Here is a 56,990-nt window from a genome sequence, read left to right on the forward strand (position 1 = left end):
TCGGACGTCGCTTCCTGCAGCGCGATCCGCACCTGCGGATACGCATGTTGATAGGCGCGCAGCAGCGGCGGCAGCACGCTGTAGTCGGCCGACGACACGAACGCCAGCGCCAGCCGGCCAGCTTCGCCCTGCGCGGCGCGCCGCACCAGCGCCGGCAGGTCCTGTGCCTGGGCCAGCAGGCGCCGCGCTTCGGGCAGCAGGGCCGTGCCGGCCGGCGTCAGGCGCACTTCGCGGCGCGTGCGCACGAACAGCGGCGCGCCCAGCAGTTCTTCGAGCGCCATGATGGTTTGCGACAGCGGCGGCTGCGTCATGTGCAGGCGCAGCGCGGCGCGGCCGAAATGCAGCTCTTCGGCGACGGTAACGAAATAGCGCAGCTGGCGCAATTCAATCGGCATCATTGATATGTATTTCCATGTTGAACAATTGCTGTGATATTTATTTCGACTCACAGCCATGTGCATCATATATTTGACACATGGGCGTGCGCAAGGCAATCTGGCGTACCCCCACTGCGCACAGGGTCTTGCCCACGCAAGCCCGGCAGCCAGGCAACTCTTTTGAAAGACCATCATGCCGCAATACCGCTCACGCACCACCACCCACGGCCGCAACATGGCCGGCGCCCGCGCCCTGTGGCGCGCCACCGGCATGAAGGATGGCGACTTCGACAAGCCGATCATCGCCGTGGTCAATTCGTTCACCCAGTTCGTGCCCGGCCACGTGCACCTGAAGGACCTGGGCCAGATGGTGGCGCGCGAGATCGAAGCGGCCGGCGGCGTGGCCAAGGAATTCAACACCATCGCCGTCGATGACGGCATCGCCATGGGCCACGGCGGCATGCTGTACTCGCTGCCGTCGCGCGACCTGATCGCCGACTCGGTCGAATACATGGTCAACGCCCACTGCGCCGACGCCATGGTCTGCATCTCGAACTGCGACAAGATCACGCCGGGCATGCTGATGGCCGCCATGCGCATCAATATTCCGGTGGTCTTCATTTCCGGCGGCCCGATGGAAGCGGGCAAGGTCGTCAAGGTGGTCAACGGCACGCAGAAAATCATCAAGCTCGACCTGGTTGACGCCATGATCAAGGCCGGCGACAGCAGCGTCTCCGACGCTGACGTGGCCGAAATCGAACGCTCGGCCTGCCCGACCTGCGGTTCGTGCTCGGGCATGTTTACCGCCAACTCGATGAACTGCCTGACCGAAGCGCTGGGCCTGGCCCTGCCCGGCAACGGCACCATCCTGGCCACCCACTCGGACCGCCAGCAGTTGTTCCTGCGCGCCGGCCGCCTGATCGTGGAACTGGCCAAGCGCCACTACGAGCAGGATGATTATTCGGTGCTGCCACGCTCGATCGCCACCAAGGCCGCGTTCGAGAACGCGATGGCGCTCGACGTCTCGATGGGCGGCTCGACCAACACCGTGCTGCACCTGCTGGCCGCCGCGCACGAGGCGGAAGTCGAATTCACGATGGCCGACATCGACCGCATTTCGCGCAAGGTGCCTTGCCTGTGCAAGGTCGCGCCGATGACCGACAAATACCATATCGAAGACGTGCACCGCGCCGGCGGCATCGTGGGGATTCTGGGCGAACTGGCGCGCGCCGGCCTCTTGAACACCACCTTGCCGACCATCCACGCGCCGACCATGGCCGACGCCATCGCGCAAAACGACATCAAGTGCACCGACGACCCTGCCGTGCATGAGCTGTTCCGCGCCGCGCCGGGCGGCGTGCCGACCCAGACGGCGTTCTCGCAGTCCGAGCGCTTTGCGTCCGTCGACACCGACCGCGCCACCGGCTGCATCCGCGACAAGGCCCATGCCTATTCGCAGGACGGTGGCCTGGCCGTGTTGTACGGTAACCTCGCCGAGAAGGGCTGCATCGTCAAGACGGCCGGCGTCGACGAAAGCATCCTCAAATTCAGTGGCAAGGCGCGCGTGTTCGAAAGCCAGGACTCGGCTGTCGCAGCCATCCTGGAAGACACCGTGCATGAAGGCGACGTTGTCATCATCCGCTACGAAGGCCCGAAAGGCGGCCCCGGCATGCAGGAAATGCTGTACCCGACCTCGTACATCAAATCGAAAGGCCTGGGCAAGGCCTGCGCACTGTTTACCGATGGCCGCTTCTCGGGCGGCTCCTCGGGCCTGGTGATCGGCCACGCCTCGCCGGAAGCGGCCGAAGGCGGCGCCATCGGCCTGGTGGAAGAGGGCGACTTCATCGATATCGACATCCCCGAGCGCACCATCAACCTGCGCGTCACGCCGGCCGAACTGGCCGCGCGCCGCGCGGCCATGGAAGCGAAGGGCGATGCGGCCTGGCTGCCGGTCAACCGCGAGCGTTATGTGTCGCAGGCCTTGCAGGCCTACGCGGCCCTGACGACGTCGGCCGACCGTGGCGCCGTGCGCGACCTGTCGCAGCTGAAAAAGCGCTGATCGTTGTAAAAACGCCGCAGCGCCGCGCCGTTTCCCGGGGCGGTGCCGCAGGCGTTACATCGCCTTACAAACAACATGGGAATTGGCGCGCGCTTGGGGCAAAATAGCTTTACCCCAAGTGTTTTGATATCTCAATCGCTTGATCCGGGCTCGTGGTGAACCTGCCGAAACACGGTAGAATGCCGGCAGGAAGTTACTCTGGAGAAAAGACAATGAAACGTTCCATGATGTTGGTAGGTGTGTTGGCTGTGTCGGCGTTGACCTCGCAAGTGGCGATGGCCAACCCTGACCTGGCGAAAGCAAAGAATTGCATGGCTTGCCATGCGGTTGGCAGCAAGCTGGTCGGTCCTGCGTACAAAGACGTGGCCGCCAAGTATGCCGGTCAAAAAGACGCGGAAAACAAGCTGGTGGCGAAAGTCATGAAGGGCGGCTCCGGCACCTGGGGCGCGATCCCGATGCCGGCCAACCCGCAGGTGAGCGAAGCGGAAGCGCGCACCCTGGTCAAATGGATTCTGGCGCAGAAATAATCTGCGCCGAAATAACAGTATCGCAAACAGCGCGCCGGCATGTCCGGCGCGTTTTTTTTATGCCCGCAGATTGCCCATCCCCTCCAGCGTCGCCTTGACCGCGGCCTCCAGCGGGGTATGCGGCTCGTGCCCCAGCGCCGCCAGCAGTTTTGCATTGTCCATGCGCACCGGCGTCTGCCACAAATACCGCATCTCGCGCAGCTCGCGCAAGGTCACCACGAACGGTGCCGCCAATGCCATCAGCCACCACGCAAACGCCTTCACGCGCGGCGTACCACCCGTAGCCTGCGCCACCACGCGCGCAATCGCGTCCGTCATCTGCCGCCCGTCCTGATCCCAGTGTCCGGCCAGGTGAAAACGCGCAAAGGGCGGCAGGCTGTCGCGCATCGCCAGCAATGCGACCATGGTGCGCGCCACGTCGGGCAAATACGACCATTGATGCCCGATTCCTTGCTTGCCCGGATAGGTGATACTGCGCACCGGCTGGCCAGGCTTGACCAGGCCCTGCGCAAACCAGCTGTTGCCGGCATGGGGGCCGAAGAAGTCGCCGGCGCGCACGATCAGCACGCGCGCCTTGCCGGCGCTGGCGGCACGCTCCAGCCGCGCTTCCAGTTCGACCCGGATTGCGCCCTTGCGCGTGGCCGGGTGCTGGGGCGATTCCTCCGTCAGCACGGGGAAGGCATCATCTCCATAATTGTAGACCGTGCCGGGCAGCACGATGGTCGCGCCTTGCGCCTGCGCGGCGGCGATCGTGTTGTCGAGCATCGGCAGCACCAGCTTGTCCCAGTCGCGGTAGCCGGGCGGGTTGACGGCATGCACGATCACCGAGCAGCCCGCGCTGGCCGCCAGCACGTCGGCGCCCGCCATGGCGTCGCCACGCAGCCATGTCACGCCATCGTTGCGTGGCGAGGGCGGCTCGCCACGGCTTAATGCGCGCACCTGCCAGCCCGCCGCCAGCAACTGGCGCACCATTTCGCCGCCGATGCCGCCCGTGGCCCCCAAGACCAATGCCGTGTTATTCATCATGCTGTGCTCCCTGTGGTTGATGGAGCCAGTATCGGCCGAAGCGGGTTGGTTGGGAATTGACGAACATCGACCATCGGCTATACATTCATGCATGACCAAAAATATCGCCTGGGAATATTACCGTTCGCTGCTGGCCGTGCTGAACCACGGTTCGCTGTCCGCCGCCGCGCGTGCGCTCGGCATCACGCAGCCCACCGCCGGCCGCCATATTGCCGCGCTGGAACAGGAGCTGGGCGTGGCCCTGTTTACACGCTCGCAGCAGGGCTTGCTGCCGACCGATACCGCGCTGGCCTTGCGGCCCCATGCGCAGGCGATGGCGCACACGGCCAGCCTGATGGAACGCGCGGCCGCCAATGCGGGCGAAGGCGTGGCCGGCGTGGTGCGCATCTCGGCCAGCGAAGTGGTGGGGGTGGAAGTGCTGCCGCCTATTCTGGCGCGCCTGCGTGAACGCCATCCGGCGCTGGTGGTGGAACTGGTGCTGAGCAACCAGGTGCAGGACCTGCTGCGGCGCGAAGCCGATATTGCCGTGCGCATGGTGCGCCCGCGCCAGGAACGGCTGGTGATGCGCAAGGTGGGGGTGATCGAGGTGGGCCTGTTTGCCCATCGCGACTATCTGGTCCGCCATGGCGAACCGGTGCAGGTGGCGGACCTGGCAAACCATGCGCTGATCGGCTACGACACGCCCAGTGCGCTGGTGCGCAGCGCGGACGGCAACTGGCAGGCGTTTTCACGCGACCGTTTTGCCCTGTGCTGCGACAGTGACCTGGCGCAGCTGGCGCTGATACGGGCTGGGGCCGGCATCGGCGGCTGCCAGACGCTGCTGGCGGCAAAAGATCCCGCCTTGCGGCGGGTGCTGCCAGACGCTTTTACCTTGCCGCTGGAAACCTGGGTGACCATGCATGAAGACCTGCGCGCCAGCCTGGGCTGCCGGGCGGCCTTCGATGCATTGGTGGCAGGGTTACAAGCTTATGCAGCCTGATTACTTGACCACTTCCATTTTCGTCTTCTTGCCGTCGCGATAGGTGAACAGGGTCAGCGCGCCATCCTTGATGTCGCCATTGGCGTCAAACGCGATCGGACCGGTCACGCCCTGGTATTTGACCTTGGCCAGGAACGGCAGGTAGACGGACGGCTTCGACGATTTGGCGTCGGCCATGGCGGTGGCCATGGTCATCACGGCGTCGTACACATACGGCGCATACAGCTGCACGTCCATATTGTATTTCTGCTTGTAGCGGGCGCGGAATTCGTCCATGCCTTTTTGCTGCGCGCCCGTCACGCCGCCCGCTTCCGCGCAGGTGACCAGGTTTTCGCCGATGGCGTCGCCGGCCAGTTTGCCCAGCGGCTCCGTGCACAGCCCGTCGCCGCCCATGAACTTGGCCTTGATGCCCAGCGCCTTCATCTGGCGCAGCATCGGGCCGCCCACCGAATCCATGCCGCCGAAGAAGACCAGGTCGGGATTCTTGGACTTGATGCTGGTCAGAATCGCGTTGAAGTCGGTCGCGTTAGCATTGGTAAATTCCTTGCCGACGATTTGCACGCCCGGCATGGCTTTTTTCGCGCCCTTGACGAACTGTTCCGCCACGCCCTGGCCATAGGCCGTGCGGTCGTCGATCACGGCGATCTTCTTGGCGCCCAGCTTGCCCACGGCGTAAGCGCCCAGGGTGCCGCCGAGCTTGTTGTCATTGGCCACCACGCGGAAGGCCGTATTGAATTTTTGCTGGGTGTAGGTCGGGTTGGTGGCGGCCGGCGAAATTTGCGGAATGCCGGCGTTGAAGTAGATGCGCGAGGCGGGAATCGTGGTGCCGGAATTGAGGTGGCCGATCACGCCGTTGACCTTGGCGTCGACCAGCTTTTGCGCCACGGCCGTGCCCTGTTTCGGGTCGCCCGCGTCATCTTCGCCCATCAGCACGAATTTCACGGCCTTGCCATCGATCTTGAAGCCCTTGGCGTTCAAATCCTCGATCGCCATATTGGCCGCGTTTTCATTGTCCTTGCCCAAGTGGGAGCTGGCGCCGGAAACCGGAGCGACATGGCCTATCTTGATGATTTCCTGCGCGCCGGCATGGCCGGCAAAGGCGTATGCGATGGCGAGGGAAACGGTGGTGGTCTTGAGCAGCATGAACATTCTCCATTGAATAGGTACGGCGGCGTCTCGCGAAAACCGCTATATGCGGCGGTGCGTGTCAAGAAGGTACAATAAAAAACAGGCCGCGCAAAGCCGCAAATGCGGCTTTTTGCATTTTGTCGCGACAATCACCAAAGTGAGGCGCGATGCACCGATTTCTCGGGTACGAGTGCACCAAACAATGGCGTTGGGGAAGAGATGGGTGTAGGGAACGCTGCATTCTTCGCCCCCCAACAACATCCGCGGTCAGGCCCGCCGGGTCTGACCCCGGCCTTGCGACGTTGGGGGTGAATTGACCTGATTACTGCACTGATGGCGGATGCAAATGCCCCAGCTCATGACTGACCGCATTGGCCACAATCTGCTCGAGCGACTGCTGCAAGTCTTCGCGCAGCGCTCCCCTCATGCCGATCAGGGCGTTTTGCAGCGCCGTTTGCAGCACGTGGGCGATGCGCTCTTCCAGCAGATGGTCGATCTTGCCCTGCACCTGGTGCAAGATGCGCTGGGTCAGGCGCGCTTCAATGGCGTCCCAGTCCGGCTGCAGCACTACGGGACCCAGGAACGGGGCCGGCTCGGCGATCCTGGCCGGCGGCGCGTCTTCCGGTTCGGCCGTCATCTCATGCAGCGCTTCCGGCCCCGACAGCACTTCCGTCAGCAGCGGGATGCCCTGGTCGAATGGCTGCTCGCTCATCATTTGCCCGCCACGAAATGGGTCGGCTGCACATTCAGCTTGCGGTAGTGCTGGAAACGCTGGCGGCCCGCTTGCGCGTCCTGCTCGTCCATCGACACGATCTCGAACACGCGCTGGAACTGCGCGTAGCTGGCAGGCGGCAGCTGCGACACGTTGACCAGGATATCGTGGTGCGGCAGCGCCACGTCTTCGCTGTCGGTCAGCACGATCGGCGTTTGCGCGGCCAGCGGGTCGCCGGCCAGCACGTGCGGCACGAAGTCGGTCGGCGAGAGCGTCCACATGGCCGCGTTCATGGCGTCAAGCTGGGCGCTGTTGCCCGCCAGCACCACGATCTTGTTGCCGGCCATATAGGCCTTGCGCGCCAGGCGGCAGGCGTAGGCCAGCTTGTCCGGCACGTTGGTATGAAAGTCGACGCGCGTCATGTCGCCTTTCAAGCCGCCATGCCGCTATGGCGCAGCAGGGCGTCGATCGATGGCTCGCGGCCGCGGAAGGCCGTAAACGATTCCAGCGCCGGGCGCGAACCGCCAACCGACAGAATCTCCTGCAGATAGCGCTTGCCGGTTTCGGTGGATGCGTCCGGCCCCAGCGCCCTGGCTTCCTCGAAGGCGGCATAAGCGTCGGCGGACAGCACCTCGGCCCATTTGTAGCTGTAGTAGCCGGCCGCGTAGCCGCCGGCAAAGATATGGCCGAACGAATTCTGGAAGCGGTTGAACGCGGGCGGGATGACCAGCGCGAATTTGGCGCGCACGCTGTCGATCAGCTGCTGCACGCTCTGGCCGGAGGCCGCATCGTAGTCATAGTGCAGATGCATGTCGAGCAAGGAAAACTCGACCTGGCGCAGGGTCTGCAGGCCGGACTGGAAGTTTTTCGCCGCCAGCAGCTTGTCGTACAGCGCGCGCGGCAGCGGCTCGCCGGTCACAACGTGCGCCGTCATATGTTCGAGCACTTCCCATTCCCAGCAGAAGTTTTCCATGAATTGCGACGGCAGTTCCACCGCATCCCATTCGACACCGGAAATGCCCGACACGCCCAGTTCGTCGACGGCGGTCAGCATATGGTGCAGGCCATGGCCGAATTCATGGAACAGGGTGATCACTTCATCGTGGGTGAACAGGGCCGGCTGGGCTTGACCACCGACCACGGCAGGCTCCGTGAAATTGCAGGTGAGGTAGGCGATCGGCGTTTGCACGTGATGGGCGTCGGCGCGGCGGCCGCGCGCGTCGTCCATCCAGGCGCCGCCGCTTTTGCCGGCGCGCGCGTACAGGTCCAGGTAGAACTGGCCGATCAGCCTGCCGTCGCGCTCGATGCGGTAGAAGCGCACATCCTGGTGCCAGACACTGGCCGTATCCGGCCTGATCTCGACCGCAAACAGGTTCTGGATCTGGCGGAACAGGCCGTCGATGACCTTGGGTTCAGGGAAATACTGTTTCACTTCCTGGGCCGAGAACGCATAGCGGCGCTCCTGCAGCTTTTCGGACGCGTACGGCACGTCCCAGGCCTGCAGGTCGGTGATGCCCAGTTCTTCACGGGCGAATTGTTTCAGTTCGGCCAGATCCTTCTCGGCGTACGGGCGCGCGCGGCGGGCCAGGTCTTCCAGGAAAGCGATCACCTGGTCCGGCGAGGTGGCCATTTTCGACACCAGCGACACTTCGGCGAAATTGGCGTAGCCCAGCAGTTTTGCTTCCTCGTCGCGCAGTTTCAACAGAGTGACGATGTTTTGCGTATTGTCCCAGTCCTCTTTCTTGCTGAACACTGTGCCCTGGTCCGAGGCCTTGGTGGCGTTGGCGCGGTAGATGGTTTCGCGCAATTCGCGCTTGTCGGCGAATTGCAGGATAGGGAAATACGAAGGAAAATGCAGCGAGAATTCAAAGCCCTGCTTGCCGGCTTTCTCGGCGGCGGCGCGCGCGGCCGCTTTCACGTCGTCGGGCAGGCCGGCCAGCTCAAGCTCGTTCTCGACCAGCAGCTTGTAGTCGTTGGTGGCGTCGAGCACGTTTTCGGAAAAGCGCGTCGAGACGGCCGCGTGTTGTTCCTGGATGGCGCCGAAACGCTCCTTTTTATCTTCCGGCAGATCGGCGCCACCGAGGCGGAAGTCGCGCACGGCGTTGTCGACGATGCGGCGGCGCGCCGGCGACAGGCTGGCAAAGGCGGCGCTGGCCTGCAACTGCTTGTATTTGCCGAACAGGATTTCATTCTGGCCCAGCTCGGTCCAGAACTCCGTCACCTTGGGCTGGTTCGCATTGTAGGCGGCGCGCAGCTCGGGCGTGTCGACCACGCTGTTGAGGTGGTTGACGATGCTCCAGGCGCGGCCCAGGGTTTCGCCGATCTGGTCCAGCGGCGTGACGAAGTTATCCCAGTTCACTTCTTCCATCGGCGCTTCGAGCTGCGCCACGGTGGCGCGCGCTTGCTCCAGCAAGGTGTCGATGGCGGGCGTGACATGCTCGTGCGTAATCGCGTCGAAGCGGGGCAGTCCGGAAAAATCAAGCAGGGGATTGGTGGTCATCGTCATTTCATCCATTCTGTTTTGCAGGCGGCGCCGCCTGCACTAAATAGAGCGCCTGAAAAACGTTCAGGGCAAGGCGCATTGCCGAAGACAGTACGAATAGTACGGCGAGGCAATGCAACGCAGCCATGGGCGTTTTCTCAGGTGCTCCTCTTAAACGCGTTCGGCGGCTTCGACCGTGTTCATCAACAGCATGGTGATGGTCATCGGACCGACACCACCCGGCACCGGCGTGATATGCGACGCGATCTCTTGCACACCGGCAAAGTCCACGTCGCCGCACAGCTTGCCGTTGTCGTCGCGGTTCATGCCGACGTCGATCACGATGGCGCCCGGGCGCACCATGTCGGCCGTCAGGGTGTTGCGGCGGCCGACGGCGGCGACGATCACGTCGGCATTGCGCGTATGGTGTCCCAGGTCCGGTGTCGCACTATGGCAGATGGTGACGGTAGCGTTCGCTTGCAAGAGGAGCAGCGCCATCGGCTTGCCGACCGTGTTGCTGCGGCCGATGACCACGGCGTGCTTGCCGCGCAGGTCGACGCCGGTGCTTTCGATCAGCTTCATGCAGCCATACGGCGTGCAGGGGCGAAAGCCCGGCAGGCCCGTCATCAGTTCGCCGGCGCTCAGCACCGAGTAACCGTCGACATCCTTGGTGGTGGCGATCGCTTCGATCACCTTGTGCGGGTTGATGTGTTTCGGCAGCGGCATCTGTACCAGGATGCCGTGGATGGCCGGGTCCGCGTTCAGGCTGGCGATGCGCGCCAGCAAATCTGCTTCCGACAGATCCGCCTCATACTTTTCCAGCACGGAATGAAAACCGACGTCGCCGCAGGCCTTGACCTTGTTGCGCACGTAGACCTGGCTGGCCGGGTCTTCGCCGACCAGGATCACGGCCAGGCCGGGCTGGGTGCCTTTGGCGGTCAGGGCGGCGGCGCGGGTGGCGATTTCGCTGCGCAGTTTTTGGGAGAGGGCGATTCCGTCGATCAGTTGTGCTGGCATAGTGGTGGCTGAGAGCTGTGGCAGGGAAAACCAGATTATAAAGCCGGGCGGCGCAAAGGGGCGGTTTTGGCGCGCAGAGTCGTAACAACAGCGGGCCGGCGACGCGGGCCCGAGAAAATGCCGATGGCGGCGTTGCAGCTTCCTTGCCGTACATTCGTACTGTCTGCGTCGCTGCGCCTTGCCCTCGACATTTTTCAGGCCCGCTTGGCCCGGAGCGCCTTGGAGCGCGCCTGGGGCGTTAATGGTTTCGCAGGTGTGCTGGTGGAGTAGGGGGGGGCGAGGGCCTGTGAGTTTTTGGTGTCACCTTTGGTACTTTGATCACGCTAATTTCCGGTCAGAATTTGCGGCAGTGCAGCATAATCGCATAGGGAAATTTCATAATATGAAATCTTATATCGTAATTTGAAAAATACAAAATACACTGTTAGAATCCCCACACTTATCGACCTTAATAGTAAATAATCAGCGAAATACCGTCCGACAGCGATCCGGAAAATCGGCGTGGGGCGCTCACAAAGGAGACTCAACAGATGTCAGATCAACTGAACCAGGTAACGACACAGATCGGCGCCGACCCGGATATGCAGGAAACCAAGGAGTGGCTGGACGCACTCGAAGCGGTACTGGAAAATGAAGGTCCGGAACGGGCCCACTACCTGATGGAGCGCCTGGTCGACCTGGCCCGCCGCCGCGGCGCCCAGATTCCTTTCTCCAGCACCACCGCCTACGTCAACACCATCCCCACCAAACAAGAAGCACACTGCCCGGGCAATCTGGAATACGAAGAGCGCCTGCGTTCGTGGATGCGCTGGAACGCCATGGCCATGGTGGTCAAGGCCAACCGCGCCGACGGCGACCTGGGCGGCCACCTGTCGTCCTTCGCTTCGCTGGCCAACATGCTGGGTATCGGCTTCAATCACTTCTGGCACGCGCCGACCGCCGATCATGGCGGCGACCTGCTGTACATCCAGGGTCACTCCTCGCCGGGCGTTTACGCACGTGCTTTCCTGGAAGGCCGCCTCTCCGAAGAGCAGATGCTGAACTTCCGCAAGGAAGTCGACGGCAAGGGCTTGTCGTCGTACCCGCACCCGAAACTGATGCCTGACTTCTGGCAGTTCCCGACCGTGTCGATGGGCCTGGGCCCGCACATGGCGATCTACCAGGCGCGCTTCCTGAAATACCTGCACGCACGCGGCATCGCCAAGACCGACAACCGCAAGGTCTGGGCCTTCTGTGGCGACGGCGAGATGGACGAGCCGGAATCCCTGGGCGCGATCGGCCTGGCTGCACGCGACATGCTCGACAACCTGGTCATCGTGGTCAACTGCAACCTGCAGCGCCTGGACGGCCCGGTACGCGGCAACACCAAGATCATCCAGGAACTGGAAGGCGAATTCCGTGGCGCCGGCTGGAACGTGGTCAAGGTCATCTGGGGTCCGGGCTGGGACGCCCTGCTGGCGCAAGACAAGGAAGGCATCCTGCAGCGCGTGATGATGGAAACCGTCGACGGCGAATACCAGAATTACAAAGCGAAAGACGGCGCCTACGTGCGCAAGCACTTCTTCGGCAAGCATCCGAAGCTGCTGGAAATGGTTGCCAACATGACCGACGACGACATCTGGCGCCTGACCCGTGGCGGCCACGATCCGCACAAGATCTATGCGGCCTTCAAGATCGCCCAGGAACACAAGGGCCAGCCGACCGTCCTCTTGGTAAAAACCATCAAGGGCTACGGCATGGGCAAGTCCGGCGAAGCGCGCAACACGGCGCACCAGACCAAAAAGCTGGACGACGAAGCCATCAAGGAAATGCGCGACCGTTTCTCGCTGCCGATTCCTGACGACCAGTTGGCCGATATTCCTTTCTTCAAGCCAGCCGACGACGCACCGGAAATGGTCTACCTGCACGAGCGCCGCAAGGCCCTGGGCGGTTACCTGCCGCAGCGCCGCCGACAAGCGGAAGAAACCCTGCCGGTGCCGGCACTGGACGCGTTCAAGAACGTGCTCGACGCGACGCCAGAAGGCCGTGAAATCTCGACCACGCAAGCGTTCGTGCGCGTCATTTCCACCCTGCTGAAAGACCCGACCCTGGGCCAGCGCGTGGTGCCTATCCTGGTCGATGAATCGCGTACCTTCGGCATGGAAGGCCTGTTCCGCCAGATCGGCATCTACAATCCGAAAGGCCAGCTGTACGAGCCGGTCGACAAGGACCAGGTGATGTACTACCGCGAAGACAAGGCCGGCCAGATCCTGCAAGAGGGCATCAACGAAGCGGGCGGCATGAGCTCGTGGATCGCCGCGGCGACGTCGTACTCGACCAACGACCGCATCATGATCCCGTTCTACACCTTCTACTCGATGTTCGGCTTCCAGCGCATCGGCGACCAGGTGTGGGCATCGGCCGACATGCGCGCCCGTGGCTTCCTGATGGGCGGCACCGCCGGCCGTACCACGCTGAACGGCGAAGGCCTGCAGCACGAAGATGGCCACAGCCATATTTTTGCCGCCACCATCCCGACCTGCATGCCGTACGATCCGACCTTCAGCCATGAAGTCGCCGTCATCATCCAGGACGGCCTGCGCCGCATGATCGCCAACCAGGAAGATGTGTTCTACTACATCACGATCATGAACGAGAACTACGCCCAGCCAGGCCTGAAACCGGGCCAGGAAGAAGGCATCCTGAAAGGCATGTACAAGCTGCAGGAAGGCAGTGCGGACGCCAAGCTGCGCGTGCAGCTGATCGGTTGCGGCACCATCCTGCGCGAATCGATCTTCGCCGCCGAGTTGTTGCAGAACGACTGGGGTGTGGCCGCCGATGTCTGGTCGGCGCCGTCGCTGACCCTGGTGGCGCGCGATGGCCAGGATGCAGAGCGCTGGAACATGGTCAACCCGTCGAAAGAGCAGCGCGTGCCGTACGTGACGTCGCTGTTGCAAAACACCGACGGCCCGATCGTCGCCACCACCGACTACATGCGCGCGTTTGCAGAACAGATCCGCGCCTTCATGCCGAAAGACCGCACCTACAAAGTGCTGGGTACCGACGGCTTTGGCCGCTCGGACAGCCGCGCCAAGCTGCGCGAGTTCTTCGAAGTGAACCGTTATTATGTCACCGTGGCCGCGCTCAAATCGCTGGCTGACGAAGGCAAGATCGACGTGTCGGTCGTGGAGCAGGCGATCGCCAAGTATGGCATCGACGCCAACAAACCGAATCCGGTGACCCAGTAATCGTTAAAGGGATTCCCGATCACGCCAGGGCAGTGCGCATGCGCCGCCCTGGCGTGTCTGCGGGTCCATCTGACACATAAAATAACGGAGCAAGCTATGAGCATTGTGGAAGTCAAAGTCCCGGATATCGGCGATTTCAAGGAAGTCGAGATTATCGAATTGATGGTCAAGCCAGGTGACACGGTCAAGGTCGACCAGTCCCTGATCACGGTCGAATCGGACAAGGCCAGCATGGAAATTCCATCGAGCCACGCCGGTGTCGTCAAGGAATTGAAGGTCAATGTCGGCGACAAGATTGCCGAAGGTTCGCTGGTGCTGCTGCTGGAAGTGGCCGATGATGCTTCCGCGCCGGCACCTGCCGCCGCTGCCGCGCCTGCCGCTGAAGCCGCGCCTGCCGCCGCTCCTGCGCCAGCTGCCGCCGCACCAGCACCAGCAGCCGCCGGCGGTCTGGTCGAAGTGACCGTGCCCGATATCGGCGACTTCAAGGAAGTCGAAGTCATCGAGCTGATGGTCAAGGTCGGCGACACCATCGCCGTCGAACAGTCGCTGTTGACGGTCGAATCGGACAAGGCCAGCATGGAAATTCCATCGAGCCACGCCGGTGTCGTCAAGGAACTGAAAGTCAAGGTCGGCGACAAGGTGGCCAAGGGTTCTCTGGTACTGGTGGTGGAAACCACCGGTGGCGCCGCCGCGCCAGCCGCTGCCGCCGCACCGGCGCAAGCCGCTGCCGCACCGGCCGCAGCCACCGCTTCGGCACCCGCGCCTGCCGCTGCTGCTCCTGCAGCCGCAGCTCCTGCAGCCGCGCCGGCGGCGCCTGCCGTCAACGGCAAGCTGGCGCACGCCTCGCCATCGATCCGCAAGTTCGCGCGCGAACTGGGCGTGGAACTGGCCCGCGTCGGCGGTTCCGGTCCAAAAGGCCGCATCACCCAGGAAGACGTGCAGAACTTCGTCAAGGGCGTGATGTCGGGCGCGGTTGCCGCGCCAAATGCGCCGGTTGCCGCCAAGGGCGGTTCGGGCGTCGGCCTGGACCTGCTGCCATGGCCGTCGCTGGACTTCGCCAGGTTCGGTGCCACCGAATTGCTGCCGCTGTCGCGCATCAAGAAAATCTCGGGCCCGAACCTGCACCGCAACTGGGTCATGATCCCGCACGTCACGCAGTTCGACGAAGCGGACGTCACCGACCTCGAAGCGTTCCGCGTCGACACCAACGCGGCCAATGCCAAGAACAAGGATGCGGCCAAGCTGACCATGCTGGCCTTCGTCATCAAGGCTTGCGTCGCGGCGCTGAAGAAATTCCCGGCGTTTAATTCGTCGCTGGACGCCAAGGGCGAAAACCTGATCCTCAAGCAGTACTACAACATCGGCTTTGCGGCCGACACGCCGAATGGCCTGGTGGTGCCGGTGATCAAGAACGCCGACCAGAAATCGGTCTCGCAGATCGCCAAGGAGATGACCGACCTGTCGCTGCAGGCGCGCGAAGGCAAGCTGAAACCGGCCGACATGCAGGGCGCCAGCTTCACCATCTCGTCGCTGGGCGGCATCGGCGGCACGCATTTCACGCCGATCGTCAATGCACCCGAAGTGGCGATCCTGGGCCTGTCGAAAGCCTCGATCAAGCCGGTATGGGACGGCAAGGCCTTCCAGCCACGCTTGATGATGGGCACCTCGCTGTCGTACGACCACCGCGTGGTCGACGGCGCGATGGGCGCGCGATTCTCGGTGTACCTCGGCGAAGTGCTGGCCGACATGCGCAAAATTCTGCTGTAAGGAGCGACTATGAGCACAGTAGAGGTAAAAGTACCGAATATCGGCGACTTCAAGGAAGTCGAAGTGATCGAGCTGATGGTCAAGGTCGGCGACACCATCAAGGTGGACCAGTCCTTGATTACCGTTGAATCGGACAAGGCCAGCATGGAGATTCCTTCGACCCACGCCGGCGTGGTCAAGGAAGTCAAGGTCAAGGTCGGCGACAAGATCGCCGAAGGCAGCGCGCTGCTGGTGGTGGAAGCGGCTGAAGGCGCGGCTGCTGTTGCGGCGCCTGCACCGGCTGCGGCTGCTCCGGCTGCCGCTGCTCCGGCTCCGGCGGCAGCGCCTGTGCCTGCGCCAGCCGCTGCCGCCATCCCGGCCGGCAGCTACTCGGGCCAGGTCGATATCACCGTCGACATGATGGTGCTGGGCGGCGGTCCTGGCGGCTATTCGGCCGCCTTCCGCGCGGCCGACCTGGGATTGACCACGGCCATCGTCGAGCGCTATGCGACCCTGGGCGGCGTGTGTCTGAACGTCGGCTGCATCCCGTCGAAAGCGCTGCTGCACGTGGCATCCGTGATCGACGAGACGGCGCACATGGGCAATACCGGCGTGACGTTTGCCAAGCCGACCATCGACATCGACCAGGTCCGTGCGTACAAGGAAGGCGTGATCAAGAACATGACGGGCGGCCTGGCCGGCATGGCCAAGGCGCGCAAGACGCAAGTGGTCACCGGCGTGGGCCAGTTCCTGTCCGCCAACCACATTGAAGTGACCGGCACCGACGGCACCAAAAAAGTGGTGCAGTTCAAGCAGGCGATCATCGCCGCCGGTTCGTCGGTGGTGAAACTGCCATTCGTGCCGGAAGATCCGCGCATCGTCGATTCGACCGGTGCGCTGGAACTGCGCCAGATCCCGAAACGCATGCTGGTCATCGGCGGCGGCATCATCGGCCTGGAAATGGCCACCGTGTATTCGACTTTCGGCGCGCGCATCGACGTGGTCGAAATGATGGACGGCCTGATGCAGGGCGCCGACCGCGACGCCGTCAAGGTGTGGCAGAAGTTCAACGAGAAGCGCTTCGACAACATCATGACCAAGACCAGGACGGTCGCGGTGGAAGCGCTGCCGGAAGGCATCAAGGTCACCTTCGAAGCGGCCGAAGCCGGTGCCACCGCGCCGGCGCCACAGATCTACGACCTGGTGCTCGTCGCGGTGGGCCGCAGCCCGAACGGCAAGAAGATCGCCGCCGACAAGGCCGGCGTGACGGTGACCGACCGCGGCTTCATCGAAGTCGACAGCCAGATGCGCACCAACGTGCCGAACATCTTCGCCATCGGCGACCTGGTCGGCCAGCCGATGCTGGCGCACAAGGCCGTGCACGAAGCCCATGTGGCGGCGGAAGCGGCCGCTGGCCAGAAGTCGCACTTCGACGTCAAGGTGATCCCATCGGTCGCCTACACGGATCCGGAAGTGGCATGGGCCGGCATCACCGAAGACGAAGCCAAGGCCAAGGGCATCAAGGTCGAGAAGGGCCACTTCCCGTGGGCCGCCTCGGGCCGCGCTGTCGCCAACGGCCGCGCCGAAGGCTTCACCAAGCTGCTGTTCGACGCTGAAACCCACCGCATCATCGGCGGCACCATCGTTGGCACCCACGCCGGCGACATGATCGGCGAGATCGCCCTGGCGATCGAAATGGGCTGCGACGGCACCGACATCGGCAAGACCATCCATCCTCACCCGACCCTGGGCGAATCGATCGGCATGGCGGCGGAAGTATACGAAGGCGTGTGCACCGACTTGCCGCCACCGCGCAAGCGTTGATTTCAAGGCTGTGCATGCAAAAAAACCCGCAAGCGATTGCGGGTTTTTTTATGGGCAGAATGCCGGGGCAGTGCGTAGGTCGGATTAGCGAGGCCTTGCCTCGCGTAATCCGACAACACCGTTGGCGCCAACAATGTTGTCGGATTACGGTCCTGCGGACCTAATCCGACCTACGTTCCTCGCTTTCGCGGACCTCGCGCAGCGACGCCGACGCCGAACCGACAAGCAAAATGATATACGCGTTCATCTCCAGCAGTTCTTCCATGAAGCCCGAATCCTGTGCCGACAGCGAGTCGAACTTTTTCTTGTCGAAGGGCCAGCCGGACGCCATCAGTACGGCGCCGCACAGGGCGGTGATGATGACCGGGGTGGCCAGCAGCTGCCAGCGCAGTGCCCAGATGCCGCGTATGCGCGAGGCGAAGGTGACCAGGTAGATCACCCAGCAGCTCCAGCCGATGCCGCGCAGGACATGCTCGGCCCAGGGCCAGAACTGGTTGCCCGGTGCGCCGAAGTCGCGGAAGACCACTTCGCGCAGCAGGAAGGAATACATCAGCAGCGACAGGCCGGCGTGCAGCATGAAGCCCACGCTTTTCTTGTCGAGCTTGCTGGCGCGCCAGCCATGCACGAGGAAAGCCAGCAGCAGGGCCACGGACTGGATGTTTTCCATCAACTGGTTTTCATCGGCCAGGTGCGGGTCGTGGCCATAGCCGACCCAGCAGGCGAGCGACAGGGTGGCCAGGAAGCCGAGCAGCGCGGCCACGCTACGGCCGGGACGGCTGGCGGGAATGCCAAGTGTATTAATTAACATTATTTTATGGTTGCAACATTGGGGAGCAAACAACTATACACGCGATCATGCGCGCACACTTGCCGCTGGTGAAAATTGGAGAGTATTGCTCCATGGAAAAAATGGCACAATACACGTCCCAGGCGAGGTTTCGCTGTGCTTGACCAAGTGGTGCGATTGTCAATTGTGGGTCTCCGGTCAAGCTGACTGTGATGAGAAAATAGTGCAACGATGAAAAAATTTACCGCCCTCCATCTTGCTGACGTGCGCCTGCGCCATGGCGACGAACAAGTCCACGCCCCCGTGCTGCATGCCCTGTTCCAGGATCTGGTCGCCTTGCGCGAGGCGGGCAAGCAGATCGATGCGATCTTCTTTACGGGCGAACTGGTGGCGCGTGATGCCTGCGCCGCCACCACGCCCGGCTATGTCTACGAATACCTGCTGCGCCCGCTGCTGCAGGCGGCCAGCGCGCCGGGTGCGCGCTTTTACCTGGTGCCAGGCAGCCGCGCGCACGCTGGCATGGCCGTTGCCACCGCGCATAGCGGCTTCAGCTTTTTTTCCGCCGGTGAGCAGGCGTCCAGCGATCAGCGCGCGCGGTACAAGAATATCCATGCCGTATTCCACGGCAACAGCCATACCGGCGACAGCCGTTCGCTGATGAAATCGCTGGCCATTCTGTACAAGAGCTGCCCGGGCAGCCTGTATGGCGGCCCGGCGCAACGCGCCGCCTATGCCTTGCTCGACTTCGATGCCGATGTACCCGCCGCGCAGTGGCGCGTGGCCGTGCACGAATTCGACGAAGCGGGCAAGGTTTTCGGCCTGTCGGTGCTGTACACGCCGAATGGCCAGGACACGGCCGAACGCGACGCCGCCCATGTGTTTTCCGCCTTGCTGCCGCGGCTGGCTGCCGACAGCGCGTATCTCGATGGCCTGCTGGGCAAGCGGACGCCGGCACAGTGTGACGAGCCCGGCGATCCGCAGGCGGCGCGCAACTTCCTGATCGAGCTCGCGTTCGTGCTGTTCGACGCCGGCAGCCTGTTTTTGCAGCAGGATGCGCTGGAACGCTTTGCCGGCGACTATTGCGCCGTCAAGGGCTGGCAGTTGTCCGCGCAACAATGGCTGGCGCCGCTGTATGAGCGGGGCCTGTTGCTGCAGGCCGGCGGCCAGGTGGTGTTTGCCTACGATTATTTCCGTACCTATTTCCTGGTGCAGCGCTTTGAAACCTCGTTCGGCCTGATGCCCTATGGTCCCGAGCGGCGCGATGGCGCGGTGTACGCGCTGCAGCAGGGCGGGGTATCGGCGGCGCGGCCTTTCCTCAACGCCCTCGGTCTCGATGCGGAACGCAGCACGCCGCCAGCGGCGCGGCAGGCCTGCAAGCGCTCCTGATCAGGCCGCCGCGTCCTGCAGGGTACCGCGCAGGAACAGATCCAGTCTGACCGCCACCAGCTTGCGCAGCTGCGCCACGTCGGGCTGGGCCGGCGGCATGAACAGCAGGCGCGACAACTGGTCGCCCAGCAGGCAGTTCAGCAAATGCATGGACAGCAGGTCCGGCGTCAGGCCTGGCCGGAACAGCGGCGCGATATCGGGCCGGCTGAAAAAGCGGGTCAGCATGTCGCGCGTCTGGCCCGGTCCCACCTTGTAGAACGTTTCCGCCAGTTCAGGATGATTGGCCGCCTCGGCGATCACCATGCGGTTCAGGTGGATGGCGGCCGGCATGGTGACGAGCTGCGTGAACAGCAGACCGAAGTCGGCCAGGATGACCGGCAGCGGACGCATGTCGGTTTCCAGCGCCGGCATGGTGGAAAAATACGCCGCGCGTTTCTGCTCCACCACCGCGTTGAACAAGCCCGATTTACCGCCGAACTTCACATAGATGGTGCGCACGGCCACATGGGCCTGGCGCGCGATCATCTCCAGGCTGACCTTGCCATAGCCCTTTTCCAGAAACAGGCTGCCCGCCGTATGCAGCAGGTTTTCCGCGCGCGCCTCCATGTCGGCGGCGCGTGGCCGGCCGGCGCTCTTGCCGCAGCAGCCTTGCTCCATGGTGTCATGGTCGGCGCTGTCGGCAGGGTCGAGGGGAAGGGTGTCGCTGAGGCCTGGCTCGGACATGGTCTGGGTCTCGTGGAAGGTAAGTAATGGCTCACACTGTAAGGCAAATTAAAATGAAATGCAATCGTTTCATTTCTTGACAAGCGGATTTGTTTGTCCAATAATGAACCTATATCATTTCATTTTTGGAGCGCAGCATGTCCACCCCGTCCAGTTCCGCCGAGCCATCCGGCGCCATCCCGCCAGCAGGCCCCGTGGCCGCCCGTATTGCGCCCGCGCCAGCTGCCGCTCCCGCCGCGCCGAATCACCGCGTCAAGATCATCGCCGGCCTGATCGTGCTGGTCGCGCTGGGCGCCGGCGCCCGCATGTGGTACCGCAGCCACTATTTCGTGGAAACGGAAAACGCCTATGTGGCCGGCCACGTGCATCCGGTGTCGTCGCGCATCGCCGGCGTGGTGACCAAGGTCTATATCGACGACAACCAGATCGTCAAGGAAGGCGACGTGATCGCCGAACTCGATCCTTTCGACCAGCGCGTGAAAACCGAACAGATCGCCGCCCAGATCGCCAGCGCCGAGCAGCAGGTGCTGCAGGCCGACGCGCAGATCGCCCAGGTCAAGGCGCAGGCGAGCGCCGCCCAGGCCCAGGTGGCCCAGGCCGACGCTCAGTTGCTGCGCAGCAAACAGGATGCCGACCGTTACGGCCAGCTCTACACCAGCCAGATGAAGGCCGTGTCGAAAGCGGAACTGGACGCCGCCAACGCCGCCCGTTCCGGCGCCGTGGCCGACCTGGCCGCCCGCCGTGACAGCGTGGTGGCCGCCAAGGCCCAGATCGGTGCGGCGCAAGCGGCGCGCGACGTGGCCAGGGCCCAGGTCGACGTGCTGCGGGTGCAGCTGAAGGACGCCGAACAGCAGCTGCAATACAACAAGATCCTGGCCCCGGTCGCCGGCCGCATCGGCAAGCGCAACGTGGAAACCGGCATGCGCGTCCAGCCCGGCCAGCAACTGACGGCCATCGTGCAGGATAACGTGTGGGTGACCGCCAACTTCAAGGAAACCCAGCTGGCCGACCTGCGCCCTGGCCAGAGCGTGCATGTGTCGGTCGACGCCATGCCGGGCAAGACACTGGTCGGTACCGTGGACAGCTTCGCGCCGGCCTCGGGCGCCCAGTTCGCGCTGCTGCCGGCCGATAACGCCACCGGCAACTTCACCAAGATCGTGCAGCGCGTGCCGGTCAAGATCGTGTTCCAGCCGCAGGACATCAAGGCCATGAACGGCCGCCTGGTGCCGGGCATGTCGGTGATCGCCGAAGTGGAAATCAACCAGCCGGACAATCAGCCCGCGCGCCACGCGGCCGCACCTGCCAACGCACCTGCCGCCAACACCGCCCGCTAACGTCCCATGAGCAGCCCCACAACCACGCTGGCGACACCGCCGGCCTTCCCCGTGCTGGACGACAAAGTCTCCGGGCGCACCTGGCTGGCGGTCGCCGCCGGCATGCTGGGCGCCTTCATGGCGGTGCTCGACATCCAGATCACCAACTCTTCGCTCAAGGATATCCTGGGCTCGCTGTCGGCCACCCAGGAAGAAGGTTCGTGGATTTCCACCGCCTACCTGGTGGCCGAGATCATCGTCATTCCGCTCACGGCCCTGCTGGCGCGCGTGTTCGGCATCCGCACCTACATGATCGGCACCACCTCGTTCTTCCTGCTGTTCTCCACCCTGTGCGGCGCGGCCTGGAACCTGGAAAGCATGATCGTGTTCCGCATGCTGCAAGGCTTTACGGGTGGCGCGCTGATCCCGATGGCGTTCACGCTGGTGATGCTCAAGCTGCCGCCGTCGAAGCGCGCCACCGGCATGGCCATTTTCGGCCTGACGGCGACCCTGGCGCCGGCGATGGGGCCGACCCTCGGCGGCTATTTGTCCGAGCTGTATGGCTGGCCGTCGATCTTCTACATCAACTGGGTGCCGGGCCTGCTGCTGATCGTCGGCATGATCTATGGCCTGGACCGCGAGCCGACCAACCTCAAATTGTTCTGGAAGGCCGACTGGCTGGGCATCTTCTTCATGGCGCTGGGCCTCGGCTGCCTGACGATCTTCCTGGAAGAGGGCAATTCGAAGGACTGGTTCGATTCCGGCTTCATCATCGCCTTTGCCGCGCTGGCCCTGACGGGCATCCTCGGCTGGGTGGTGACCAGCGCCACGCGCGCCGAACCGTTCGTCAACCTCGGCCTGTATGGCCAGCGCAACTTCCTGGTCGCCACCGTGCTGTCGGCCGTGACCGGCATGGGCCTGTATGGCTCGGCCTTTCTGCTGCCGCTGTTCCTGGGCCAGATCGCCGGCTACTCGCCGATGCAGATCGGCGAAGTCATCATGTGGGTCGGCCTGCCGCAGCTGTTCATCATGCCGTTTGTCGCCAAGCTGTCGTCCGTGGTCGACAACCGCATCCTGTGCTCGATCGGCCTGCTGCTGTTCGGCGGCTCGTGCATGATGAACGCCTACATGGACGCCTCGACCGGCTACGACCAGCTGCTGTGGTCGCAGGTGGTGCGCGCGCTGGGCCAGCCCTTCGTGATGCTGACCCTGTCGAACTTCGCCATGAAGGGCATCGCGCCGAAAGACATGGCGTCGGCCTCGAGCCTGTTCAACATGACGCGCAACCTGGGCGGCTCGATCGGCATCGCGCTGCTGGCCACGGCGCTCAGCACCCGCGAGCATTTTCATTCGCAGCGCCTGGGCGAAGCGATCAATTCGTTTTCCAGCGCCACGCAACTGCGCCTCGACCAGCTGACGTCGTCGTTCATGGCCAAGGGTTTCGATCCGGTCACGGCCGGCAACCAGGCCTTGCAGGCGATCGACGGCATCGTGCGCCGCGAAGCGTATGTGATGGCCTACAACGACGGCTTTTTCCTGATCGGCGCCATCCTGCTGGGCTGCATCGTGCCCCTGTGGCTGGCCGACAAACTCAAAGCCCCCGGTGGCGGTGGCGGCGGTCATTGATCGCGTATTGCGGCGATTGCGCCCACTGCGCCCACTCAAGAACAAGAAGGTACACATCATGAATACAGTTATGACCAAACTCGCCGCCGCGGCCTCGCTGGCCGTGCTGCTCTCGGCCTGCGGCACCGTGGGCCAGGACTTCAAGGCGCCCGCCAACGTGGCCGGCATCGATAGCGCCACGTTCCGCCATGGTTCGGGCGCGGCGGACGCGGCGCAGTTGCCGGCTCAGTGGTGGAGCGTGTTCGGCGACGACACGCTGAACGGCCTGGAACACAGCGCGCTGCGCGACAACCCGAGCGTGAAAGCGGCCGGCGAACGCCTGCTGCAGGCGCTGGCGCAAAGCGGCACGGCGCGCGCCAACCAGGGCCCGAGCGTGAACCTCAGCACCGGCATTTCGAACGCGCGTACCTCGGCCAATACCTCGCAGGGCCTGGCGCTGGGCAACCGTTCGATCAGCGGCAACAATTTTTCGGTCGGTGGTTCGCTGTCCTACGAGATCGATTTGCTGGGCCGCGTCAAACGCATGGTCGAAGCGGCCGACGCGCAGGTACTCGCTTCACAGGCCGAGCGCGACGGCGTGCTGCAGATGCTGTCGGCGCAAGTGGCCAGCAACTACTGGCAGCTGCGCGGCCTGGACGCGGAAATCACCATCCTCAATGGCGCCCTGGACACCCGCCGCGAGTCGGCGCAGCTGGTCGAGGCGCGCTTCAATGCGGGCCTGACCAATGAGCTCGACCTGGCGCGCGCCAGGGTCGAACTGCAGAACGCGCAGGCCGACCTGCACGAGGTGAAACGCCAGCGCAACCAGCTGGAAAACAGCCTGGCGACCCTGACCGGCAAGCCGCCGGCGGCGCTGCAACTGCCCCTGGCCGCCGATCCGGCCGCCTTGCCGCAGCCGCCGAGCATTCCCGTCGGCCTGCCGGCGAGCCTGCTGTCGCATCGTCCGGACCTGGTGTCAAGCGTAGCGGGGCTGCGCGCGCTCAATGCCCAGGTGGGCGTGGCCGAAGGCGCGTTTTATCCGTCGCTGCAATTGACGGGCAATTTTGGCTACGCCTCGGAAAAGCTGCGCGACCTGGCGCAGGGCGGTTCGCGCCAGTTCAGCGTGGGGCCGCTGGCGCTGTCGCTGCCGATCTTTGACGGCGGCCGCAACCAGGCCAATCTCGACCTGTCGAAGGCGCGCTACAACGAAGCGCTGGCCAACCATGAAACGAAACTGCTGACGGCCTTGCGCGAAGTGGAAGACGCCTTGTCCGACGTCGAGCAGCGCCAGTTGCAGGGCGACGCCCAGGCCCTGTCGCAGCAGGCGGCGGCGCGCGCCTACCTGGTGGCGCGCACGCGCTACGAGCGCGGCGTATCGAACTACCTCGACGTCACCGACGCCCAGCGCAGCTCGCTGGCGGCCGACCGCGCCGCCGTGCAGATCAAGACCCAGCGACTGCTGGCCACCGTGGCCGTGGCCCGCTCGCTGGGCGCCGGCTGGCAGCCGCAGGGCGACCTGGCCAAGGTGGTGTCCAACTGAGGTCCACCGTTTACGTGAGCGTGGCCGGTGGCGGTGTCGCCGCCGGCCCGTAGCGTTGCGCAGGAGTTCAAGGTCATCAGATGTAAAAACCATGACTTTTGAACCGCCTCGGGCAGGCTGCCGCCATTCATGATAAATTAACTTTTATTTCCAAACGTCAACATCATGGTGATGGTGAATTTGGACACTTTCATGGATAAATGAATATGCAAAGCACCAAAATCAGCACCCGGCTGTATACGGGATTCGGCCTGGTCCTGTTGCTGCTGATCATAGTTACCGCACTCGGCATCAACCGTGTGCAGAAGATCGACGCCATCCTCACCAGTATCAGCGACGTCAACAACGTCAAGCAGCGTCATGCGATCAATTTCCGCGGCAGCGTGCATGACCGCGCGATCGCCCTGCGCGACGTGGTGCTGGCGGCCGACGCCGCTTCCGCCAAGCCGGAGATCGCCCGCATCGAGACCCTGGCCGCCAATTACGCGCAGGCCGCCACGCCGCTGGACCAGATCATCGGCAGCGGCAAGGGCGTGACCGAAGCGGAACGCACGGCGCTGGCCGCCATCAAGGCCAGCGAAGCGAAGGCCCAGCCGATTATCGCCAAGGTGATCCAGTTGCGCCTGGCCGATGACGTGGCCGGCGCCACCGCCTTGCTGCAGCAGCAGGGCGCAGCCGCCTTTACGGGCTGGCTGGCGTCTGTCAACCAGTTGATCGACCTGGAAGAAAAGATGAGCCGCGAACAGGCCGACAGCGCCAGCACCGTGGCGCGCAGCTTCTTCTTCTTCATGGTGCTGTTGTGCCTGGGCGCGATCGCCATCGGCACGGCCGCCGCCTGGCGCATCAGCCACGGCCTGCTGCGCCAGCTTGGTGGCGAGCCCGACTATGCAGCCGCCATCGCCGGTGAAATTGCCGCCGGCAACCTGGCAGTGACCATCACCACCCAGCCGAACGACCGCAACAGCCTGCTGTACGCCATGCGCGGCATGCGTGACAGCCTGGTCAATATCGTCAGCCAGGTACGCGCCGGCACGCAGACCATCGCCACCAATTCGCGCGAGATCGCCGCCGGCAACCTGGACCTGTCGAACCGCACCGAGCAGCAGGCCGGCTCGATCGAGGAAACCGCCACCTCGATGGAGCAATTGACGGGCACCGTCAAGCAGAACGCCGAGCACGCCATTGAGGCGAACCAGCTGGCCGTCTCGGCCTCGGGCGTGGCCGTCAAGGGCGGCGCCGTGGTGGCGCAGGTGGTGCAGACCATGGCCGCCATCAACGAGTCGTCGAAAAAGATTGTCGATATTATCGGCGTGATCGACGGCATCGCCTTCCAGACGAATATTTTGGCGCTCAATGCCGCCGTGGAAGCGGCGCGCGCCGGTGAGCAGGGCCGCGGTTTTGCGGTGGTCGCCACCGAAGTGCGCAGCCTGGCCCAGCGCTCCAGCCAGGCCGCCAAGGAGATCAAGTCGCTGATCGACGATTCGGTCGAGCGGGTCGACACGGGCGCGCGCCTGGTCGATGAAGCTGGCACGACCATGCAAGACATTGTCGACAGCGTCAAGCGCGTGACCGACATCATGGGCGAAATCAGCGTCGCCACGCGCGAACAGTCGTCCGGCATCGAGCAGGTGAACCAGGCGATCGGCCTGATGGACCAAGTGGTGCAGCAGAACGCGGCGCTGGTCGAGCAGTCGGCCTCGGCCGCCTCGTCGCTGGAGGAGCAGGCCGGCAGCCTGTCGCAGGTGGTCAGCATCTTCAAGCTCGACAATACCCAGATGCCGGTGCAGGCACGAGCGCAAGCACACGCGCCGGTACGCAAGGCGGCGGTGGCGGCCAGCAAGCCCGCACTGAAGCCGGCGAGCAAGCCAGCACCCAAAAAGCTGGCCGCCAAGGCGCCGGCCGATGACGCATGGGAAGAGTTTTAAGCACCATGCGCATACAATGCGGACCTTACATCGTTTGTCGAGGTCCCCATGAAACACTTCCTGTTCCCGCTGCTGATGGCCGCTGCCGTCGGCAGCGCCTGCGCCGCCGCCGCCCCCACTTCGGCGAGCACCCCCGCCAGCGTCACACAATTGTCCGCCATGAGCGCGCGCTATGCGCCGGTCGAGCTGACGGCCGACACCAGCCACCTGTCGGCCGGCGACCGCCAGGCGATTGCCAAGCTGATCGAAGCGGCCAGGCTGGTCGATGTGCTGCAACTGCGCCAGCGCTGGTCCGGCAATGAAGCGCTGTGGGCGGCGCTGAAGAAAGACAAGTCCGCGCTGGGCCGGGCCCGCCTGAATTATTTCTGGATCAACAAGGGCCCGTGGTCGGTGCTCGACGGCCACGCCTCGTTCATGCCGCCGTCCTATGCCGGCATCACGATTCCCGCCCATAAACCCGAAGCGGGCAACTTCTATCCGCAGGGCGCCACCAAGGCCAGTCTGGAAAGCTGGATGAACGGTTTGTCGGCGCAGGATAAACAGCAGGCGCAGTGGTTCTTCACCACCATCCGGGCGGGCAAGGATGGCAAGTACGCCACCGTCAAGTACTCGGACGAGTACAGGACCGAGCTGACGCAGCTGGCCAAGCTGCTCGACGAGGCGGCGGCCGCCACCGACAATGCGTCCTTGAAAAAATTCCTCACCCTGCGCGCCAGGGCTTTCCTCGACAACGACTACCTGCCGTCCGACTTCGCCTGGATGGATCTCGATTCGCCGGTCGACATCACGATTGGCCCGTATGAGACCTATAACGACGAATTGTTCGGCTACAAGGCCGCTTTCGAAGCGTATGTGAATATCCGCGACCAGGCCGAAACGCAGAAGCTGAATTTCTTTGCCAGGCACATGCAGGAGCTGGAAGACAACCTGCCGCTTGACGCGCAATACCGCAATCCAAAAGTGGGTGCACTGGCGCCGATGGTGGTGGTCAACCAGGTGTATGGCGCCGGCGACGGCAATATGGCGGTGCAGACGGCTGCCTACAACCTGCCGAATGACGAGCGCATCATCAGCGCGCGCGGCTCCAAGCGCGTGATGCTGAAAAACGTGCAGGAAGCCAAGTTCAAGGCCACCTTGACGCCGATCTCCAGGCTGGTGCTGACGCCCGAGGCGCAGCAGGACGTCGACTTCAACTCCTTCTTCACGCATATCCTCGCGCATGAAATCATGCATGGCCTGGGCCCGCATGCGACCACCGTCGACGGCAAGGCGTCCACGCCGCGCCAGGACCTGAAGGAAACCTATTCCACCATCGAAGAAGCCAAGGCCGATATCACCGGCCTGTTTGCGCTGCGCTACATGATGGACAAGGGGCAACTGAACGACACCTTGGGGCAGGGCGAACTGGCCGAGCGCAAGCTGTACAACACCTTCCTGGCTTCCGGTTTCCGTACCCTGCATTTCGGCCTGACCGATGCGCATGCGCGCGGCATGGCGATCCAGATCAACTACATCCTCGACAAGGGCGGTTTTGTTTCCCTCGGTGATGGCAAGTTCGGTGTGGATTTCGGCAAGATCAAGCAGGCCGTGATCGATCTGGACCGTGAATTTTTGACCATCGAAGCGACTGGCGACTATGCGCGCGCGCAAGCCCTGATGACGAAATACGTGGTGATCCGTCCCGAGGTGCAGGTCGCGCTCGACAGGATGAAAGCCGTGCCCAACGATATCCGCCCGGCCTTCGTGACAGCGCGCGTGCTGGACCAGGCCGTCAGGGCCGCCAAATAAACCGTTGAAACAGCAACTGTCAGCACTATCTGAAGCCGGCCGACACGCCGGCTTTTTTTGCGAGTTTTTTTTCGGAAAGTTGCTACTTTTTCCTTGTGGAAATATTTTTCCCGCTTACTCTGCAGTATCAATTCTCTTCCCTGATGACTGTGCCACCCATGTTGAAACTGTTTCCGCTGTTGAGCCTGGTTCTGTTTTCCCTGCCTGCAGTGGCTGCTTCTTCGCTGACTGCGCTGGAAACGCGCTGGCTGAAAGCGGCCGCGCCCGTGGTCAGCTATGCACGCGAGCAAGGCTTGCCGCTCGATATCGTGGTCCAGCCGCAGGAGGCGCCCGGCAGCGTGCCGCTGGCGCTCGGTTTCGACGGTGGCCGCTGCAAGCTGGTGCTGTCGATGCGCGGCAATGCGCAGGCCGAAGCGGTGCTGCAGGGTGTGCCGTCCGCGCGCCAGGGCCTGATGATCGCCGCCATGGCGGCGCACGAGATCGGCCACTGCCAGCGCCATGCGCAGGGGGGCGGTTTTGTCCAACGCGGCATTGTGCGCAGCGACCTGCGGGAGCAAGGCGAAACGCGCCGCGAAGAGGGCTATGCCGACCTGGTGGCGCTGGCTTGGGTCCATGCGCGCCACCGTGACGCATATCAGGAGGTGCTGGCCTGGTTGCGTTCGGTGCGCCAGGAGGGTGGCTCACACGACACCCGGGCCTGGCTGGCGCTGGCCGGCGACAGCACGGTGTTTGATACGGCGCAAACGCCGTTCAAACAGGCTGATCTGCTATGGCGCCAGGGGCTGGGGGAGTGATAGTTGTCACTCAGGAAGACTGAACTGGGTGCGTTGTCGCACAGAGGTTTGCGCGCGACAGGGGTTTAATCGGGGCACTAACCAAACCGAGAGGTCCCATCATGAACAAAATGCTCTCCTTCGTGCTGGCCGCCAGCGCCAGTGCCCTGCTTGCCGCCGCACCGGCGTATGCGCAAGATACCTCCTATAAAACCCTGACCGACCAGGCGGCGGCCACCTACAAGCAGGCCAGGGCCGCCTGCGACAGCCAGTCCGGCAATGCGAAAAAAGTGTGCGTGGAAGAAGCCAAGGTCGCCCGAGCCAAGGCCGAGTCCGATGCCGTGGCCCAGCACCGCAACACGCCGCGTGAACTGTCCAAGGCCCGCAAGGACGTCGCCAATGCCGAGTATGACCTGGCCAAGGCCCAGTGCGGCGACCGCAGCGGGGCCGACAAAACCACCTGCATGACCGACGCCAAGGCCAAACAACGCGCCGCTCTGGCCGACGCCAGCACGGGCGCCGCCGCCGGCACCAATGTGGCGCAAGCCCCCGCGCCTGCCAGCCGCGAAAACTGCGACGCCATGGATGCGGCCGACAAAGCCGCCTGCGTCACGCGCAACGCCGCCGGCAGCACCAAAAATGTGGTGGCCGACACCGTCATCACCACCAAGATCAAGGCCGACCTGGTCAAGGATGAAGACCTGAAAGCGATGGACGTGCACGTGGAAACCGTGAACGGCGTCGTCATGCTGAGCGGCTTCGTGCCGTCGCAGGCCCAGGTGCAGAAAGCGGCCGACCTGGCGCGCAGCGTGGAAGGCGTGACGGATGTGAAGAATGGCTTGAAGGTGAAGTAAGCAAGTTGCAGCGAAAGTCCGGGCTCAGTCGCTGCGCGATCGTAATACGTCCCATTGGGGCGTATTACCCCGTCGGGACCAGGCGTTCCCGTCCGGCCCTGGCTCTCCGCCGCGTACTCGCGGCGCCTGAAGTGGCGCTGGTTCGATACGCACTGCGGCCTGCTGGTCGGCGTGCTGGCGGCCGGTTCGGCCACCGGACAATTGCTATTTTTGCCGGTCGGCGCCTGGCTGATCGAACACGTGGGCTGGCGCATGGCCGTCATGCCCGTGTTGGTCAGCTGCGCCTTGGTCGCCATGCTGGCGTTTCTCTGCATGCGCGACCGGCCGCAAGAGGTGGGCCTGCGTGCCTATGGCGCCGGCCGCATCCGCACCCTGATGCTGGCCTACAATCCGGCCCTGTGCGCGGCCGGCGCCGCCTGCGAGGCGGCGCTGCTGGTGCTGGCGATCAGTTCAAGTACTTCGCCAGCCAGCCTTGCACTTCGCTATAAAAAAAGCGGCTGTTCTCGCCCTTCATGATCCAGTGGTTTTCGTCCGGGAACACCAGCAGCTTGGCCGGCACGTTCAGGCGCTGTTGCACGGCAAAGTTCATCAGCGCATTATTGGCCGGCACGCGGTAGTCGAGCTCGCCGACGGTAATCAGGATCGGCGTCTTGAAACCCGTGCCTTTGTCGTGGTTGCCCGCTTGCATGATCGGGCTTTGATCGCGCCAGACGGGCAGGCCGGACCAGGCCGGGCCGCCGGCATTGACTTCGCGCCCGAAGCCGCCGTCGCTGGTGCCCCACTGCATGATCAGGTCCATTTCGCCCGCATGCGAGACGATGGCCTTGTAGCGCGTGGTGGTGGCCTGCAGCCAGTTGGCCAGGTGGCCGCCATAGCTGGCGCCGCCGGCCGCCAGCTTGCCGCCGTCGATAAACGGGTATTTCTTGATCGCTTCATCGACACCCTGGTTGATCTCGTCGGCCGGGCCTTTGAGAGGGTCGAACTGGATCGAGCGGGCAAATTCCTCGCCATAGCCGGTGGAACCCTTGTAGTCGGTCAGCAGCACGATATAGCCGGGCTGGGCCAGCAGGTGATAGTTCCAGCGCAGCACGAACTGGTCGCGCCACATGCTGGCCGCGCCACCGTGAATCACGGTAAACAGCGGGTATTTTTTGGCCGGATCGAAGTTGGCCGGCTTGACGATCATATTGTGGATCTGGCGGCCGTCCGCCGTCTTGAACCAGAAATGTTCGGGCGCCTGCCAGTCGATCGTTGCAGCTTTTTCCGTGTTGAAATTGGTCAGGCGTTCAGGCTGCTTGCCGTTGAAGGCATAGATTTCGGGCGGGTTGATGCTCGACTCCCACACGCCGACCAGGGCCTTGCCGCCGCTGCTGAGCGAGCTGATGCTGCCGGTCGCCAGGGACGGCTCCTCGCGCACCTCGCCGCCTTTCACGTCCATCGAATACAGCTTTTCCAGGCCCGCATGTTCATAGCTGAAGATGACGCGCTTGCCGCCGTCTGGCAGCACGAAGCGCGAGATCGAACGGTCCAGCTTGTCCGTCAGGATGACCGGCGCCGGGCTGACCATTGGCCAGGCAAAGCTGGCCAGGCGTTTCACGTCGTACACCTTGCCCGGTGTTTCGGCGTCGCTCAGGGCGAACAGGGTCTTGCCATCGCCCGAGAATTTCAGGGAGCCATAGCTGCGCTGGTCCTGCGTCAGCCGCTGCGCCTCGCCACCGGCGGCCGGCACCAGGTACAGCTGGGAATAGGTGGCGGCGCGCTGGGCCGCATCGCGGTTGGTGGCGGCGTTGAAAACGATGGCCTTGCCGTCCGGGGTCCAGATGGCGTCGAGCGACTGGCCTTCATCGCCGTTGCCGCCGCCAAAGCCGGGCAGGGTCACCAGCTGGGTACCGGACAACATATCGCGTGGCGTGGCATCGGCCTGCGCATCGACAATGAACAGCCGCACCTGCTTGTCGGTCAGCCATTTGTCGAAGTGGCGCGGCGCCGTGGTTTCATACGAGCGTGCGCTGTACTTGCGTTCCTTGCGCTCTTTCGCGCTCTGTTTGACGTCGGCTTCGGTCTTGTTGCCGGGATAGATATCGCTGGTAAACAGCAACTGCTTGCCATCCGGACGCCATTTCGGCATGCGTGCGCCCATCGTCAAGCTGGTCAGGCGCTGTGCTTCGCCGCCGGCCACCACGTCCAGCCGGTAAATCTGGCCGGCCTCGTCGCCATCGCGTTTGGCGACAAATACCAGCTGGCGGCTGTCCGGCGACCAGGCCACGGCGCTTTCACCGCCTTTGGAAAAGGTCAGGCGGCGCGGCGCGCTGTCGTCGGTCAGCGACTTGATCCACAGGTCCGACCATTGCTCCTTGCTGTCGTAGGCGCTATCGACCACGGCAAATACTGCCCATTTGCCGTCCGGGCTGGCGACGGGCGCACCGACCCGTTTCATCAGCCACACGGCTTCATGGGTAATGGCGTGTCTGGCGGACTGCGTGGCGGTAACTGGTGCCGCTGCCGTGGGTTCGGCGGCGTGGGCAAGCGAAACACACGCCGCTGCGATCAGCAAGGCGGCGAGGGAAGGGCGAAGACGCGGTGATGTCATGTGCTGGATCCTGATTGAATGTAGATGACGAGCAATATTATTACCCATCAGTTTGTCCGCTGCCAAGGCGGGGTACCGTTACTTGCCACCGCTGTGGTGCGCAAGCATGGCCGGCAATCGGCTAAACTTGCCGCTTTATATATGCTTGCATTGCCGCTCATGAAAATTGATCACTCCCTGTTGAAAACGGCTTTTCTTGTATCCGGCACCCTGCTGGCCAGCCTGGCGATCGGTGCCGACGCCGCGCCTTATCCGAATACCAGCGCGATGGGCGTCGGCCAGGCGGAAACCACAGCCTGGTATGCCGCCTGCATGAAAGTGGCCAAGGCCGCGCCGCCACCGGCCGACCTGCCAGCGCCCAGCGCCGCGGCATCCTTGCAGCAATGCCAGGCAGCAGACCTTTATTACGATACCAGGAGTATGTCCGCGCCCAAGCCCGACGACTGGCGCCAGGTGCGCCATTGCGCCGTGGCCACCAATAACAGCGAAGTGCTGATGATGTTGTACCAGAACGGGCAGGGCGTGACGAAAGCGCCGCCGCTGGCCATGAAATATGCGTGCGGCATTGCCGCCGCGCCGGCCGAAATGGCGATCAGGGTCGAGCATCTGCAAAAGCTGGCCGCCAGTGGCCAGGGCAATATCGACCTGTGCGACGACATCACCAGCGGCTATATGATGGGCGTGTGCAGCGCCATCGATGCGCGCCAGAAAAACCGCGTGCGCAACCAGGCCAGCGGCAAGGCGACCCAAGCGTGGCCGGCCGCCGCTCAAGCGTCGTACCAGAAGCTGGAAGCGGCCAGTGCCAAATTTGCCGACGCCCGCGCCGGAAAAGAAACCGACCTGGGCGGCACGGCGCGCGCCGCCATGAGCATTGCCGCGCGTACGGCCGAGCTGGACTTGCTGGCCCGGGACGTCAAGCAATACGAGGCGGGCAAGCTGCCGTCCAGCATGACGCAAGCCCAGGCGCAGGCGCTCGACAAGCAATTGAATGTGATCTACGGCAAGCTGATGAAGCAGCCCAAGCCGGACTATGCGGGCGCCGTCGACAAGGATGGCATCCGCGACACCCAGCGTTTATGGCTCAAGTATCGCGACGCCTGGATGGATTTTGGCGCCGTGCATTATCCGTCCGTCACCAGCCACACCTGGGCCGCCGTGCTGACGGCGCGCCGTAATGCGCAGCTGCAAGAACTGCTGGAGCCATGATGCGCGAGGCCTATTTTCACGAAGACGACGAGGGCCAGGTCCAGCTGCTGCCGCTCGACAACCTGCAACACTGCTTGACGCAGATGGGCGAGCAGCAGGCCTTCGCCGACGCCCACCAGAGCGGGGCCGGCTGGACCGAAATGTATGTGCGCGAGGCAGCGCCGTCAAAACTGAGTGCGCTGGGCATCACGGGCGAGCAGTTGCGCCTCGCATTGATGGCGGTGCTGCCGCCGTACGACGCCGTCTTTACCGGCTACAGCAGCTATCGCGTGCAATGCAGGAATCTGCTGGCGTTTGGCGGCGATAACACCGAAACCCTGTTTGCCGGTATTGATGAGCACGGAATCGTCGACGAACTATGGTGCAGCGACGGCATGCCGGAACTGCTGAGCTTGCCGCTGCAGGAACAACTGCTGCTGGCCGACTGGAACGCGGGCCTGGCGTGCCCGCTGTCGGACCGGGCACTGTTTGCGCGCTATTTGCAGGAATACGAGCTGGATTAAATTAGGCTATGTCACCATCAAATGTGGGAACGTCCCCAAAGTGGCCCTGAGCAAGCTTTCGGGCGACAATATTCTTTTGGCGTCCAGGATCCAGCGCCAGCCCAGGTAGTTGGGCAGGTAGCGCGTGGCCACGCCATGAAAGGCGCGCAGCCAGCCACGCAGCCGGCTGTGATAGGCGTTGACGTTCTGCACATGCACGGTGCCGCGCACGCGGATGCCGGCCCGCAGGTTGACCGCCGCATGTTCGATGCCGATCTCCCTGGCAAAAGCGGGATAGGCAGGATGGCCATCGCTGACCAATAAAATGTCACGGTCGATCACCGGCGGCAGGCAGGCGTGCAGTGTGGCCTTGGTCAGCCGGCCCATGCCGGTGACGAAATCGATGGTTTGGCCGGTGCGGTCGCGCGCCACCAGCACGCACACCTGCTCGTTGGAAATGCCACGCTGGCTGGCGCGGCCACCGCGCTGGCGCGCCGGCCGCGTCATGTGTCTTGAACCTTTCTGCGACTCCAGCAGATACATGTCGTCGGCCTCGGTGATGCCGTGCAGGCAGCGTGGCCGGTCAGTCTTGGCCAGCGCCAGGAAGCGGTGGCGCCAGCGAAAACTGGTGTTGCGATGGATGCTTGCCTGGCTGGCGGCCTTGCGCACCGAAAACGAGTTGAGCAGGCAATCGGCATAGGCCAGCCAGCGTTCCTTGTGGTGCAGATGCGCCAGCGGCGTGCCGCTCAAGGCGTTGAAGGTTTTACGGCAGGGCACGCAGCGATAGCGCTGCAAGCCATGGGCCTGGCCATGCCGGTGGAAATGTGTCGATAGACATGCCGGACAATGCAGTTGCGCCTGCGCTGTCTGCTCGATCAGGGTGACGGCCGCAGCCTGTGGCGCGCTGCTGCGCAACAGATCGCCGCTGGCAACGCGCTGGCGGTGCGACAGTTGCGGGAATTGCCTGGCGAAGGCGTGCCACTGGGCTCTATCCATGATCGGCTCCTTGAAAGGCAATACCTGACCGGTTTAGAGCGCAGAAATTTCACGGCGTTCCCACCGTTTTCGCTGACATAGCCTTAAATTATTCGCAGGCGATGGCGTTCGGCTGCGCCACCTTGTCCACCGACACCAGGCGCGCCATGTCGTTGCCGTCGCCTTCCTGCAGATACGGCTGGTAGGTATCGATGATGATGCGGGCGCGCGCCTGCCAGCCACAGTTATCAAGCTGGCGCGCGGGCACGCGCAGCAGCTTGCGCGCTTCGGCGTCGTTGGCAAAGCAGAACCAGGCGTCATGCGTGGCCGCCGGGCGCGGCAATCGGCCCCACTGCGCCTTGACCGGCGCGAAGCAGACCCGCTCGCCGATAAGCTGCAAGCTCGTCTCGTCCGAGCGCTGGCTGTACTGGCCGTCGAGCACGATGGGTTTTTCCGGCGGTATATACAGTTGGGAGGCGCCGAGCAGAAACAGGAGGGCAAGATTCACGATGGCCTTTGTGGTGGAGGGGGCGGTGGAACATGGTATCACCGCGCCAGCCGCGCCACGGTTAACGAAAAAAGCCCATCCGTGAGGATGGGCTTTTCTGTACTGCGCATTCGTGGTAGGCCGTGCGGGATTCGAACCTGCGACCAACGGATTAAAAGTCCGCTGCTCTACCAGCTGAGCTAACGACCCGAAAGAGGCCGCATTATATATGGCTTTTGAAAGAATGCAAAACCTTTTTGCTGCCGCAGTCCAACTCAATGCAGGGCCGCCGTGATCTTCAGCACCTCCTCAATGGTGGTCAAGCCCGCCACGATCTGCTGCGCGCCGGCCAGGCGCAGCGGCGTCATGCCGTCGAGGATGCTCTGGCGCCGCAGCGCGTGGATGTCGGCGCCGTCGCGTATCAGCTGGCTGAAGCGTTCTGTCACGCTCAACAGTTCATACACGCCGGCGCGGCCCCGGTAGCCGCTGTGGCGGCAGCTGGCGCAACCGACCGGGCGGTAGCAGGACTCGGGGCGCGCCAGATGATCGCCTGCCAGGCTGTGCCATTGCGCGTCGCCGGGCGCCGCCGCCAGCTGCTTGCATTGCGGACACAGGCAGCGCAGCAGGCGCTGGGCCAGCACGCCGATCAGGCTCGCTTCGAGCAGATAGCCGGGCACGCCCAGTTCCAGCAGGCGCGTCACGGCCGAGGGCGCGTCGTTGGTATGCAAGGTCGACAGCACCAGGTGGCCCGTCAGCGCCGCCTGGATGGCCATCTCGGCCGTAGCCAGGTCGCGGATTTCGCCGACCATGATGATGTCGGGGTCCTGGCGCAGCAGCGCGCGTACGCCGTCGGCAAACGACAGTTCGGCTTGCACCTGGATCTGGTTGAAGGCGGGCTCGACCATCTCTATCGGATCTTCCACCGTGCACACATTGACTTCGCTGCGCGCCAGCGCTTTCAGGGTGCTATATAAAGTGGTGGTCTTGCCCGAACCGGTCGGGCCTGTCACCAGCACGATGCCGTGGGTGCGCGCCGTCAAGGCCTGCCAGCGCGCGGCGTCCGCTGGTGGAAAGCCCAGCTGGTCCAGGCTTTTCAGCACCACCTCGGGGTCGAAAATGCGCATCACCAGCTTTTCGCCAAAGGCGGTTGGCAGGGTCGACAGGCGCAGCTCGATCTCGCGGCCGTCGGCGTTGCGCGTCTTGATGCGGCCATCTTGCGGCCGGCGCTTTTCCAGCACGTCCATGCGGCCCAGCAACTTGATGCGCGCCGTCATGGCCAGCATCACCACCGGCGGCACCTGGTAGGCCTGGTGCAGCAGGCCGTCGATGCGCAGGCGTACCAGGCCGGCGTCGCGTTTCGGCTCCAGGTGAATGTCCGAGGCGCGCTGGGCAAACGCGTATTGCCACAGCCAGTCGACGATGCGCACCACGTGCTGGTCGTTGGCGTCCAGGCTGCTCTTGCCACGGCCCAGTTCCACCAGTTGCTCGAAGTTATGGCGCAGCGACAAATCCTGCGTCGACGATTGCCGCGCCACCTTGACCGAACCGGCCAGGCTGAAAAACTGCGCGATATAGTCGGCGATCAGGACAGGATTGGCGATCACCAGGCTCAGCTTGCGCGGCGCCAGCCGGCCCAGTTCCGCCTGCCAGGCCAGCGCATACGGTTGCGCAGTCGCCACGACGATGCGCTCGGGAGTGCTTTCGACGGGCAGGATATTGAAGCGGGCCGCGTAGCTGGCCGTCATCACGTCGGCCACCTGGCTGAAGTCGATGGCCAGCGGATCGAGGCGCAGATAGGGCAGGTTGGCGCGCCCGGCCAGCCAGGCGCACAGGGTGTCGAGGTCCAGCGGCGCATGTGGCGCCAGCGCCGAGCGCAGCTGGCAGTCGGCCAGTGCGCACAGCGGGTGGATGGCCTTGCTGTGCTGCAAAACCGTTTGCGCGCGCGTGCGGATCGCGGCGAGGCCGGCGCCGGCCAGGTGGCCGTCGTCGAGCAGCCAGGAAATGATTTCCTGCAGATCGAGCGGGGCAGACGAAGCGGGAGGAGGGGACATGGCCGGCGCCTTTCATGGCCGCCGGCAAGGTGAAAGCAGGGCGGCTTACAGCGTGCTCTGGATGCCCTTGAGCCAGGTCTTGGCGGGCAGCTTGGTGTCGGCGACGATCTGTTTGGCGCGTTCGAGCAAGGCCGCTTGCGCATCGGCATCGAGTGCCACCCTGGTCTTGAAAGCGATCGCCACCACGTTCCCATCATGGACTTCAGGCAGGCAGATCACCTGTTCGAACGCAAATTTCATCGCCTTGATGTTCTTGGCGTAGCTGGGGTGGTCGCCAAACAGGTTGACCGTCATGATGCCGTGTGGCGCCAGGCAGGCGCAGCAGGCGCTGTAGAAGTCGGCGCTGTCGAGCACGGGGCCGCGCGCGGTGGCGTCATACAGGTCGACCTGCAGCGCGTCCAGGCTGCCATGGTGGGCGTCGTCGTTGACGTAATCGAGCGCATCCATCTCGCGCACATGCAGGCGCTCGTCGTTCGGCGGCAGCTTGAACATGGACGCGCAGATGGCAATGACGGACGGGTTCAGTTCGATCGCATCGACTTGCGCCTGCGCAAACGTGCGGTAGCAGAACTTGGTCAGCGCGGCCGTGCCCAGGCCCAGCTGGGCCACGCGCCGCGGTTCATTGACCCACAGCATCCACGCCATCATCTGCTGTGCATATTCGAGCTCGGGCCAGTCGGGCTTGCGGATGCGCATCGCCCCTTGCACCCATTCGGTGCCAAAATGCAGATAGCGCACGCCATCCATTTCAGACAGGGTGACGGGCGCATAGCGCGGCTTGCGCGCCGGACGAGAGGATTCGACTTGTTCGATGGATTTTCGTTTGATAAGCATAAGGCGGGCCTGGAAGTGTGCCGCATTATAACTTGCCATAAAAAATGCCGGCCCCGCGGGACCGGCATTGCATCAAGTGATATGGCGCCGCTTATTGCTGTGCAGGCTCAATGGACACCCTGAGGCGGATGCGCTCGCCCGGGTCGTACGACATGATGCTGGTGTAGTTGCGGCCGCGGTAGTCATACGTGACCTGATAGCCGTTGTTGCGCGATTCCCAATGATCGACCTGGCGGCATTGCTTGATGGCCTGTTCCTGGCTGCCGCCCTGGTAGTTGTTCTGGTTGTCGACGCGGTCGCCCACCACGGCGCCGGCAATCGCACCGGCGGCGGCGGCGGCCGTGCGGCCATTGCCGCTACCGACCTGGCTGCCCAGCAGGGCGCCGGCGATGCCGCCGACGATGGAGCCGCCGGCGCTGCGCTGTTGCGGCGGCGCCTGAACCTGCACGTATTCCGTGCGGCATTCCTGGCGCGGGCGGTTGATCTGCTCCACTTGCGGCACGACGCGCACGACCTTGCCGAAATCTTCAAAGTCGGTAGCCTGGGCGAGTGGCAAAGCACCGATACAAAGGACTGACATGATCAATTTGGCTTGCAGGTTCATTTCTTACCTCGTTATGTGGAGAACTTTCAGGGTCTGGCAGCTGGACTGTTGTTCGATTGGATTTGACAACATGAATCCAGTGTAATCCGCCTGCGCCCGCGAGTGTCATACTGCTGGCAACAAAATGTAACAGCAACAGCACCTTGCCCCTCAGTCTGTAACATGCACTTTCAATCGATACAAAAGATTGAAACCCGGTTGAAACTCGTGGTTTGTAACAAATCTTGCGTTTGATATCATATTCGGGTTGATTCACAGAGGACAACACGTTACCCTAATACGCGTATGGTTTTAAAAAAACGCAGTCCGTCGTGCCAGCATGGCGACCGGTACACCGCGTGCGTATTGACCCGCAGGCGGCAAATGCAACAAGCACAACAGATCCATACATAACAGGTCGATTTGAGGGAAAAATGAGTTTGTTAATAACCGTGCCGCCCAACCTTGTCCAGTCCATCCGCGCCTTCCGCGTGACCGAGTTACAAGACGAGGCGGCTCGTCTCGGGCAGCACTTCTTATATGCCTACTGCAACACCGGCCTGACCAAGCAGCAAGTCATCGGTCTGATCGCGGAAGCGTTCCTGTTTCCCAAAAGCCTGGCCAAGAATTTTGACGCCTTGCGCCTGTGCCTGACCGACACCATGCACAAGGCCGGCCCCCAGACAGGTTTCCTGGTAGTGCTCGAGCAATTGCCCAATACGCAGAAATTCGACAAGGAAGCGCGTGAAACCCTGCTCGACGTGTTTCGCGATGCGGCCGACTACTGGGCCGAGAAAAAAGTCCCGTTCCGCGTCTTTTACTCCTTCGAATAGCCGCCGTTCCTGCCTATCGCGGTTCGCGCTGGCGCATGCTGCGCCGCAACAATAATGCCGGCCTTTCTAGATTCACGTCGCCATAGCGGGTACAATGCGCGCTATGAAAAATATCGTTATCCTTATTTCCGGACGCGGCAGCAATATGGAAGCGGTCGTGCGCGCGGCAAAAGCCGAGCAATGGCCGGCCCGTATCGCCGCCGTCATCAGCAACCGTGCCGACGCACAGGGCCTGGTATTTGCTGCGGAACAGGGGATAGCGACCGCAGTCGTTGCCAACAAGGATTACGCCAGCCGCGCCGAATTTGACGCGGCCCTGCAGCAAGTGATCGACGGTTTTGCCCCCGACCTGGTGGTGCTGGCCGGTTTCATGCGTATCCTGACGGAACCGTTTGTCGAGCATTACGCGGGACGCATGCTCAATATCCACCCGTCGCTGCTGCCGCTGTTCCCGGGCATGGCGACCCACCGGCAGGCGCTCGACGCCGGCGTGACGGAACATGGCGCGACCGTCCATTTCGTCACCGCCGAACTCGACCATGGCCCGGCCGTGGCCAGCGCCACCGTCCCGGTCTTGCCGGGCGACACAGAAGACAGCTTATCGGCGCGCGTGCTGGTACAGGAACATCTGCTCTACCCGCGCGCCATCCGCCTGTTCATTGACGATAAACTGTCGATCGAGCATGGCCAGGTCCGCGTGGACCCTCAATAAAATATTACAGGAAGAATAACAATGAGATTGCCACCAGCGATACTTGCCAATGCTGAAGAAGTGTTGCGCGAAATTTTACGTTTCACGGCGCCGGCCGACACTACCTTGTCGCGCTATTTCCGCGACCATCCGCGCCTCGGTTCGCGCGAACGCGGCGCCATCGCCGAAGGCATTTATGCCGTGCTGCGCAACAAATCGTTTTTTACCGATTTCGCCGAAGCGGGCAATGGCCCGACCATGCGCCGCCTGACCATCCTCGGCCTGGCCGAAGCGATGGGCGCCGATTCGCTGGGCGGGCTGACGGAAGAAGAAGTGGAATGGCTGGAACGCATCAAGCAGATCGACCGCAATCTGATGCCGGCCAATATGCGCTCGAACATGCCGAAGTGGCTGTTCGACAAGCTGATCGCCCAGTTCGGCGAAGCCGAAACCATGCTGCTGGCCGACGCGCTGAACGCGCCGGCGCCGCTGGACCTGCGCGTCAACTCGCTCAAGTCCACGCGTGAAGATGTGATGCTGGCGCTGGCCGAAGCACCGATTCTCAGCACGCCGACGCCGTTCGCGCCGCTGGGCCTGCGCGTGCTGAAAAAGCCATCCCTGCAAAACATGCCCCTGTTCCAGAGCGGCGCCATTGAAGTGCAGGACGAAGGCAGCCAGATTTTGTCGCAGATCGTCGGCGCCAAGCGCGGCGAGATGGTGGTCGACTTCTGTGCCGGCGCCGGCGGCAAGACGCTGGCCCTGGGTGCGCTGATGCGCAACACCGGTCGCCTGTACGCGTTTGACGTATCCGAAAAACGCCTGGCCAAGCTGAAACCGCGCATGGCCCGCAGCGGCCTGTCGAACGTCCATCCGGTGCAGATCGCGCATGAGCGCGACGCCAAGATCAAGCGCCTGGCCGGCAAGATCGACCGCGTGCTGGTCGACGCGCCATGCAGCGGCCTGGGCACCCTGCGCCGCAATCCCGACGTGAAATGGCGCCAGCAGCCGAACTCCATCGTCGAGTTGCAAGCGAAACAAGCTGCGATCCTGGCCGGCGCGGCGCGCCTGGTCAAGGGCGGCGGCCGCCTGGTGTACGCCACCTGCAGTTTCCTCAATGAAGAAAACGATGTGATCGCCGAGCAGTTCCTGGCGGCGAACCCCGACTTCACCCTGGTGCCGATGAACAAGGTACTGGCCGAGCAGAAGATCGAGCTGGACATGGGCGACTACTTGAAACTGCTGCCGCATCTGCACCAGACCGACGGCTTCTTTGCCGCCGTGTTCGAGCGCAAGCCGATGCCGAAGAAAGTCTACGCTGACGAAAAACCGGCCGACGAGGCCGACGCCGCCTACGCTGCGGAGTAATTGTTTTACTGGCGGCCGCTGCGCTCGCAGCGGCCGCTGTTGTTTCCAGCCAGCCCGCCTGGCGTGAGCACTCGCTCATCCTGTAATGCCTTCCATTCGCCTCCGCCATGAACCAGACTCCGCTGCTCAACCTGATCACCGACTTTGTCGATGATTTCCGCCAGCCCGCCATTTTGTGGCAGGCGCTCGTCATCGTCGCCTGCCTGGCTTTGAGCTGGGCCTTCGTGCGCCAGCTGCGCGCGGTGCTGGCCAAACGTGCCGATGCTTCCACGCCGCCTGCCAGCGCCGAAGTACGTACTCGCACCGAAAGCTTTATCCGCATCCTGACGCCGGTGCTGACGGCCTTGCTGCTGGGCCTATCCCAGCATTTCCTGGCCAGGTTCCAGAGCGTCAACCTGCTCAGTATCGCCATTCCCCTGTGTACCTCGATGGCCCTGGTGCGCTTCGGCTTTTATGTGTTGCGCCGCATCTTTGCCCGTCGTGGCGACATCAGTCCCGCCATGCAGTTGCTGGAAAAAGTGTTTACGGTGGTGGTGTGGCTGGGCATGGCCCTGTATATCACGGGCCTGTGGCCGGAATTGCATGAATTTCTGGAAAGCATCATCGTGCCACTGGGCCGCAACAAGGTGTCGGTCGCCGCCATCTTGCAAGCCGCTATTTCGGTCGCCGTGCTGATGGTGCTGGCGATGTGGGCCGGCACCTCGCTGGACGAGCGCCTGATGAAAATGCAGGGTCTGCACTCGTCGCTCAAGGTGGTGGTCTCGCGCATGGGGCGCGCCGTGCTGATCCTGTTTTCCGTGCTGGTCAGCCTGTCGCTGGTGGGCATCGACCTGACGGTCTTGTCGGTATTCGGCGGCGCCTTTGGCGTGGCGCTCGGTTTCGGCCTGCAGAAGATCGCCGCCAATTTTGTGTCCGGCTTTATCATCCTGCTTGACCGCAGCCTCACCATCGGCGACATGATCACGGTCGGCCAGTTCAGCGGTAAAGTCACCCAGATCAATACGCGCTATACTGTGTTATTGGGCGGCGATGGGGTTGAATCCATCGTGCCCAATGAAATGCTGATCTCGGGCGGCGTGCAGAACATGTCGCTCAGCAATCGCATGGTGTGGCTGTCTGCCACCGTATCGGTTGGCTACGAGACCGATATCGACGTCATCTTCCCGCTGCTGGAACAAGCGGCCGCCAGCGTGCCGCGGGTTTCAACAAGCAAGCCACCGTCGGCGACCCTGGTGCGCTTCGGCGCCGATGGCCTGGACCTGCAGATCGGCTTCTGGATCTCCGACCCGGAAAACGGCACCGGCGGGGTGAAATCGAATGTGAACCGCGCGATTTGGCGGACGTTGCAGCAACATAAGGTATCCGTACCATTCCCGCAACGCGAATTGCGGATTATCGGCACACCGCCCGCCACGCTGGCCGGCGAAACAGAAGGGGCGCCCACGCCTCCTGGCACTCAGCCCTGACCTCGCTGCTGCTTTCAAAGTTGCCTCATCACACCCTTTAGGGCGTACAATCACGCCTAAAATTGACGATGCCGGACCGCTGGTGCCTTGCTGGCGCGACCGTGAACAAGCCCCATCCACTCTGGAGTAGTAATGACATTGAGTTCCGTTTTACACGACGTTCTGCAGTTCATGGCAACCGGTATGACCGATCTGTCGGCATGGCAGGTGTTTGCCTATACCATGGCGGTGACCCATATCACCATTGCCAGCGTCACGATTTACCTGCATCGCCACCAGGCGCACCGCGCGCTGGAATTGCACGCCATTCCCAGCCATTTTTTCCGTTTCTGGCTGTGGCTGACCACCGGCCAGGTCACCAAGGAGTGGGCGGCCATCCACCGCAAGCACCACGCCAAGTGCGATACGGAAGAAGATCCGCACAGCCCGGTCACGCGCGGCATCAAGAAAGTGTTCTGGGAAGGCGCCGAGCTGTACCGTGCTGAGTCGAAAAACCTCGAAACCATGGCCAAATACGGCCATGGCACGCCAACCGACTGGATCGAACGCCATCTGTACACCAAGTACAGCTGGCTGGGCGTGGTGCTGCTGTTCTTCATCAACTTCGCGCTGTTTGGCGTAATCGGCATTTCCGTGTGGGCCGTGCAGATGATGTGGATACCCGTGACGGCGGCCGGCATCATCAACGGCATCGGCCACTACTGGGGCTACCGCAACTACGACTGCGCCGACGCGGCCACCAACATCATCCCGTTCGGCATCCTGATCGGCGGCGAGGAACTCCATAACAATCACCATACGTATGCAACGTCGGCCAAGCTGTCGTCAAAATGGTATGAGTTCGATATCGGTTGGGCGTATATCCGCGGCCTTGAAATGCTGGGCCTGGCCAAGGTGAAAAAGCTGGCGCCGGCGCCGAAGTTTTCCCACGGCAAGCTGGAAGCCGATTTCGATACCCTGCAGTCGGTGATCGCCAACCGCTACGACGTGATGGCCAAGTATGCCAAGTCGATCAAGTCGGCCTGGAAGGAAGAGCTGGAACACCTGAAGGACAAGGCCGAGCTGGAAAAGCGCTTTTTGAAATCATCGCGCAAGCTGATGCAGCGCGAGCCGGGCAAGCTGGCCGACGCGCATCACGAGCAGCTGTCCGAGCTGTTCCAGCACAGCAAGGCGCTGGAAACCATGCACCATATGCGCGTCGAACTGGGCGCCATCTGGGAACGTTCGCACTTTACGCGCGAACAGTTGCTGCACAAGCTGCAGGACTGGTGCGTACGCGCCGAAGCGTCGGGCATCAAGTCGCTGCAGGAATTTTCCTTGCGCCTGCGCAGTTACGCGTAAGCGGTACTGGCTTCATCAAGGCTCCGCAGCGCGGGGCCTTTTTTTCGCCTTGCCGATGGCGGCAAAACTTCTGGACGAAAAAAAACCGCTCGGAAGCGGCTTTTTCGTCGAAGCAAAGATCGATTACTTGATCTTGGTTTCTTTGTACGTTACGTGCTTGCGTGCTTTGGGATCAAATTTCATGATCTCCATTTTCGCAGGCGTCGTACGCTTGTTTTTGGTGGTCGTGTAGAAGTGACCCGTACCGGCGGTCGATTCTAACTTGATTTTGTCGCGGCCTGATTTTGCCATGATAGCTCCCTTGTTCTGCTAATTAGACTTTTTCGCCACGAGCGCGCATGTCGACCAATACGGCGTCGATGCCGACTTTATCGATGACGCGCAGACCGGCGTTGGACAAACGCAGGGAGACCCAGCGGTTTTCAGATTCAACAAAAATACGACGATTTTGCAAGTTAGGCAAAAAACGACGTTTGGTTTTGTTGTTTGCATGGGAAACATTGTTGCCGACCATCGGCTTCTTCCCAGTGACTTGGCAAACACGTGCCATGGCGCACTCCTTAAAGACATTCCAAATTGGAAAAACGAGAGTATATCCAAAAAAATCAGAATTATCAATGACTTGCGAAAAACAATTGTGTCATTTTGATTGGATTTTATTTAACATTGTGCGGTGATATGGTTTCAGTCATGAAAAACCTTGTAAACCTCATGATTTACTGTTAGGCAAGCATCGGGGCAGGCGCACGTATGTCCTTGTTTACACAGGTAAACTGCCGCAAACGCGCATGCACGCTAGAGTTGCCCGTGTTCTGCGAAGGAATGCACCTGCCGTCCCGCCACCACGAAATGGTCGAGCACCCGCACATCGACCAGCGACAGCGCCTGCACCAGCGAGCGGGTCAGCAACAGATCCGATTCGCTGGGGTCGGGCGTGCCGGAAGGGTGGTTGTGCGCGAGAATCACGCTGGCCGCGTTATGCTGCAGCGCCTGCTTCACCACTTCGCGTGGATAGACGCTGGTATGGGTCAGGGTGCCCCTGAACATTTCCCTGGCCGTGATCAAGCGGTTCTTGACGTCCATGAACAGCACATAAAATGACTCATGGCCGAGGTTGCCCATGGTCATGCGCAGGTAATCCTTGACCGCGTGCGGCGAACTCAGAGCCTGGCCCGAGTGCAGCTCTTCGACGATGGCGCGCCGCGCCAGCTCCATCACGGCCTGCAATTGCGCGAACTTGGCGCTGCCCATGCCGTGCACGGCCGAAAAACTGACCAGGCTGGCGCCGAACAGGCCGCGCAGCGAGCCGAAGTGCTCGACCGTGTCGCGCGCCAGCTCGACCGCGCTCTTGCCGCGCACGCCGGTGCGCAGGAACACGGCCAGCAGTTCCGCGTCCGACAGCGTGTGGGCGCCGTCCTCGATCAGCCGTTCGCGGGGCCGCTCGCGGGCAGGCCAGTCCTTGATACCCATGGTTGTCTCCTGGAGGGCAGTGGCTGCCGGATTCCTGATTATCGTCCTGTCATCCATGGTCTTGCTGATCTGGTCAAAGCATTGTGTGAAAAAGCAGGAAGAACTTGATGTGGATGTGGTTGGCAGAGAAATATTATTTCCAAAAGGCAATTATTAAAATGTACAATTGCCAACTTGAGGTCATGGCCGTCCAGTACTGCGATGGCGTGGCTACTTTATGGGTACTGATCAATACAGAGATGATGAAGAAAATAATTGCACTGTTTCTTGCTGCCGGCTTGCTGTCAGCGCTACCCTTGCAAGCGCAAGATATCAATAACCTGACGCCGGAACAGCAGAAACAACTGCTGACGCTGTTGCTCAAGCAGCAGCAGGGCGGCTTGCAGCTGCCGCCGGCGGCCTTGCCGGCCGCGGCAAACAATGGCCTGCCACAGCGCACGGAAGCCAGTCTGGCTGCCGAGTTCAATCAATTCCCGACCCTGACGCAAGGGGTGCAATTCGAGCGTTTCCGCGATGGCTTTGCCATCAACGGCCAGCGCTATATCGACGCCGAGGGCAAGATCACGGCCTATGCTGTTGACGCGCAATCGGGCGACTTTACGTATCTGGCGGAAACCCATCCCGGAGAATACGTGCTCAAGGCAGGCCGTGCCATGACCCAAAGCGAGCCCGTCACGATTGCCACTGCACAGAAACAGGGCATGATCTGGCAAGTCACGGCAGTGACGGGCAAGAAGTTCAACGGCTACCGCTTGATCCCGTCTTCGCGTGGCTTCGTGATCGCGCGCGACAACACGGGTTTCCGTTATATACCGGGCAGTGGCAGCACGAATATCGTCGCGCCGGAAGAGTTTTCGATCGCGGCCCTTCAAAATGGCGATATCGCCAATACCGGCTATATCTTGCTGGAGCGCACGCCGACCTCGAACGGCACGCAGCCCGGCAATTCGCTGGGGGCGCTGTTCAGCGCCGTGCAATCGCTGGGCAGCGTGGTGGGCGTTGGCAGGAAAGAAGACTATGCCTTGCTCAACATGCAGAACAGCCGCATGGTGCCGGTTAATATTTCCCTGGAAAGCAAGCAGGTGCAAGTGATGAGCGCCTGCAAGCAAAAAAATTTCCTGATTGCCAAGTGCGCGCAGATGGAGTCATTTGAGAGCGCCTTCGAACCGAATGGCACGCGCAACATGAGCCACTATTTCTGGCGCATCAACTGGTTCAATGTGCCGGGGCGTCCCGTCCTGGTTTCGCAGGAAGGCGGCTTGGGCAAGGTGACGGCCACCGATCTGAACAGTGGCAAGAAAGTGGTGCTGTTCGAACGTGCGCTGGGCATTGCCAGCTTTGCCGCCACCCAGGACGCGCATGGCAAGATCAATGTGACGGCGCAGATGGGGTTTTCCAGCGAGTCGCGCCAGGATGTGGTCGCCTTGCTCGACAGCCTGCCGAATGTGGCGGAAACCGCTGCGGTGAATTGAGTCCGGCAGTGTTTTTGCAGTAAGCGGGCGGGCCATGCCGTGCCTGCCTGGCCCCGCCATCTTCCCTGTCCCTTCCTTTGCCGCCCCTGCCGCTTCTTTGACGACGCGATGGGGCGGGCGCGGCCAGTGTGGCTTACAATATCGCTTTGCATCAGTTATCTGAAAACATCACTATGTCCAACCAGCAACCAGCTGTCGTTACCAAAGAGGCCTACCTCACCCTGCATTATCGTCTTGCCACTTTGGACGGTACTGATATTGTCACTACCTTCAATGGAAATCCGGCGACCCTGATGCTGGGCCAGAACCAGCTGGCGCCGTTCCTGGAGCAGCGTTTGCTGGGTTTGCCGGAAGGCACGCATACCACCTTCGAGCTGGCCGCCGGCGAAGGCTTCGGCGAGCGCCACCCGGACCTGGTGCGATCGGTCACGCGCGCCACCCTGGACGAAAACTCGGTGCCGGGCGCCGACTACAAGATCGGCGACCTGGTCGACTTTGCCGCCCCCGGCGGTGGCCGCTTTGCCGGCGTGCTGCGTGAAATGCGCGAAGACTCCGCCCTGTTTGATTTCAATCACCCGCTGGCCGGACAGCCGCTGCGCTTTGAAGTCCAGTTGATTTCGGTGCTGTAAGAGATGAAGGAGATGACGATGGACAAGGAACTGTTACTGGCCCAGCCGCGCGGCTTTTGCGCTGGCGTCGACCGGGCGATCGAGATCGTCGAGCGCGCGCTGCAACAATTTGGTGCGCCGATCTATGTGCGCCATGAAATTGTCCATAACGCCTATGTGGTGGCCGACTTGCGCAACAAGGGCGCCATTTTCATTGATGACCTCGATGATGTGCCGTCTGGCAATACGCTGGTGTTTTCCGCCCATGGCGTGTCGAAAGCCGTGCGTGCCGAGGCCGAATCGCGGGGCTTGAGCATCTTCGACGCCACCTGTCCGCTGGTCACCAAGGTGCATATGGAAGTGGCCAAGATGCGCCGCGAAGGCCGCGAGATCATCATGATCGGCCACGATGGCCATCCGGAAGTGGAGGGCACTATGGGCCAGGCCGAGCAGGGCATGCATCTGGTCGAAACGCTGGCCGATGTGGCGGCCTTGCAGGTGGCCAATCCGGACAGCCTGGCCTATGTTTCGCAAACAACGTTGTCAGTTGACGACACCAGCGACATTATTGCGGCGCTGAAACAAAAATATCCGAATATTTCCGAGCCCAAGAAAGGCGACATTTGCTACGCCACCACCAACCGCCAGGAAGCCGTCAAATTCATGGCGCCGCAGGTGGAACTGGTGATCGTCGTTGGCAGCCCGAACAGTTCCAATTCGAACCGCTTGCGCGAAGTGGCCGACAAGATGGGGACGCCTGCCTACATGGTCGATAACGCCTCGCAGATCGATCCGGCCTGGCTGGACGGCAAGCTGCGCGTGGGTGTGACGGCCGGCGCCTCGGCGCCCGAGGTGCTGGTGCAAGCCGTGATCGACCGGCTGAAAGAATGCGGCGTGAAGAGCGTGCGCCCGCTCGACGGGGTGCAGGAAGCGGTGACCTTCCCGATGCCGAAAGGGCTCGACGGTGTGAAAAGAGTGGTCGAGCAAGTGAGCTTTGGAGCAACTTCCAGCGAAAACTGAATTTTATTTTTTGATTTCGACATTATTCCAAGCTAAGTTTTTGCAAAAGATCGTTATGATGGTCACAAGCTTGAATATGTTGTCGTTATGACTAAGCAGGTGTACGCACGTTTTTAGTGCGCGCACCATGCTGGTGAAAACGGTCCAGGGATGGCACTGCAGGATTTTTTCCTTCGGTGCCGTTTTTTTATCGGCGGCATGGCGAGTGGAAGGTATTCCCGAAAAATGCAACTCGATAGGGCAATCTGACATGGATACATTCATCCAGCAAATCATTAACGGCTTGGTGCTGGGAAGCATGTACGCCCTGGTCGCCCTCGGTTACACGATGGTGTATGGCGTGCTGAACCTGATTAACTTCGCCCATGGCGACGTGCTCATGATAGGCGCCATGGTGGGTCTCTCCATCCTGAAGCTGCTGGGCATTTATGTGCCGGACTGGCCCGGCTATTTGAAACTGGCCACCGCCATCCTCGGCGCGATTCCCGCCTGTATCCTCATCAACATCATCATCGAGCGGGTCGCCTACCGCCGCCTGCGCAACGCCCCTCGCCTGGCGCCCCTGATTACCGCCATCGGCGTGTCCATCCTGCTGCAGACCTTCGCCATGATGATCTGGACCCGCAATCCGCTGCCGTTTCCGCAATTGCTGTCGACCGACCCGATACAGATCGGCGGCGCCGTGATTTCACAGACGCAGGTGCTGCTGCTGGCCCTGGCCGCCATTTCGATGGGCTCGCTGGTGATCCTGGTGGAAAAAACCCGCATGGGCCGCGCCATGCGCGCCACGGCGGAAAACCCGCGCGTGGCCGGCCTGATGGGGGTCGATTCCGACAAGGTCATCGTCGCCACCTTTGCCATCGGCGCGGCGCTGGCCGCCGTGGCCGGCGTGATGTGGGGCGCCAACTATGCTTCCATTCAATTTTCGATGGGCGCCATTCCCGGCCTGAAGGCATTCTGCGCGGCGGTGCTGGGCGGCATCGGCAATATCTACGGTGCCATGATAGGCGGCGTGTTGCTGGGCATTATAGAAAGCCTGGGCGCCGGCTATATCGGCGACCTGACCGGCGGTTTCCTCGGCAGCCACTACCAGGACATCTTTGCCTTTATCGTGCTGATCATCGTCTTGACCCTGCGTCCGTCCGGCATCATGGGCGAACGCGTGGCCGACCGTGCCTGACGTGAAACTGGGAGACTGACATCATGGCAATACTCGATTTCGACGTCAAAAGGAACCCCGCCAAGGCCTATGCCGGCATGGTCGGCCTGGCAGCGCTGTTGCTGATCTTCCCGTTCTTTGCCGCCCAGTTCGGCAACTCCTGGGTACGCATCATCGACATGGCGCTGCTGTACATCATGCTGGCCTTGGGCCTCAATATCGTGGTGGGCTTTGCCGGCCTGCTGGACTTGGGCTATATCGCCTTCTATGCGGTGGGCGCCTACCTGACGGCGCTGCTCGCCTCACCGCAGTTCGCCATCCTGCTCGAATCGATCATCAACCAGTATCCGGTGTTCGGCGAGTCGCTGGTGCAACTGATGGGCCCGGAGATCCGCGAAAACGGCATCCACCTGTCGGTGTGGGTGATCGTGCCGCTGGCCGCCGCGGTCGCTGGCCTGTTCGGCGCGCTGCTGGGCGCGCCGACCTTGAAATTGCGCGGCGACTACCTGGCCATTGTCACGCTCGGTTTTGGCGAGATCATCCGCATCTTCATGAATAACCTGAACGACCCGATCAATTTCACCAACGGGCCGCAGGGCATCAACCTGATCGATCCGATCCGCGTGTTCGGCGTCAACCTGGCCGGCGAGGCGGGCACCAACAGCACCGTGGTGGTGGGCGGCTTTTCCATGCCGTCCGTAAACGCCTATTACTTTTTGTTCCTGTTCCTGTGCATCGCCGTGGTGTTCGTCACCAAGCGCCTGCAGCATTCGCGCCTGGGCCGCGCCTGGGTCGCCATCCGCGAAGACGAGATCGCGGCAAAAGCCATGGGCATCAACACGCGCAATGTCAAACTGCTGGCGTTTTCCATGGGCGCTTCATTTGGCGGCGTGGCCGGCGCCATGTTCGCTTCGTTCCAGGGCTTTGTGTCGCCGGAGTCGTTTTCGCTGACCGAGTCGATCGCCGTGCTGGCGATGGTGGTGCTGGGCGGCATCGGCCATATCCCCGGCGTGATCCTCGGTGGCGTGATCCTGGCGTCGATCCCCGAACTGCTGCGCCATGTGGTCGAGCCGGCCCAGCAGGCGCTGTTCGGCAAGGTGGTGATCGAAGCGGAAGTGCTGCGCCAGTTGCTGTACGGCCTGGCCATGGTGCTGATCATGCTCAATCGCCCGGCCGGCCTGTGGCCGTCGCCGAAGAGCGAAGACCGGCCCGACCACGATGTCGACCAGCCCAACAAATCGACCGATGTCGTGTCGGCTTAAGGAGAACGGCTTGAGCGAACAGATCATTCTCAATATCGCCGGCGTCAACAAGCGCTTTGGCGGCCTGCAGGCGCTGACCGATGTGGGCATTACCATCAAGCAGGGCCAGATCTACGGCCTGATCGGCCCCAATGGCGCCGGCAAGACGACGTTTTTCAATGTGATCACCGGCCTGTACCAGCCGGACACGGGCACCTTCGAGCTGGCCGGCAAGCCCTATTCGCCGTCGGCGCCGCACAAGGTGGCCAAGGCCGGCATCGCCCGCACGTTCCAGAATATCCGCCTGTTCGGCGACATGACGGCGCTGGAAAACGTGATGGTGGGCCGCCATGTGCGCTCGCACCAGGGTGTGTTCGGCGCCATCTTCCGCCACAAGGCGGCGCGCGAGGAAGAGGCGTCGATACGCCGGCGTGCGCTGGAACTGCTGGAGTTTGTCGGCATTGCCCAGTTCGCCAACCGCACGGCGCGCTTTTTATCGTACGGCGACCAGCGGCGCCTGGAAATTGCCCGCGCGCTGGCCACCGACCCGCAACTGCTGGCGCTGGACGAACCGGCGGCCGGCATGAACGCCACCGAAAAGCTGGCCCTGCGCGAGCTCTTGGTGAAAATCAAGGCCGAGGGCAAGACCGTGCTGCTGATCGAGCACGACGTGAAACTGATGATGGGGCTGTGCGACCGCATCACGGTACTCGAATACGGCAAGCGCATCGCCGAAGGCTTGCCAGCCGAAATACAGCAAAACCAGGCCGTCATCGAGGCTTACCTGGGAGGATCGCACGCATGAGTAATGTTTTGAAAGTAGCAGGCCTGAGCGTGGCCTACGGCGGCATCAAGGCCGTCAAGGGCATCGACCTGGAAGTCAACCAGGGCGAGCTGATCGCCCTGATCGGCGCCAATGGCGCCGGCAAGACCACCACCCTGAAAGCCATTACCGGCACTTTGCCAACCTGTAAGGTCGAAGGCGCGATCAGCTATATGGGCGAGTCGCTCAAGGGCAGCAAGTCGTTTCACCTGGTCGAAAAGAAGCTGGCGATGGTGCCGGAAGGGCGCGGCGTGTTTACCCGCATGTCGATCCGCGAAAACCTGATGATGGGCGCCTACACGCGCACGGACGCGGCCGGCGTCGAAGCCGATATCGGCAAATGGTTCGATGTGTTTCCACGCCTGAAGGAGCGGGCGGTGCAGATGGCCGGTACCTTGTCGGGCGGCGAACAGCAGATGCTGGCGATGGCGCGCGCCTTGATGAGCCATCCGAAGCTGCTGCTGCTCGATGAGCCGTCGATGGGCTTGTCGCCCATCATGGTCGAGAAGATCTTCGAGGTGATCCGCAAGGTCTCGGGCGAAGGCATTACCATCTTGCTGGTGGAACAGAATGCCCGCCTGGCCCTGCAGGCGGCGCACCGCGGCTATGTGATGGATTCGGGGCTGATGACGATGAGCGGCGATGCGGCCGACATGCTCGACGATCCGCGCGTCAAGGCGGCTTACCTGGGCGAATAAAGCGCGGAACAGTCTGCGCCCATAAAAAATGCCCCGGGAGACCGGGGCATAATGGCATCCGCGGGGAAGCACGGGATGGATGCCTGGAGGAGCTGGTTCAGCTGGGCCGCCTGGGCGGCCCGGAGTCAAACGGTATTACCCGGCGGCTGATTAGTTGCTGCCAGCGTGCGGTGCGGCTTTGGCAGCGGCTTGCGTGAACTGGCTGACGGCCGATGCCAGGTTCGCTTCGATGGTTTCCACGGCTTGCTTGCTGCTTTTGGTGAACTGCTCGTAGCCGGCATTGGCGTTGCCGATGGCGCTTTTGAACAGGGCGACAGCGTTTTCCGAGCCGGCAGGCGCGTTCTTGGTCACTTCTTCGACCAGCGAGATGACTTTGCGGTTCGTTTCAGCGATTTGCGATTCAGCAGCTTTGCTGAATTCGGCTTGTGCGCCGGACGTGATCGCAGCCAGGTGACGGCCGTAGGCGATGGCTTTTTCAGCGGTCGGCTGGGCCTGGGCAGCGGTCAGCGAGAAGAATTCTTGTGGATCTTTGGCAGCCAGCAATTGCTTGGTGGTCGCGGTCGACTCTTCCAGGGTTGCCTTGGCGGCGGTCAGGTTCAGTTCGACGATCTTTTCGATGCTCTCAAATGCCTTGCCCGTCAGCGACGAGAACAGGGCGAATTGGGCTTCCAGGTTGGCTTTGGTGGCGGACGAGAATTGCTCAGGGATTGAAAACATTGTGAATCTCCAAAATATTGAAATCTGGTTAATTTGATGCTGCGTTTACCGTAAAAGGGGGAAGCAGTTGACTCTGTTTTATCTAGCTGAACAAGCAATTGTGCAACGCAACAAACCCTATTTTACGGTGAAAAAAAGTTAAGTCAAGCGAATTTTGTGCGATGCAACAATTGAATAGATTTGAGTCAAACACCATTGTTTCTAAAGAAAAATTTTTGATTCTTTTCGTTAATTATCTTTCGGAAATTGTTGCCCTCGGCCCAGGGCGGCACGCCAGGCGCCGCCGCATGCTAGACTTGGCTCTCCGCACTGGCGCCAGCCGATGGTGCCGCCACGTCTTTCGAGTCATTCATGTCCAATCTTCCCGCCGCGCCAGGCGCCAGCAACAAACCGGTGTTTCCCGCCAGCCTGGCGCCCATGGCCTTGCCGGCTTTCTTCGTGCTGTTATGGAGTACCGGCTTTATCGTTGCCAAGTTCGGCCTGCCGTATGCGCCGCCGCTGACGTTTTTGCTGCTGCGTTTTTTGGGGGTGCTGGTGATCCTGCTGCCGCTGGTGCTGCTGCTGCGCGCGCCCTGGCCGGTGGGGCAGTTCCGCCAGATCGCCGTGGCCGGCATCCTGATGCAGGCCGGCTACCTGGCAGGCGTGTGGTGCGCCATCAAGCTGGGCATGCCTGCCGGCCTGTCGGCCCTGATCGTCGGCATGCAGCCCGTGCTGACGGCATGCGCGGCGCCTCTGATCGGCGAATCGGTGCGCCCGCGCCAGTGGCTGGGCCTGGCTTTCGGCCTGCTGGGCGTGGCGCTGGTGGTCTATGCCAAGATCAACCTGGTGGGACTGACGGTGGAAAGCGTGCTGCTGTGCGTGTTCGCGCTGCTGTCGATGACGGCAGGCACCATGTACCAGAAACGCCATTGCCCGCAGTTTGATTTGCGCACCGGCACGGTGGTGCAGTTTGCCGCCTCGATCGTGGTGGTGCTGCCGTTTGCCCTGTATTACGAAGGCCTGGACCTGGCCCTGAGCCAGGTGCAATGGACCAGCAACTTTATCGGCGCCTTGCTGTGGTCGGTACTGGTGCTGTCGATCGGTGCCATCTTCCTGCTGTTTGCCTTGATACGGCGCAGCGACGCGACCAAGGTGACGGGCCTGCTGTACCTGACGCCACCGACCACGGCCATAATGGCCTGGCTGATGTTTGGCGAGGCATTTAACATGCTGGGTCTTGCCGGCATGCTGGTGGCGGTGATCGGCGTGGTGTTTGTCGTCAAGAAATAACACTGTGTACGATTAACGCAAGCAATTGCATAATGAAAAGGAAATTCATTTGCTGATAGTTAATGCTTTGTGTTTCATTGCCGCAATAAATACTGTCTCAAGTGTTAAATAGGCTTGCGATTACTCTGCATTTCGCTACACTGCAATAATGCAACAGCTTCACGGGGAATCATTGAATGGCTAAGTTTAAACTCGCGCTGGGCTTGCTGGCTTCCCTGCTGTTCGCGCTGGCACCGGCTGCGGCCGTGCACGCCAAGGAAGCGGCCAGCAAGTCTTCAGCCGCCAAGAAACAACAGACCAAAAAAGTCAAAGTCGTGCTGCGCAAGGGCGATCGCGCCACTGGCACACGCACCAAGGCCGCGGCGCGCGACAAGGCCGTGCGCCGCGTTGTCACCGTGCGCGGCAAGCGCAAGGTCATCTATCAAAGAGTCACCAGTGCCGCCGTGCCGATGGCCGCGCCGATGCCGACCATGGGCGACCTGGCCGGCCTGAACCTGACACGCGATCCGCTCGACCTCAAATCGAGCGTAGCGCTGGTACTCGACCAGAGCAATGCGGAAGTGCTGTTTGAAAAGAACTCCAATGTGGCCCTGCCGATCGCCTCGATTACCAAGATGATGACGGGCCTGGTGGTGGTCGAAGCGGGCCAGGACATGGAAGAAGTGCTGACGATTACGGACGACGATGTCGATCGCGCCAAGTTCAGCAGTTCGCGCCTGAAAGTTGGTTCACAATTGACTCGAAGCAATATGCTGCATATCGCGCTGATGAGTTCCGAAAACCGCGCCGCCTCCGCGCTGGGCCGCAATTATCCGGGCGGCTTGCCGGCCTTTGTCAACGCCATGAACGCCAAGGCGCGCAAGCTCGGCATGAACGATACCCATTATGTCGATTCGAGCGGTTTGTCGAAAATGAACGTGGCCAGCGCGCACGACCTGGCCAAGCTGGCCATGGCCGCTTTCCAGCAGCCGCTGCTGCGCCAGTTCTCGACCGATCCGAAAGCCATCGTCGAAGCGAGCGGCCATCCCATGCAATTCGGTAACACCAATCACCTGGTGGCCAATCCGGGCTGGGATATCGGCTTGCAGAAAACCGGCTTTATCAACGAAGCAGGCCGCTGCCTGCTGATGCAGGCGGTGATCGAAGGGCGCTCCGTGATCATGGTGTTTCTCGATTCCAAGGGCAAGCAGTCGCGCACGGCCGATGCGGGGCGGATGCGCAAGTGGCTGGAGGCTTTGAAGCCAGGTAATCTGGTTCTGCCAGGCGGTTGATTACAAAGGCAGTTTTTATTGTAATGCCGTAAGTTAAGCTGACCGATGTATTAAAAGCAAGGCGTAAAAATGGCGGGCCGGAGACGCGGGCCTGAGAAAATGCCGATGGCGGCGTTGCAGCTCCTCGCCGTACATGCGTACTGTCTTCGTCGCTGCGCCTTGCCCTCGACATTTTTCAGGCTCGCTTGGCCCGGGTGGCCTGTGCGGACGACTGTAGCATATGGCGCAGGGACGCTGACTTGTTACATGGCAGTTTTCACTGCCTTTTTTAATTCTGCGGCATGAAACCGAGGGTCACGGAAATCTGGTTGGCCGTTTCCACCAGGTCTTCCAGCCACTCGTCCTGCAGGCGGTCGGCCGGCGCCGAGATCGACAGGCCGGCGATCAGCTTGCCGGAATCGTCGCGGATGCCGGCCGCCATGCAGCGCACGCCCAGTTCCAGCTCTTCATTGTCACGCGCATAGCCGTTCTGGCGCACCTGGCTCAGTTCGCGTTCGAGCTTGAGCAGATCCGTGATCGAATTCTTGTTGTGGCCAGCCA

The 56,990-nt window shown here is 62.2% G+C and carries 50 protein-coding genes, 1 tRNA gene and 1 pseudogene (2 of these 52 running past the window's edge); 31 read left to right on the plus strand and 21 right to left on the minus strand.

Annotated elements, in window-relative coordinates:
* Positions 1–395: the beginning of a LysR family transcriptional regulator gene (locus tag ASR47_RS09495; protein ID WP_065307598.1), read on the minus strand. Its footprint begins 511 nt before the window's first position; the window shows 395 of its 906 coding nt (coding positions 1–395); its start codon is at positions 393–395; its stop codon lies off the left edge, out of view.
* Positions 396–570: 175 nt separating this feature from the next.
* On the opposite strand from ASR47_RS09495, the gene ilvD reads away from it, so the two are divergent.
* Positions 571–2,436 carry a dihydroxy-acid dehydratase gene (ilvD, locus tag ASR47_RS09500; protein WP_065307526.1) on the plus strand — a complete coding sequence of 622 codons (1,866 nt, stop codon included), beginning with the start codon at positions 571–573 and terminating at the stop codon, positions 2,434–2,436.
* A gap of 212 nt (positions 2,437–2,648) precedes the next feature.
* Complete coding sequence (locus ASR47_RS09505) at positions 2,649–2,963, plus strand: c-type cytochrome (protein ID WP_065307527.1); 315 nt, start codon at positions 2,649–2,651, stop codon at positions 2,961–2,963.
* A 57-nt stretch (positions 2,964–3,020) separates the two neighbouring features.
* Here the strand turns inward: ASR47_RS09505 and ASR47_RS09510 are convergent, their stop codons facing one another.
* Positions 3,021–3,989, minus strand: coding sequence for an NAD-dependent epimerase/dehydratase family protein (locus tag ASR47_RS09510; protein WP_065307528.1), 969 nt, complete (start codon positions 3,987–3,989; stop codon positions 3,021–3,023).
* Between the two features lie 91 nt (positions 3,990–4,080).
* On the opposite strand from ASR47_RS09510, the gene ASR47_RS09515 reads away from it, so the two are divergent.
* Complete coding sequence (locus ASR47_RS09515) at positions 4,081–4,968, plus strand: LysR family transcriptional regulator (protein WP_065307529.1); 888 nt, start codon at positions 4,081–4,083, stop codon at positions 4,966–4,968.
* Here ASR47_RS09515 and ASR47_RS09520 read toward each other — a convergent pair whose 3' ends face one another.
* The 5 genes from ASR47_RS09520 to folD form a co-directional block, all read right to left on the minus strand.
* Entirely contained in the window at positions 4,969–6,111 is a 1,143-nt protein-coding gene (locus ASR47_RS09520; protein WP_065307599.1) for a branched-chain amino acid ABC transporter substrate-binding protein, read from the minus strand.
* Positions 6,112–6,418: 307 nt separating this feature from the next.
* Entirely contained in the window at positions 6,419–6,811 is a 393-nt protein-coding gene (locus ASR47_RS09525) for a hypothetical protein (protein WP_082988836.1), read from the minus strand.
* A complete protein-coding gene (locus ASR47_RS09530) occupies positions 6,808–7,230 on the minus strand; it encodes a DNA polymerase III subunit chi (protein WP_065307530.1) in 423 nt (140 codons plus the stop codon). Before ASR47_RS09530 ends, ASR47_RS09525 begins: the two co-directional genes overlap by 4 nt.
* Positions 7,231–7,238: 8 nt before the next feature.
* Positions 7,239–9,314 (minus strand): M3 family metallopeptidase, encoded by a 2,076-nt coding sequence (locus ASR47_RS09535; protein ID WP_065307601.1) that lies wholly within the window; start codon positions 9,312–9,314, stop codon positions 7,239–7,241.
* Between the two features lie 147 nt (positions 9,315–9,461).
* Positions 9,462–10,307, minus strand: a complete 846-nt coding sequence (folD, locus tag ASR47_RS09540; RefSeq protein ID WP_065307531.1) for a bifunctional methylenetetrahydrofolate dehydrogenase/methenyltetrahydrofolate cyclohydrolase FolD — start codon at positions 10,305–10,307, stop codon at positions 9,462–9,464.
* Between the two features lie 530 nt (positions 10,308–10,837).
* Here folD and aceE point away from each other — a divergent pair.
* From aceE to lpdA, 3 genes are all read left to right on the plus strand, one after another.
* A complete protein-coding gene (aceE, locus tag ASR47_RS09545; RefSeq protein ID WP_065307532.1) occupies positions 10,838–13,534 on the plus strand; it encodes a pyruvate dehydrogenase (acetyl-transferring), homodimeric type in 2,697 nt (898 codons plus the stop codon).
* Between the two features lie 96 nt (positions 13,535–13,630).
* Positions 13,631–15,301: a dihydrolipoyllysine-residue acetyltransferase gene (aceF, locus tag ASR47_RS09550; protein WP_065307533.1), complete on the plus strand. Its 1,671-nt coding sequence runs from the start codon at positions 13,631–13,633 to the stop codon at positions 15,299–15,301.
* A gap of 9 nt (positions 15,302–15,310) precedes the next feature.
* Positions 15,311–17,104, plus strand: a complete 1,794-nt coding sequence (gene lpdA, locus ASR47_RS09555; RefSeq protein ID WP_065307534.1) for a dihydrolipoyl dehydrogenase — start codon at positions 15,311–15,313, stop codon at positions 17,102–17,104.
* A gap of 160 nt (positions 17,105–17,264) precedes the next feature.
* Here the strand turns inward: lpdA and ASR47_RS09560 are convergent, their stop codons facing one another.
* On the minus strand, positions 17,265–17,912 hold the full coding sequence (locus tag ASR47_RS09560) for a hypothetical protein (RefSeq protein WP_150127738.1): 648 nt from the start codon (positions 17,910–17,912) through the stop codon (positions 17,265–17,267).
* 210 nt (positions 17,913–18,122) lie between these two features.
* Here ASR47_RS09560 and ASR47_RS09565 point away from each other — a divergent pair, with 210 nt between their 5' ends.
* On the plus strand, positions 18,123–19,277 hold the full coding sequence (locus ASR47_RS09565; protein WP_065307536.1) for an STAND family AAA ATPase: 1,155 nt from the start codon (positions 18,123–18,125) through the stop codon (positions 19,275–19,277).
* Here the strand turns inward: ASR47_RS09565 and ASR47_RS09570 are convergent, their stop codons facing one another.
* Positions 19,278–20,000, minus strand: a complete 723-nt coding sequence (locus ASR47_RS09570) for a TetR/AcrR family transcriptional regulator (RefSeq protein ID WP_065307537.1) — start codon at positions 19,998–20,000, stop codon at positions 19,278–19,280.
* 137 nt (positions 20,001–20,137) lie between these two features.
* Here ASR47_RS09570 and ASR47_RS09575 point away from each other — a divergent pair, with 137 nt between their 5' ends.
* From ASR47_RS09575 to ASR47_RS27870, 8 genes and pseudogenes are all read left to right on the plus strand, one after another.
* Positions 20,138–21,334, plus strand: coding sequence for an HlyD family secretion protein (locus ASR47_RS09575; protein ID WP_065307602.1), 1,197 nt, complete (start codon positions 20,138–20,140; stop codon positions 21,332–21,334).
* A gap of 6 nt (positions 21,335–21,340) precedes the next feature.
* Positions 21,341–22,939, plus strand: coding sequence for a DHA2 family efflux MFS transporter permease subunit (locus ASR47_RS09580; RefSeq protein WP_065307538.1), 1,599 nt, complete (start codon positions 21,341–21,343; stop codon positions 22,937–22,939).
* Between the two features lie 58 nt (positions 22,940–22,997).
* Positions 22,998–24,458 (plus strand): efflux transporter outer membrane subunit, encoded by a 1,461-nt coding sequence (locus tag ASR47_RS09585; protein ID WP_245714309.1) that lies wholly within the window; start codon positions 22,998–23,000, stop codon positions 24,456–24,458.
* Between the two features lie 206 nt (positions 24,459–24,664).
* Entirely contained in the window at positions 24,665–26,383 is a 1,719-nt protein-coding gene (locus ASR47_RS09590) for a methyl-accepting chemotaxis protein (RefSeq protein ID WP_342670536.1), read from the plus strand.
* Between the two features lie 48 nt (positions 26,384–26,431).
* Positions 26,432–28,171, plus strand: a complete 1,740-nt coding sequence (locus ASR47_RS09595; RefSeq protein ID WP_065307541.1) for a dipeptidyl-peptidase 3 family protein — start codon at positions 26,432–26,434, stop codon at positions 28,169–28,171.
* A gap of 158 nt (positions 28,172–28,329) precedes the next feature.
* Complete coding sequence (locus ASR47_RS09600) at positions 28,330–28,965, plus strand: hypothetical protein (RefSeq protein ID WP_065307542.1); 636 nt, start codon at positions 28,330–28,332, stop codon at positions 28,963–28,965.
* A gap of 101 nt (positions 28,966–29,066) precedes the next feature.
* Positions 29,067–29,798: a BON domain-containing protein gene (locus ASR47_RS09605; protein WP_065307543.1), complete on the plus strand. Its 732-nt coding sequence runs from the start codon at positions 29,067–29,069 to the stop codon at positions 29,796–29,798.
* 135 nt (positions 29,799–29,933) lie between these two features.
* Positions 29,934–30,152: pseudogene (locus ASR47_RS27870) on the plus strand (MFS transporter); the annotation flags it as partial.
* A gap of 91 nt (positions 30,153–30,243) precedes the next feature.
* Here the strand turns inward: ASR47_RS27870 and ASR47_RS09615 are convergent.
* Positions 30,244–32,388 carry a dipeptidyl-peptidase 5 gene (locus tag ASR47_RS09615; RefSeq protein ID WP_065307545.1) on the minus strand — a complete coding sequence of 715 codons (2,145 nt, stop codon included), beginning with the start codon at positions 32,386–32,388 and terminating at the stop codon, positions 30,244–30,246.
* Positions 32,389–32,547: 159 nt separating this feature from the next.
* Between ASR47_RS09615 and ASR47_RS09620 the strand changes: the two genes are divergently transcribed.
* Both ASR47_RS09620 and ASR47_RS09625 read left to right on the plus strand, forming a co-directional pair.
* Entirely contained in the window at positions 32,548–33,594 is a 1,047-nt protein-coding gene (locus ASR47_RS09620; RefSeq protein ID WP_065307546.1) for a lysozyme inhibitor LprI family protein, read from the plus strand.
* The gene (locus ASR47_RS09625; RefSeq protein WP_150127739.1) at positions 33,591–34,097 is read left to right on the plus strand and encodes a hypothetical protein; all 507 of its coding nucleotides are present in this window, start codon (positions 33,591–33,593) and stop codon (positions 34,095–34,097) included. The genes ASR47_RS09620 and ASR47_RS09625 overlap by 4 nt, the downstream gene beginning before the upstream one ends.
* A 6-nt stretch (positions 34,098–34,103) precedes the next feature.
* Here the strand turns inward: ASR47_RS09625 and ASR47_RS09630 are convergent, their stop codons facing one another.
* The 6 genes from ASR47_RS09630 to ASR47_RS09655 all read right to left on the minus strand — a co-directional run bounded on the left by ASR47_RS09630 (position 34,104) and on the right by ASR47_RS09655 (position 39,027).
* Entirely contained in the window at positions 34,104–35,072 is a 969-nt protein-coding gene (locus ASR47_RS09630; protein WP_065307548.1) for an IS1595 family transposase, read from the minus strand.
* Between the two features lie 88 nt (positions 35,073–35,160).
* Positions 35,161–35,559: a hypothetical protein gene (locus ASR47_RS09635; protein ID WP_065307549.1), complete on the minus strand. Its 399-nt coding sequence runs from the start codon at positions 35,557–35,559 to the stop codon at positions 35,161–35,163.
* A gap of 113 nt (positions 35,560–35,672) precedes the next feature.
* Positions 35,673–35,748, minus strand: a tRNA-Lys gene (locus ASR47_RS09640).
* A 65-nt stretch (positions 35,749–35,813) separates the two neighbouring features.
* On the minus strand, positions 35,814–37,589 hold the full coding sequence (locus ASR47_RS09645) for a GspE/PulE family protein (protein ID WP_065307550.1): 1,776 nt from the start codon (positions 37,587–37,589) through the stop codon (positions 35,814–35,816).
* A gap of 45 nt (positions 37,590–37,634) precedes the next feature.
* On the minus strand, positions 37,635–38,423 hold the full coding sequence (locus ASR47_RS09650) for a class I SAM-dependent methyltransferase (RefSeq protein WP_065307551.1): 789 nt from the start codon (positions 38,421–38,423) through the stop codon (positions 37,635–37,637).
* 91 nt (positions 38,424–38,514) lie between these two features.
* Entirely contained in the window at positions 38,515–39,027 is a 513-nt protein-coding gene (locus ASR47_RS09655; protein WP_065307552.1) for a glycine zipper 2TM domain-containing protein, read from the minus strand.
* 344 nt (positions 39,028–39,371) lie between these two features.
* Here ASR47_RS09655 and ASR47_RS09660 point away from each other — a divergent pair, with 344 nt between their 5' ends.
* From ASR47_RS09660 to ASR47_RS09680, 5 genes are all read left to right on the plus strand, one after another.
* Positions 39,372–39,839: a barstar family protein gene (locus ASR47_RS09660; protein WP_245714311.1), complete on the plus strand. Its 468-nt coding sequence runs from the start codon at positions 39,372–39,374 to the stop codon at positions 39,837–39,839.
* A gap of 103 nt (positions 39,840–39,942) precedes the next feature.
* Complete coding sequence (gene purN, locus ASR47_RS09665; protein WP_065307554.1) at positions 39,943–40,551, plus strand: phosphoribosylglycinamide formyltransferase; 609 nt, start codon at positions 39,943–39,945, stop codon at positions 40,549–40,551.
* 21 nt (positions 40,552–40,572) lie between these two features.
* Complete coding sequence (locus ASR47_RS09670; protein WP_065307555.1) at positions 40,573–41,895, plus strand: RsmB/NOP family class I SAM-dependent RNA methyltransferase; 1,323 nt, start codon at positions 40,573–40,575, stop codon at positions 41,893–41,895.
* A 107-nt stretch (positions 41,896–42,002) separates the two neighbouring features.
* The gene (locus tag ASR47_RS09675; RefSeq protein ID WP_065307556.1) at positions 42,003–43,361 is read left to right on the plus strand and encodes a mechanosensitive ion channel family protein; all 1,359 of its coding nucleotides are present in this window, start codon (positions 42,003–42,005) and stop codon (positions 43,359–43,361) included.
* A gap of 183 nt (positions 43,362–43,544) precedes the next feature.
* A complete protein-coding gene (locus ASR47_RS09680) occupies positions 43,545–44,702 on the plus strand; it encodes a DesA family fatty acid desaturase (protein WP_425402727.1) in 1,158 nt (385 codons plus the stop codon).
* A 123-nt stretch (positions 44,703–44,825) separates the two neighbouring features.
* Here the strand turns inward: ASR47_RS09680 and rpmG are convergent, their stop codons facing one another.
* The 3 genes from rpmG to radC form a co-directional block, all read right to left on the minus strand.
* On the minus strand, positions 44,826–44,993 hold the full coding sequence (gene rpmG, locus ASR47_RS09685; RefSeq protein ID WP_010400929.1) for a 50S ribosomal protein L33: 168 nt from the start codon (positions 44,991–44,993) through the stop codon (positions 44,826–44,828).
* Between the two features lie 22 nt (positions 44,994–45,015).
* Positions 45,016–45,252, minus strand: coding sequence for a 50S ribosomal protein L28 (rpmB, locus tag ASR47_RS09690; protein WP_010400928.1), 237 nt, complete (start codon positions 45,250–45,252; stop codon positions 45,016–45,018).
* Positions 45,253–45,497: 245 nt separating this feature from the next.
* The gene (radC, locus tag ASR47_RS09695) at positions 45,498–46,172 is read right to left on the minus strand and encodes a RadC family protein (protein ID WP_065307558.1); all 675 of its coding nucleotides are present in this window, start codon (positions 46,170–46,172) and stop codon (positions 45,498–45,500) included.
* A gap of 239 nt (positions 46,173–46,411) precedes the next feature.
* On the opposite strand from radC, the gene ASR47_RS09700 reads away from it, so the two are divergent.
* From ASR47_RS09700 to ASR47_RS09730, 7 genes are all read left to right on the plus strand, one after another.
* Positions 46,412–47,644: a hypothetical protein gene (locus ASR47_RS09700; RefSeq protein WP_150127740.1), complete on the plus strand. Its 1,233-nt coding sequence runs from the start codon at positions 46,412–46,414 to the stop codon at positions 47,642–47,644.
* Between the two features lie 173 nt (positions 47,645–47,817).
* Entirely contained in the window at positions 47,818–48,273 is a 456-nt protein-coding gene (locus tag ASR47_RS09705) for an FKBP-type peptidyl-prolyl cis-trans isomerase (RefSeq protein ID WP_065307560.1), read from the plus strand.
* Between the two features lie 18 nt (positions 48,274–48,291).
* A complete protein-coding gene (gene ispH, locus ASR47_RS09710; protein WP_065307561.1) occupies positions 48,292–49,272 on the plus strand; it encodes a 4-hydroxy-3-methylbut-2-enyl diphosphate reductase in 981 nt (326 codons plus the stop codon).
* Positions 49,273–49,522: 250 nt separating this feature from the next.
* Positions 49,523–50,452 (plus strand): branched-chain amino acid ABC transporter permease, encoded by a 930-nt coding sequence (locus ASR47_RS09715; protein WP_065307562.1) that lies wholly within the window; start codon positions 49,523–49,525, stop codon positions 50,450–50,452.
* 23 nt (positions 50,453–50,475) lie between these two features.
* The gene (locus ASR47_RS09720; protein WP_065307563.1) at positions 50,476–51,693 is read left to right on the plus strand and encodes an ABC transporter permease subunit; all 1,218 of its coding nucleotides are present in this window, start codon (positions 50,476–50,478) and stop codon (positions 51,691–51,693) included.
* Positions 51,694–51,703: 10 nt separating this feature from the next.
* Positions 51,704–52,477 (plus strand): ABC transporter ATP-binding protein, encoded by a 774-nt coding sequence (locus ASR47_RS09725; RefSeq protein ID WP_065307564.1) that lies wholly within the window; start codon positions 51,704–51,706, stop codon positions 52,475–52,477.
* Positions 52,474–53,193: an ABC transporter ATP-binding protein gene (locus ASR47_RS09730; RefSeq protein WP_065307565.1), complete on the plus strand. Its 720-nt coding sequence runs from the start codon at positions 52,474–52,476 to the stop codon at positions 53,191–53,193. Before ASR47_RS09725 ends, ASR47_RS09730 begins: the two co-directional genes overlap by 4 nt.
* 150 nt (positions 53,194–53,343) lie before the next feature.
* Here ASR47_RS09730 and phaP read toward each other — a convergent pair whose 3' ends face one another.
* Positions 53,344–53,910: a phasin family protein gene (phaP, locus tag ASR47_RS09735; RefSeq protein ID WP_065307566.1), complete on the minus strand. Its 567-nt coding sequence runs from the start codon at positions 53,908–53,910 to the stop codon at positions 53,344–53,346.
* A gap of 351 nt (positions 53,911–54,261) precedes the next feature.
* On the opposite strand from phaP, the gene ASR47_RS09740 reads away from it, so the two are divergent.
* Both ASR47_RS09740 and pbpG read left to right on the plus strand, forming a co-directional pair.
* Positions 54,262–55,179: a DMT family transporter gene (locus tag ASR47_RS09740; RefSeq protein WP_065307567.1), complete on the plus strand. Its 918-nt coding sequence runs from the start codon at positions 54,262–54,264 to the stop codon at positions 55,177–55,179.
* A 176-nt stretch (positions 55,180–55,355) separates the two neighbouring features.
* On the plus strand, positions 55,356–56,450 hold the full coding sequence (pbpG, locus tag ASR47_RS09745; protein WP_065307568.1) for a D-alanyl-D-alanine endopeptidase: 1,095 nt from the start codon (positions 55,356–55,358) through the stop codon (positions 56,448–56,450).
* 268 nt (positions 56,451–56,718) lie between these two features.
* On the opposite strand, the gene ASR47_RS09750 is transcribed toward pbpG, so the two are convergent.
* Positions 56,719–56,990, minus strand: the 3' portion of a protein-coding gene (locus ASR47_RS09750) for an IclR family transcriptional regulator (protein WP_065307569.1). It continues 508 nt past the right edge of the window; 272 of the gene's 780 nt are visible here — the last part of the coding sequence; its start codon lies beyond the right edge, outside the window; the stop codon is at positions 56,719–56,721.

It is taken from the genome of Janthinobacterium psychrotolerans, assembly GCF_001677885.1.
Taxonomy (GTDB): Bacteria; Pseudomonadota; Gammaproteobacteria; order Burkholderiales; family Burkholderiaceae_D; genus Janthinobacterium; species Janthinobacterium psychrotolerans.

Bases quoted from the DNA above. Each gene is read 5' to 3' on its own strand.
- ilvD (WP_065307526.1), top strand. From the start codon at position 571: ATGCCGCAATACCGCTCACGCACCACCACCCACGGCCGCAACATGGCC.
- ASR47_RS09505 (WP_065307527.1), top strand. From the start codon at position 2,649: ATGAAACGTTCCATGATGTTGGTAGGTGTGTTGGCTGTGTCGGCGTTG.
- ASR47_RS09510 (WP_065307528.1), bottom strand. From the start codon at position 3,989: ATGATGAATAACACGGCATTGGTCTTGGGGGCCACGGGCGGCATCGGC.
- ASR47_RS09515 (WP_065307529.1), top strand. From the start codon at position 4,081: ATGACCAAAAATATCGCCTGGGAATATTACCGTTCGCTGCTGGCCGTG.
- ASR47_RS09520 (WP_065307599.1), bottom strand. From the start codon at position 6,111: ATGCTGCTCAAGACCACCACCGTTTCCCTCGCCATCGCATACGCCTTT.
- ASR47_RS09525 (WP_082988836.1), bottom strand. From the start codon at position 6,811: ATGATGAGCGAGCAGCCATTCGACCAGGGCATCCCGCTGCTGACGGAA.
- ASR47_RS09530 (WP_065307530.1), bottom strand. From the start codon at position 7,230: ATGACGCGCGTCGACTTTCATACCAACGTGCCGGACAAGCTGGCCTAC.
- ASR47_RS09535 (WP_065307601.1), bottom strand. From the start codon at position 9,314: ATGACGATGACCACCAATCCCCTGCTTGATTTTTCCGGACTGCCCCGC.
- folD (WP_065307531.1), bottom strand. From the start codon at position 10,307: ATGCCAGCACAACTGATCGACGGAATCGCCCTCTCCCAAAAACTGCGC.
- aceE (WP_065307532.1), top strand. From the start codon at position 10,838: ATGTCAGATCAACTGAACCAGGTAACGACACAGATCGGCGCCGACCCG.
- aceF (WP_065307533.1), top strand. From the start codon at position 13,631: ATGAGCATTGTGGAAGTCAAAGTCCCGGATATCGGCGATTTCAAGGAA.
- lpdA (WP_065307534.1), top strand. From the start codon at position 15,311: ATGAGCACAGTAGAGGTAAAAGTACCGAATATCGGCGACTTCAAGGAA.
- ASR47_RS09560 (WP_150127738.1), bottom strand. From the start codon at position 17,912: ATGTTAATTAATACACTTGGCATTCCCGCCAGCCGTCCCGGCCGTAGC.
- ASR47_RS09565 (WP_065307536.1), top strand. From the start codon at position 18,123: ATGAAAAAATTTACCGCCCTCCATCTTGCTGACGTGCGCCTGCGCCAT.
- ASR47_RS09570 (WP_065307537.1), bottom strand. From the start codon at position 20,000: ATGTCCGAGCCAGGCCTCAGCGACACCCTTCCCCTCGACCCTGCCGAC.
- ASR47_RS09575 (WP_065307602.1), top strand. From the start codon at position 20,138: ATGTCCACCCCGTCCAGTTCCGCCGAGCCATCCGGCGCCATCCCGCCA.
- ASR47_RS09580 (WP_065307538.1), top strand. From the start codon at position 21,341: ATGAGCAGCCCCACAACCACGCTGGCGACACCGCCGGCCTTCCCCGTG.
- ASR47_RS09585 (WP_245714309.1), top strand. From the start codon at position 22,998: ATGAATACAGTTATGACCAAACTCGCCGCCGCGGCCTCGCTGGCCGTG.
- ASR47_RS09590 (WP_342670536.1), top strand. From the start codon at position 24,665: ATGCAAAGCACCAAAATCAGCACCCGGCTGTATACGGGATTCGGCCTG.
- ASR47_RS09595 (WP_065307541.1), top strand. From the start codon at position 26,432: ATGAAACACTTCCTGTTCCCGCTGCTGATGGCCGCTGCCGTCGGCAGC.
- ASR47_RS09600 (WP_065307542.1), top strand. From the start codon at position 28,330: ATGTTGAAACTGTTTCCGCTGTTGAGCCTGGTTCTGTTTTCCCTGCCT.
- ASR47_RS09605 (WP_065307543.1), top strand. From the start codon at position 29,067: ATGAACAAAATGCTCTCCTTCGTGCTGGCCGCCAGCGCCAGTGCCCTG.
- ASR47_RS09615 (WP_065307545.1), bottom strand. From the start codon at position 32,388: ATGACATCACCGCGTCTTCGCCCTTCCCTCGCCGCCTTGCTGATCGCA.
- ASR47_RS09620 (WP_065307546.1), top strand. From the start codon at position 32,548: ATGAAAATTGATCACTCCCTGTTGAAAACGGCTTTTCTTGTATCCGGC.
- ASR47_RS09625 (WP_150127739.1), top strand. From the start codon at position 33,591: ATGATGCGCGAGGCCTATTTTCACGAAGACGACGAGGGCCAGGTCCAG.
- ASR47_RS09630 (WP_065307548.1), bottom strand. From the start codon at position 35,072: ATGGATAGAGCCCAGTGGCACGCCTTCGCCAGGCAATTCCCGCAACTG.
- ASR47_RS09645 (WP_065307550.1), bottom strand. From the start codon at position 37,589: ATGTCCCCTCCTCCCGCTTCGTCTGCCCCGCTCGATCTGCAGGAAATC.
- ASR47_RS09650 (WP_065307551.1), bottom strand. From the start codon at position 38,423: ATGCTTATCAAACGAAAATCCATCGAACAAGTCGAATCCTCTCGTCCG.
- ASR47_RS09655 (WP_065307552.1), bottom strand. From the start codon at position 39,027: ATGAACCTGCAAGCCAAATTGATCATGTCAGTCCTTTGTATCGGTGCT.
- purN (WP_065307554.1), top strand. From the start codon at position 39,943: ATGAAAAATATCGTTATCCTTATTTCCGGACGCGGCAGCAATATGGAA.
- ASR47_RS09670 (WP_065307555.1), top strand. From the start codon at position 40,573: ATGAGATTGCCACCAGCGATACTTGCCAATGCTGAAGAAGTGTTGCGC.
- ASR47_RS09675 (WP_065307556.1), top strand. From the start codon at position 42,003: ATGAACCAGACTCCGCTGCTCAACCTGATCACCGACTTTGTCGATGAT.
- ASR47_RS09680 (WP_425402727.1), top strand. From the start codon at position 43,545: ATGACCGATCTGTCGGCATGGCAGGTGTTTGCCTATACCATGGCGGTG.
- rpmG (WP_010400929.1), bottom strand. From the start codon at position 44,993: ATGGCAAAATCAGGCCGCGACAAAATCAAGTTAGAATCGACCGCCGGT.
- rpmB (WP_010400928.1), bottom strand. From the start codon at position 45,252: ATGGCACGTGTTTGCCAAGTCACTGGGAAGAAGCCGATGGTCGGCAAC.
- radC (WP_065307558.1), bottom strand. From the start codon at position 46,172: ATGGGTATCAAGGACTGGCCTGCCCGCGAGCGGCCCCGCGAACGGCTG.
- ASR47_RS09700 (WP_150127740.1), top strand. From the start codon at position 46,412: ATGATGAAGAAAATAATTGCACTGTTTCTTGCTGCCGGCTTGCTGTCA.
- ASR47_RS09705 (WP_065307560.1), top strand. From the start codon at position 47,818: ATGTCCAACCAGCAACCAGCTGTCGTTACCAAAGAGGCCTACCTCACC.
- ispH (WP_065307561.1), top strand. From the start codon at position 48,292: ATGGACAAGGAACTGTTACTGGCCCAGCCGCGCGGCTTTTGCGCTGGC.
- ASR47_RS09715 (WP_065307562.1), top strand. From the start codon at position 49,523: ATGGATACATTCATCCAGCAAATCATTAACGGCTTGGTGCTGGGAAGC.
- ASR47_RS09720 (WP_065307563.1), top strand. From the start codon at position 50,476: ATGGCAATACTCGATTTCGACGTCAAAAGGAACCCCGCCAAGGCCTAT.
- ASR47_RS09730 (WP_065307565.1), top strand. From the start codon at position 52,474: ATGAGTAATGTTTTGAAAGTAGCAGGCCTGAGCGTGGCCTACGGCGGC.
- phaP (WP_065307566.1), bottom strand. From the start codon at position 53,910: ATGTTTTCAATCCCTGAGCAATTCTCGTCCGCCACCAAAGCCAACCTG.
- ASR47_RS09740 (WP_065307567.1), top strand. From the start codon at position 54,262: ATGTCCAATCTTCCCGCCGCGCCAGGCGCCAGCAACAAACCGGTGTTT.
- pbpG (WP_065307568.1), top strand. From the start codon at position 55,356: ATGGCTAAGTTTAAACTCGCGCTGGGCTTGCTGGCTTCCCTGCTGTTC.